Here is a 56,193-nt window from a genome sequence, read left to right as displayed (position 1 = left end):
CCTGGGTGTGATTGGTGACCACCAGCTGTAAGTTGACTTCCGGGTATTGCTGGCGAAAAGCGGCGAACAGGTGCGGAATGAAGTACTTGGCGCTGGATTCGATCGCCAGGCTCAATTGCCCTTGCAGTGAGCCCTGTAGGTCAGAGAGCTGCATGTCGAGGCTTTCCAGGCGGCCGAAAATATCCGCGCTGGCGCGTTGCAGGGCTTCGGCGGCTTCGGTCAGGTACAGCTTCTTGCCGATGTAATCAAACAGCGGCTGGCCGATCAGCTCTTCCAACTGGCGAATCTGCAGGCTTACGGCGGGTTGGGTCAGGGCCATTTCCTCTGCGGCGCGGCTGTAGGACAGATGGCTGCACACTGAGCGAAACACCTGAATCTGACGAAAAGTCATACGCAGCAAGGACTTACGCACAAATTTCACCTGTGTGAGGGCAGTGGCCAGGCTTAACTATAAGCTTTAGCTAATGCCTAACCCAATAATAATTGATTTTGGTTAATCACCAAGCCGGCGTAGCGTGAGCACCTGACCGCTGCTGCTGTTGCGGTCACACGTCGACCGGTTTTGCCGTTCGCCTGCTCACGTGATCGAGGACGCTGGCTCGTGATCAAGAAAATCCTGATAGCCAACCGCGGTGAGATTGCCGTACGCATCGTGCGGGCCTGTGCCGAAATGGGTATTCGCTCGGTGGCGGTGTACTCCGATGCCGACCGCCACGCCTTGCACGTCAAGCGCGCCGACGAAGCCCACAGCATTGGCGAGGAACCGCTGGCCGGCTATCTGAACCCGCGCAAGCTGGTCAACCTGGCGGTGGAAACCGGCTGTGATGCACTGCATCCCGGCTATGGCTTTCTCTCGGAAAACGCCGAGCTGGCGGACATCTGCGTCGAGCGGGGCATCAAGTTTATCGGCCCGAGCGCGGAAGTGATCCGGCGCATGGGCGACAAGACCGAAGCGCGGCGCAGCATGATCGCCGCCGGCGTACCCTGCACACCCGGCACCGAAGGCAACGTGGCGGATATCGCCGAGGCACTGCGCGAAGGCGACCGCATCGGCTACCCGGTAATGCTCAAAGCCACCAATGGCGGCGGCGGGCGCGGTATCCGCCGCTGCAACAGCCGCGACGAGCTGGAGCAGGCCTACCCACGGGTGATCTCCGAGGCGACCAAAGCCTTCGGCCGTGCCGAAGTGTTTCTGGAAAAGTGCATCGTCAACCCGAAGCATATTGAGGCGCAGGTGCTTGCTGACAGTTTTGGCAACACCGTGCACCTGTTCGAGCGCGATTGCTCAATCCAGCGGCGTAACCAGAAGCTGATTGAGATCGCCCCCAGCCCCCAGCTGACGCCTGAGCAGCGCGCTTACATCGGCGATCTGTCGGTACGCGCCGCCAAAGCGGTGGGTTACGAGAACGCCGGTACCGTGGAGTTCCTGCTGGCCGAGGACGGCGAGCTGTACTTCATGGAGATGAACACCCGGGTTCAGGTGGAGCACACCATCACCGAAGAAATCACCGGCATCGATATCGTCCGTGAGCAGATCCGTATCGCCTCGGGGTTGGAGTTGTCGATCAAGCAGGAAGACATCATCCACCGGGGTTTCGCTCTGCAGTTCCGTATCAATGCCGAAGACCCGAAGAACAATTTTTTGCCCTCGTTCGGCAAGATCACCCGTTACTACGCCCCCGGCGGTCCTGGGGTACGCACCGACACGGCGATCTACACCGGCTACACCATTCCGCCGCACTACGACTCCATGTGCCTGAAGCTGATCGTCTGGGCGCTGACCTGGGAAGAAGCCCTGGCCCGTGGCCTGCGCGCCCTGGATGACATGCGCGTGCAAGGGGTTAAGACCACCGCTGCCTATTACCAGGAAATCCTGCGTAACCCGGAATTTCGCAGCGGCCAGTTCAACACCAGTTTTGTCGAGTCGCACCCGGAGCTGACCGAATACTCGATCAAGCGCAACCCGTCGCACCTGGCCATCGCCATTGCCACCGCCATCGCTGCCCACGCCGGCCTGTAGGGGAAGGAATCAGACCATGAACAAGAAGATCACCATCACCGATACCATCCTGCGCGATGCCCACCAGTCGATCATCGCCACCCGCATGCGCCTGGATGACATGCTGCCGATCTGCGCCAAGCTCGATCAGGTCGGTTACTGGTCGCTGGAAGTCTGGGGCGGCGCGACCTTCGATTCCTGCGTGCGCTTCCTCAAGGAAGACCCCTGGGAGCGCCTGCGCAAACTCAAGGCCGGTCTGCCTAACACCCGCTTGCAGATGCTCCTGCGTGGACAGAACCTGCTCGGTTATCGCCACTACAGTGATGACGTGGTGCGCGCCTTTGTGGCCAAGGCCGCCGTCAATGGCATCGACGTATTCCGCATCTTTGATGCGATGAATGACGTGCGTAACCTGCGCGTGTCCATTGAAGCGGTGAAGGCCGCCGGTAAGCACGCACAAGGCACCATCGCGTACACCACCAGCCCCGTGCACACCGTTGAGGCGTTTGTGAAGCAGGCCAAGGCCATGCAGGCCATGGGCATCGACTCCATCGCGATCAAGGATATGGCCGGTCTGCTCACCCCGTACGCCACTGCTGATCTGGTGCGGGCGCTGAAGGCGGAAGTCGACCTGCCGGTGTTTATCCACAGCCATGACACCGCTGGCATGGGTTCGATGTGCCAGCTCAAGGCGATTGAAGCCGGTGCTGACCATATCGACACCGCCATCTCCAGCTTCGCCTGGGGCACCAGCCATCCGGGTACCGAGTCGATGGTCGCCGCGCTCAAGGGCAGCCCCTACGACACCGGGCTGGATCTGGCGCTGATTCAGGAGATCGGTCTGTACTTCCACGCCGTGCGCAAGAAGTACCACCAGTTCGAAAGCGAGTTCACCGCCGTGGATACCCGCGTGCAGGTCAACCAGGTGCCGGGCGGGATGATGTCCAACCTGGCCAACCAGCTGAAAGAGCAGGGCGCGTTAAACCGCATCAACGAGGTGTTTGCGGAAATCCCGCGGGTGCGTGAAGACCTCGGCTTCCCTCCACTGGTGACACCGACCTCGCAGATTGTCGGCACCCAGGCGGTGTTCAACGTCCTCGCCGGTGAGCGTTATAAAACCATCACCAACGAGGTGAAGCTCTACCTGCAAGGCCGCTACGGTTTGGCGCCGGGCAAAGTCAACGAACAGCTGCGCAAGCAGGCGATTGGCAGCGAAGAAGTCATCGAAGTGCGTCCGGCCGACCTAATCAAGCCGGAGATGGCCAAACTGCGTGAGGAAATCGGCAGCCTGGCTAAGTCCGAAGAGGACGTGCTGACCTATGCCATGTTCCCGGATATCGGGCGCAAGTTCCTTGAAGACCGCGCTGCCGGCACCCTGACGCCGGAAGTGCTGCTGCCGATCCCGGAAGCCGGCGGTGTGGTCCCTGCGGGTGGTGAAGGCGTACCGACCGAATTCGTGGTGGATGTACACGGCGAAAGCTACCGCGTCGACATCACCGGCGTTGGCGTGAAGAGCGACGGCAAGCGCCACTTCTACCTGTCGATCGACGGCATGCCGGAAGAAGTGGTGTTTGAACCGCTGAATGATTTTGTCGCGGGCAGTTCTGGCAAGCGTAAGCAGGCCAGTGCGCCGGGCGATGTCAGCACCAGCATGCCAGGCAATATCGTCGATGTACTGGTCAAAGTCGGTGACACGGTCAAGGCCGGTCAGGCGGTACTGATCAGCGAGGCGATGAAGATGGAAACCGAAGTGCAGGCGCCGATTGCCGGTACCGTGACGGCGGTGCATGTGGCCAAGGGCGACCGGGTCAATCCGGGCGACGTACTGGTGGAAATCGAAGGTTAACCTCGGAAGCCCCGGCTGTTTGAACAGGCATTTGAATGGCTTTTTTGGGGCTTCTTTTTACACCGCAGGCGCGGCTTATTCGTCGCGCCTGCATGGGTTTTTAGGCCCAGTGCCTGAGTCCCCGGAGCCGTAAGGCTCCTTTTTTCGGTTATGCCCCGCTGTGCAGGGTTCTGCTGTTCTCAGCAGGAGACTGGGCAAAACTGCGGGTATCAGCACAACGCGTGGTGGGGGCATGACCTTTTATTCGAGCAGGTGTGACGCGACAGGCGTCTTAATAGCAGTTCAATACGGGAGCAATGCGCGGTGAGTCTGGATCCGGTGGTGCTGTTCTTTGTGTTCGGCCTGTTGGCGGGTTTGCTGAAAAGCGAGCTGAAATTGCCACCTGCGCTGTATGAAACCCTCTCCATCATTCTGCTGCTGGCGATTGGTCTGCACGGCGGTGTGGAGTTGGCCGAGCAGGCCAGCTGGCAGTTGCTCGGGCAGGCCGCCTGGGTGCTGGGGCTGGGTGTGGCGCTGCCGCTGCTGGCCTTTGCCGTGCTGCGCGGTCTGGGCTTCGACCGGGTCAACGCCGCGGCAGTGGCGGCGCACTATGGTTCGGTCAGCGCCGGGACCTTTGCTGTGGTAGTGGCCTACATGCTGGCCAAGGGCATCGAGTTTGAAAGCTATATGCCACTGTTTGTCGCCATTCTGGAAATCCCGGCGATTCTGGTCGGCATCCTGTTGGCCAAGGGGATTGCCCGCGACACCGATTGGGGCGAGTTGGGCCGGGAAATCTTTCTCGGCAAGAGCATCATGCTGCTGCTCGGTGGCCTGATCATCGGTGCGATTGCCGGCAAAGAGGCAATCAAGCCGCTGGAGCCGTTCTACACCAGCATGTTCAAACCGGTGCTGGCGCTGTTCCTGCTGGAGATGGGGCTGATTGCCTCCGGTCAGCTCGGCTCGCTCAAGCAGTTCGGTCTGCGCCTGCTGGGTTTTGCCTTGCTGATGCCATTGTTCGGTGCGTTGATCGGCGCGCTACTCGGTCGTTTTATGGGCCTGAGCCTTGGCGGTACAGCGGTGCTGGCTACGCTGGCGGCATCTGCGTCCTATATCGCCGTGCCGGCGGCCTTGCGTCTGGCCTTGCCCGAGGCCAACCCGTCGCTGTCGCTGACGGCGTCGCTGGGCATTACCTTTCCCTTCAATATCATCGTCGGCATCCCGTTGTACCTGATGCTGGCCGAACAACTGATGGCCTGGGGGCTCTAGATGGACGCGCATATCCGCACCCTGCTTACCGTGATCTGCGAAGCGGCGCTGGAGAAAAAACTGGTGGTTGACCTGGAACAGCTTGGCGCGCCGGGCTGGACCATCTCCGATGCCCGCGGCCGGGGTGGCCGCGGCGTGCGCAGTGCCGGCTGGGACACCGAAGGCAATATCCGCGTGGAGATCATCTGCACCCGCGATATCGCTGAACGCATCGCCGGCCACCTGCAGGCGCGCTACTACGCCAACTACGCCATGGTCTGCTACCTGGCCCAGGTTGAAGTGCTGCGCGCGGAAAAGTTTTAGCGGCGCAGGCGATGGGCGGTGCGCAGTTCCAGTAGGTCTTGATAGGTGCAGGTCTGCGGTGCTTCGCCGGTCAGATCAAAGCAGCGTTGACCGAAACCCATTGGCCAGTAAGCGATGCCGACTGGTGGCCAAAAGATCGAGGCCACTCGGAAACGGCTCTTCAATTTGCCAGAGCGGATGGTATTGGCCTGATTGTCTTCGATACGGTAGGGAATACCTGCGCTGGCGCCCCAGGAGAAGGGACGGCTGCGGACAAGCCCCTGGTTGTTCTTCGCCGGTCGTTCGTTGATTACCAGGGTGCTGTTTTCCGGCAGTTTGAACCAGGCGCCGGTGGAGCAGCCTGCGCAGGCGAGGGCGATGAGTAACAGGGTGCTGAGGCGGAGTGCGGACATGCGTGTCGATCCTTATGGTCATCCGTGAACATTCACGAGCAGGCGTCAATCTGGCCATTGGCCAGCTGCGCGGGCGCGCAATATACCCAGTTTTGATCGGGTTTGCCTGTGCCGGGGGTGTTCCTGAAAAGTTTTCCGGGCCTGGCTGTGATCAGCGTCTTGCCGCAAGCGTCTAGCCACAGAGCCCGGGCGTCTGGGCGCCGCTATGGGCCTGAGCATGCAAGCGCTATTGAATGAAATTCTTGATCAAGTCCGCCCGCTGATCGGGCAAGGGAAAGTGGCCGATTACATCCCGGCACTGGCTGATGTACCGGCCAATCAGCTGGGTATTGCGGTGTACAGCAACGATGGCGAGTTGTTCTGCGCCGGTGATGCGCACACGCCGTTCTCCGTGCAGAGCATTTCCAAGGTGTTCAGCCTGGTGCAGGCGATCGAGCATTCCGGTGAGGATATCTGGCAGCGTTTGGGTCATGAGCCCTCCGGCCAACCCTTCAATTCGTTGGTGCAGCTGGAGTTCGAGCGGGGCAAGCCGCGCAATCCGTTTATCAATGCCGGCGCGCTGGTGATCTGCGACATCAATCAGTCGCGCTTTGCTGCGCCAGTGCTGTCGATGCGTGACTTTGTGCGCCGTCTGGCGGGTAACCCGGAGGTGGCGGTGGACCAGCGGGTGGCCGAGTCGGAATACCAGCACCGCGCGCGCAATGCGGCGGCGGCTTACCTGATGCAGTCCTTCGGCAATTTTCACAACGATGTGGAAGCGGTGCTGCGCAGCTATTTCAGTTACTGCGCGCTGCGCATGAGCTGCGTCGACTTGGCGCGGGCGTTCTGCTTTCTGGCTAACGACGGCTTCTGCAAGCACAGCAGTCAGTCGATTTTGAGTGCGCGGCAGAGCAAACAGGTCAACGCGATCATGGCCACCAGCGGCCTGTATGACGAGGCGGGCAATTTCGCCTACCGCGTCGGCCTGCCGGGCAAGAGTGGTGTTGGCGGCGGCATTGTCGCAGTGGTACCGGGGCGTTTCAGCGTATGCGTGTGGTCACCGGAGCTGAACGCCGCCGGCAACTCCCTGGCCGGGATCAAGGCCCTGGAGCTGCTGAGCGAGCGGATCGGCTGGTCGGTGTTTTAACTGCCGTAGGAGCGGCGGGGTACCGCCCAGCAGCTCCTTCAGGGTGGATGCATCACCCAGCAATCAACTCCTTGGCCGCCTGGCGGTGATCGGCGATCAGCTTGGCCACGTCGAGGCCTTCGATCTGGCCGTCGATCACGCGCCACTGGCCGCCAATCATCATCCGGTCGGCCTTGTCGGCGCCGCACAGCAGCAGGGCGGAGATTGGGTCGTGGCTGCCGGAGAAGCGCAGCTCGTCGAGTTTGAAGAAGGCCAGGTCGGCCTGCTTGCCCACGGCCAGCTCGCCAATATCGCTGCGCCCCAGCAGCTTGGCCGAACCCTTGCTGGCCCAGCCCAGCACCAGTTCCGGGGTGATCTTCTCGGCGCCGTAGCGCAGGCGCTGGATATACAAAGCCTGACGCGCTTCGAGAATCATGTTCGAGGCATCGTTGGAGGCCGAGCCATCCACGCCGATGCCGATCGGTGCGCCGGCGGCTTCCAGATCGAGGGTCGGGCAGATGCCGGAGGCCAGGCGCATATTCGAGCTTGGGCAGTGGCAGATACCGGTGCCGGCCTGGCCGAGGCGGGCGATTTCATCCGTGTTGAAGTGAATGCCGTGGGCCAGCCAGGTGCGCGAGCTGAGCCAGCCGACGCTGTCCAGATAGTCCACAGTGCGCAGGCCGAAGCGCTGCAGGCAGAAGTCCTCTTCGTCGAGGGTTTCGGCCAGGTGGGTGTGCAGGCGCACGTCCAGTTCTTCGGCCAGTTCGGCGCTCTGGCGCATGATTTCCTGGGTCACTGAAAACGGCGAGCAGGGCGCCAGGGCGATCTGGATCTGCGCGCCGTCGCCGCGCTGGTGGTAGTCCTGGATCAGCCGTTGGCTGTCGGCCAGGATCACTTCACCCTGTTGCACGGTCTGCTGCGGTGGCAGGCCGCCGTCGGCTTCGCCCAGGCTCATCGAGCCGCGGGTGAGCATGGCACGCATGCCCAGTTCGCGTACCGCTTCGACTTGTACGTCGATGGCGTTTTCCAGGCCGCCGGGGAACAGGTAATGGTGGTCCGCTGCGGTGCTGCAGCCGGACAGCAACAGTTCGGCCAGGGCCACTTTGCTGGCCAGGGCGAGCTTCTCGGGGGTCAGGCGTGCCCACACCGGGTAGAGGGTTTTCAGCCAAGGAAACAACGGCTGATTGACCACCGGGCCCCAGGCGCGGGTGAGGGTTTGATAGAAGTGGTGGTGGGTGTTGATCAGCCCCGGTAGGACCACATGCTCGCGGGCATCGAAGGTTCGATTGCAGGGTTGGCTCGGCTGCTGGCCAGCCTTGAGCAGTTCACTGATTACACCGTCTTCAATCACCAGGCCGCCGGCAGCGTCGAGGTTGTTGGCAGTGAAGATGGCGAGGGGGTTTTTGATCCAGATACGTGTAGCAGCCATTGAGTTGGCTCCTCTGAAGTTGGGTTCAGGTTAGCCAGCTCAGTGTTTACCCTGTCTGCTGATCCAGGTGCGCGGCCGGCGCAGGTGGCCGGGCGTGGCGCAAAAGATAACGCCGTAATCTGCCTGCGGCAAGAGCGCATGGCAGAATTTCTGACCACGAAGTCAGTGCTTAGAACACTTTGCGGTATTGGATAAAACCAGAGCGTTCAGCGATACGTTCATACAGCAGCATGGCCTTGCTGTTGCTCTCGTGGGTCATCCAGTAGGTACGCGAGCAGCCCTGTGCCTGGGCTTCGCGGTAGACGTGCTCGATCAGCTTACGGCCGGCACCACTGCTGCGTACATCCTTGCTGATAAACAGGTCCTGCAGGTAGCAGTAGTCGCCGGGTGTCCAGGTCGAGCGGTGGTAGATCCAGTGCACCAGGCCAATCGCCTGGCCATCATGCCAGGCCAACGCGGCATGCATCGGCTCGGCCGGATCGAGAAAGCGCTGCCAGGTAATGTCGCTGGTCGCGGCGGCGATCTCGGTCATATAGAACCGTTGATAGCCCTGCCACAGTGGCAGCCAGACCGCATGATCGGCGGCAGTTACAGGGCGGATCTCGACGGGGATGCGAACGGGCATGGCGACACTCTCCTTGGCTGGGTAAAGCCCTTACAGCCTAGCCGTAAGGGCCCAAGCTTCAATCTGCGCGTTCACCACAGACATCCAGGGCGAACCAGTGTTCCACCTCGGCCTGGCTCAGACCGGCACCGAGCAGGGCGAACAGCTTGCCCAGAGCCGCTTCACGGGTCATACCGCCGGCGGAAATCAGCCCGGCGCTGGCCAGTTGGCTGCCGGCGGCATACACGCCAAATTCGACATGGCCGTGCGGGCACTGGCTGATTGCGGCCAGTACCACGCCACGTGCATGGGCGGCCTTGAGCACATCCAGCAGTTCAGCGTTGTCTGACGGGCCTGTGCCGCTGCCGTAGCACTCCAGCAGCAGACCTTGCACGCCGCTGTCCAGCAGGGCGCGCACGTGGTTTGCCTGGATGCCGGGGTAGAACGGCAGTACGGCCAGATTCACCGGCTGGCGCGGTTGGCGGTAGTCGATATTCGCTGGAATGCTTTCCGCACGTGGGCTCTGGCGCTGGCGTGGCAGCACGTGGAAGGCATCGAAGGCATCGCTGCGCAGCTTGCTGACCCGTGCGCCATGCAGCAGCGCACCATTGAAATACAGGTGCACACCTGGCGTTACGCCGGCCTGCAGTGCGCGTATGGCGCCGAACAGGTTGCCCCAGGCATCGCTGCCTTCGGCTCCGGCCGGCAGCATCGAGCCGCTGAGAATGACCGGCACCGATAGACCGAGCAGAAGAAAGCTCAGAGCCGCGGCGCTGTAGGCCAAGGTGTCGGTGCCGTGCAGCAGCAATACACCGTCGCAGCCGTCCTGCTCGATACCGGCGCGAATTGCCGCGACCATCGCCAGCCAGTTGTGCTGGTTCATATTGGCGCTGTCGATTGGCGGCAGCAGCTCGCGGAAGGTCCATTGCGGCAGCGGCTGAGACTCCAGCGCTTGCTGGCGGCGCAGGCGCTCATCGAAACCGGACGCTGGGGCCAGGCCCGTGGCGCTCATTTGCATGCCGATGGTGCCACCGGTGTAGAGCACCAGAAGATTGCTACAACCCATCAGGGGTCTCCGTATTTTCATTGTTCTTATAAGAAAACAGGGGGCCAAGCCCCCTGTTTATTACAGCGTATGCAGCGTTAGCGGCGGCTTAGCGCTGATGCACGCTGTTGCCAATTTCCGCATGGTTGGCCGGGGCGTTTTGCGCCGCGTTAGGCCATGCAGCTGGGTCGAGGTCCAGGTCAGCGAAGTTTTTCGCATCGAATACGGGCGATTCCACGCCGGCCTTGATCTGGCTGTCGTAGTCGCGCATCAGACGCAGGCCGACCTTGAACAGCAGCACCAGGGCAATCAGGTTGCAGATGGCCAACAGACCCATGGTCACGTCGGCGAAGGCGAACACGGTGCCCAGATCCTGTACCGAACCCCAGAGTACCAGAGCCACCACCAGCACGCGGTAGACCATCACTGGCGCGCGCTTCTTGCTGAAGAAGCCCAGGGCGTTTTCGCCGAGGTAGTAGTTGTAGATCAGGGTGGTGAAGACAAACAGCAGCAGTGCCACGGTGACGAACACCCGGCCCCACTCACCGACCACGCTGGCGACAGCAGTCTGGGTCAGTACCACGCCGGCCATTTCGGTGCCTGGCTGATACACGCCCGACAGCAGGATGATCAGCGCCGTGCAGCTGCACAGGATGATGGTGTCGATAAACACGCTGAGCGACTGCACGATGCCCTGAGCGGCCGGGTGCTTGACCTCGGCCACGGCGGCGACGTTCGGCGCACTGCCCAGGCCCGCTTCGTTGGAGAACAGACCGCGCTTCACGCCCATCAGGATGGCCGCGCCAATACCGCCGGCAAACGCAGGTTCCAGGCCGAACGCGCTCTTGAAGATCAGCGCCAGGGTGGCCGGGATGGCATCGGCGTTGCTGCCGATCACGAACAGCGCCATGGCGATGTAAGAGAAGGCCATCACTGGCACCAGCACGTCCGCAAACTTGGCGATGCGCTTGATGCCGCCGAAGATGATCAGGCCGATCACCACCGTGAGGATCAGGCCGCTGACATAGGTCGGCAGGCCGAAGGTGTCATGCATCGAGCTGGCCACGGTGAACGATTGCACGGCGTTGAAGCCGAAACCGAAGGTCACCAGCAGCAGGATCGACACCACAATACCCAACCAGCGCTGGCCCAGGCCGTGCTGGATGTAGAAGGCCGGGCCACCACGGTAGGTGCCGTCGTCTTCACGGCGCTTGTACAGCTGCGCCAGGGAGCATTCGAAGTAGCTGGTGGCCATGCCGACCAGGGCTACGACCCACATCCAGAAGATCGCACCCGGGCCACCGAGCATGATTGCCACCGAGACACCGGCGATGTTGCCGGCACCGACGCGGCCGGCGACCGAGAGCATCAGCGCTTGGAACGAGCTGAGCTGGCCTGGCTGGCGCTGGAAGGCTTCGGCGAAGATGCGAAACATGCTGCCGAAGTAGCGGAACTGGACGAAACGCGAGGCGATGGTGAAGTACAGACCAAGGCCGATCAGCATCACGATCAGGAGCTTGCTCCAGATCAGGTCGTTGAGAATATCGAGCATGGCAGTGAGGTCTCTCTTGTTGTTTTGTGAAGGAAATATAGGCGGGGTTGCATGGTTGAGCAGACGCGCCGGTGGTGCAATTTCGCGGGTGGCGGCGAACTGATGCGAGTTGATGCTAGAATCGCGTCGCTCGCATCACCAGGAAAGCCGCCATGTCCGACCACCTTGGGCCCAATCTAAAGCTGTTGTGTGGCCATTACCGGTCGATCGCCGAGGTTTGCCGCAAGCTCGCGATCAATCGTGCCCAGTTCAATAAATACCTGAGCGGACAGAGCCGACCAACGGCCTATAACCTCAAGCGCATCTGTGACTTTTTTGGCGTTGAAGGCTACGAGCTGAGCCTGCCGGCCGAGCAGTTTGCCGACCTGATCGGGGCGCGCACGCCGGGTCAGGCAGTGGGCGCACGCAGCGATGCGCTGATGGAGTTGCTCAAGCCGCTACGCGCGCATGCCGGCAACCTGTCGCGCTACTGTGGCTACTACTTCGAGTACTCCAACTGCATGTCGGTGCCGGGCACCGTGCTGTTGTCGCTGGTGCACCTGTGGGAAGAAGACGGCGACTTCCTGTTTGAGCGCCAGGAGCGTCAGGAGCGCTCCGCCAGCGCTGACGTGCAGGGCGAAGACTGGGTGCGTTGCCGTTACCTGGGCGCCGCGTTCCAGCTGCAGGACCGATTGTTTCTGATGGACTATGAATCGCTGACCCTCAATGAGATGAGTCAGACCATCCTGATTCCCAGCTACAAGAGCCGCATCACTCGTCTCAACGGATTGAAAACCGGCGTTTCCAGCGGCGACCGCCGTAGCCCGGCCTGCACCCGTGTGGTCTGGGAATACCTGGGCACCGAGATCAACCGCATCAGCGCCTACCGTCAGGTGCGCTTGTATCGTCCGGACGATCCGCGCATCGACGATGACGTGCGCCAACGCCTGGCGGATGCGCCGCTGAAAAACGGCCTGTTCGAGATCGAGTAAAGCGCTCAGCCTCTGTTGTATATGTACGTTAGCGTTGCAGTGGTCCACCGATCAAAACCATAAACCGGAGCCGCACCATGACCCCTTTACTGCAAGTCGTTGTCTGCATGACCCTGCTGACCTTCGTTGCCATCGTGCTCGGCGCGGTGCTGCGCAACCGGGAATGGACACTGCAAGGCATGCAGGACGGTCTGAGCAATCGCGATAAGCTGCCCGCCGCTACGCCGATGGGTGCGCGTGCCGAGCGCGCCGCAGCCAATACCAAAGAAAATTTCATCCTGTTTCTGGCCTTGGCCCTGACGTCGCACGTGGCCGGTGTCGGCGAACAAGCGCTTCTGGGCGCACAGGTATTTATCTGGGCGCGGCTGGTGTATCTGCCTGTTTACATACTGGGCATTACCTATCTGCGCAGTGCCGTCTGGGTGGCTGGCATCGTTGGGCTGGCGATGATGGCCATGGCACTGGGTTAAGCCGCCTTCAACACGAGTGGACTGACTCAGCATGGATCAATTACGCGCACTGCGAATACTCAGCAAAGTGGTTGCAGAGGGCAGCTTCGCGGCGGCGGCGCGCAGTCTCGACCTGGCTCCTGCGGTGGTGACGCGGGCGGTAGCCGATCTGGAACAGCACCTGGGCGCTCGCTTACTGAACCGCAGCACGCGCAGTCTGGCGTTGACCGAGATTGGCGAGACTTACCTGCTGCGCGCCAACACCATTCTGGCGCAGCTGGACGAGGCCGATGCCCTGGCGGGCAACGCCACTCGCCAGCCCAGCGGTAGCCTGCGTGTTCTCTGTCCGCCGGCGTTTGCCGTGCACCAACTGGCCGCTGCACTGCCAGATTTTCACCGGCGTTACCCACACATCAGCCTGGAGATCGCCGCACCAGGGCCGGTGGATGTGGCTAGCGAGCATTTTGATGTGTCGATTCTTTCCATCGGCCAGCAAGGGTTGCAGGGTGATTTCGTGGTGCGGCCACTGGCCAGTTCGCGCTTTATCATCTGCGCAGCGCCAGGCTACCTGGCCGCACATGGTTGCCCGCAAACACCTGAAGATTTGCTTACGCACCACGGCCTGCTGCCGGCGGTCTCGGCTCTGCGCCGTGAGCTGACCCTGTATCGGCAGGACTCGGCAAGCACCGCTGCCGATAGCGTAAGCCTGCCACTGCCTGCTGCTGTGCTCTCCACCCCGCAAATAGAGCTGATTCTGGCCGCTGCATTAGCTGGGTTGGGCGTGGCTGGCTTGCCGTCGTTCGTCGCCGCGCACACGCTGCGTGAGGGTCGCCTGCGGCGCGTCTTACCGGATTGGCACGGCACCACGCTCAACCTGTATGCCGCCATGCCAACCCGAAAACACATACCGGCCCGTACCCGGGCATTTATCGACTTTCTTGTGGAGCGCTTCGGCGGTGATTTGCGTGACCCCTGGTTGCCGACAGAATCAGCCTAGCGATAGCGGGCTGCCACGGGTTCATACTCCACCCGCGCATCCAGGTCCTGCAGGCTGCCGTCGACTTCCTGCAACGGCGGCACCCGTCCCGCGTAGCGCAAGACTGTCTTGCGTTCGTGATCAAACACCACCTGTAGCGGCGCAATAAACCAGCGGATTAACAGGTTGCTCGGGGTAATCGTGAAGCGGGTTTCGCTGGCCGAGTGTTGCTCCAGGCGCACGCTAAAGCCGTAAGTCTGCTTCTCCTTGAGCACGATGAAGCGGATCGGCACCTCTTGCCCGTCTTGCAGTTGTGCCCAGTGGCTCAAAATAAAGCCGTGCAAGGTGGGCCCGGTGACTGCCGGGGCATCAAGCGACTCTTCGGCCTGACTGACGTTGCCATTGTCATTCAGCTGGTAGTGCAGTGTCCGGCCATCAGCGCTGACCTCGACGGCGCCGCTGAACCCAGACTGGCGGTTCTGCGTCGTGAAGCGCTGCAACTGGTAATCAGCGCTGGCCTGCGCAGTCTCGGCGATCAGTAACTGACCCTCTGGATTGCGGGTCAGGTGCGCCGCCGTCAGGCCTGTTGGCCCAACCACTACGCGCCTTTCATAGCGGAATAAGGGCTGTCCATCAGGCTCCGCCAGCGCATAGGTGGTGCCGCGATAAATCAGCGCGCCGGCTAATTCGGGTTGCGTTTCCAGTGCCTGTAAGCGGCCAGTGCTGGCGCTGTCCAATGCCGCCTGGGCGTGGCCGGCAGTCAGCAGGAGCGCTGTGAACAGGCTGTAGGTGATGCGCTGCACGTGAGTCTTCATGGCCACACTCGATGCGGTCAGTTACCGGGAGGTGGCCACTTTAGGGGTGGGGCTGCACGGCAAACAGTAGCGGGCGAGCAAGACACTGTTGCGGGATTAGCAATAACAGCGGTGCGCCTAGCGGGATCGTTAGCGCTGATCCCGCCAGGCGACAGTCACCAGTTTTTTGTGAGGTCGAACTACCGGTCAGTGGCGCAACGCCCTGAGCTGTCGGCCATTGGCGTCGAAATTATCGGGTGACAGCCAGCGCTCATAGCTGGTGGCCAGGGCCGGCCACTCGCTGTCGATGATCGAATACCAGGCGGTGTCGCGGTTGCGGTCCTTGAACACCCGATGCTGACGGAATACCCCCTCGTAGCTAAAGCCGAAGCGCTCGGCGGCGCGCTTGGAGCGTGCGTTATCGTTGTTGCACTTCCATTCCAGGCGGCGGTAGCCGTTGGTGAAGGCCTGCTTGGCCAGCAGGTAGATCACCTCGGTGGCCTGCACGCTGCGCTGCATCACGCGGCCGAAGCAGACGTGGCCGATTTCGATACTGCCATGCTCCGCGGCGATGCTCAGGTAGCTGAGGACGCCCTGCACCTGGCCGCTGCGTTGTTCGACCACCGCGAAGAACAGGGGGTCTTGGCTGGCGGCATTGCAGCTGAGCCAGGCATCGAAGTCGGCGCGCTCGTTGAAGGGGCCGTAAGGCAGGTATTCCCAGAGCAGCGGGTCGGCGTCCGGGCCTTGCAGGGCTTGCCACAGGTCGTCGCCATGGCGTGCCGGATCCAGTGCTTCGAGGCGCACAGTGCGCCCTTGCAGAGGGTCGCGGCTGGGCACGGCAACGGCTGTCCAGTTGAGGTGCGGCGTGAGGCTCATGGGGGGGGTCCTGTTAGAGAAGTGTGCGGTATTGCAGAAAACCGGAGCGCTCGGCGATGCGCTCATACAGCTGCCTGGCGTCCGTGTTGCTTTCGTGGGTCAGCCAATGCACCCGTGAAGCACCGGCGGCGCGGGCTTGAGCATAGACATGCTCGATCAACTGACGACCAACGCCGCTGCCGCGCAGGCCCTCGACGACAAACAAATCCTGCAAGTAGCAGCTGTGCTCCACCGACCAATTCGTGCGGTGGAAGATCCACTGCACCAGCCCCACAGCCTGACCGTCACACCAGGCCAGGGCGGCATGGGTGGGTTCGCTTGGGTCGAGAAAGCGTTGCCAGGTTGTGGCGCTGACCTCGGCGGGCAACTCGCTTTGGTAAAACTGCAGGTAGCTCTGCCACAACGGCAGCCAAACAGTGTGGTCAGTAGGGCTGACGGGGCGGATTTCGATGCTCATAACGGTCTTCCTTGGGTTAGTGATCAGTGCTGATCTGCGCAGCCAGCTCGCGGTCGCGTGGCTCCTGACTGGCGTGCAGGCCCTCACGTACGCCAGTTTGGTCGGCGCTGCTGCGGTTCTGCCCGAGCTTCCATTTGCCCTCCAGGCGCTCGATGGGCAGGGCGAAGCCGACGATGGCGCGCAGCATGCTGTCGATGTACTCACGCGGTGCATCGCTCACCGCCCAGGGCTGCGGTCGCTTGGCTTCGTGCAGCGCGCTGAGGCGGCTGACCAGCTGCAGCAGACGCTCGGCATCGTCGAACACCTCGGCGCGGCCATGGGCCTGCACGCTGATGTAGTTCCAGGTCGGCACCACCTTGCCGTGCTCGGCCTTGGCGGCGTACCAGGACGGGCTGATATAGGCCTCTGCGCCCTGGAAGATCACCAGCGCCGGGCTGCCTTCGGCGAGGTCGCGCCACTGCGGGTTGGCCCGGGCGAAGTGGCCATACAGCGTGCCGTAGGGGCCTTCACCTGTTTCCAGTAGCAACGGCAGATGGCTGGCGAGCAAGCCGTTTGCGCCATGGCTGACCAACGTCGGCAGGCGCGTGGCACGCATCTGCTGGTGCAGCGTGGCGAGGTCGTCCTGGCGAAAGGCGGCGGGCGTGTACATGGCTGTTTCTCCGAAACGGGGCCTGAGCGGATGGAGCCATGCTAGGCCGCCTATTGGCCTGTTGTAAGATCCATTTTCTGCGACTTCTATGGAGCCAATCGTCATGGCCATTCCGTCCGCTGCGCCGTTGCCGGTCGATCTGTCCGGCATTCACCTCGACCCACAGCGCGGCCTGGCGCGCCAGCTGTATCAGGCGCTGCGCGAGCGCATCCTCGATGGTCGCCTACAAAGCCGCACACGCCTGCCGGCAAGCCGTGATCTGGCGAACCTGTTGAGCATCTCGCGCAACACCGTGACGCGCGCTTTCGATCAGCTGTACGCCGAGGGCTATATCGAAGGGCGCATCGGCGCCGGCACTTACGTGGCCGAGCTGAGTGCGGTGAAGCGGCCGGCGCCCGCGCAGCCACTCGTCAGCACGCAGAGCCCGGCGCTGGAGCTGTTGCACAAGCATCACCTGAACCCGCCCCTGAGCGGCGCACCACGGGCGTTTCGCGTTGGCGTGCCGGCCTTTGATCTGTTTCCCTTCGAGACCTGGGCGCGCTTGTCCGCGCGCTTCTGGCGCAAGCCCTCGCCCGCGCGGCTGGGCTATGGCGACCCGGCGGGCGACTGGCAGCTGCGCGAGTTGATCGCCGCCTACCTGCGCAACAGCCGTGGGCTGCACTGCGACCCGGCGCAGATCGTGGTCACCAATGGCGCGCAGCAGGCCATCAGCCTGTGCGCGCAACTGCTGGTGACGCCGGGTGCGCGGGTGGCGCTGGAGAATCCCGGCTACCGCGCCGCCGGCCATGCCCTGGCGATAGCCGGGGCGCAGCTGTGCGGCGTAGCAGTGGATGGCGAAGGTTTGGATGTTCCGGCACTGACGCAGCTTGAGGACTGTAGGCTGGTCTATGTCACGCCCTCGCACCAATACCCGACCGGTGTCACCCTGTCGTTGGCGCGGCGTCTGCAGTTATTGGAATGGGCCGAGCGGCATAACGGCCTGATCATCGAGGACGACTACGACGGCGAGTACCGCTACAGCGGCACGCCGCTGGCACCCCTGGCGGCGCTCGACCGCCAGGGCCGCGTGCTCTACGTCGGCACCTTCTGCAAGATCGCCTTTCCGGCGCTGCGCTTGGGCTACCTGGTATTACCGCCGGCGCTGGCCGAGGCCTTTGCCCAGCGTCGCGCGCTGGATATGCGTCATTCGGAAATCGGCACCCAGGCGGTGATGGCCGACTTTATCGCCGCCGGGCACTTTCAGCGGCATATCCGTCGCATGCGCACGGCCGCCCGCAGTCGCCGCGATGCACTGCTGGCCGGCTGGCCGGCGGATGTACCGGGCTGTGCACCGTTGCCGGCGGTGGACGCGGGGTTGCACCTGTGCGTACGGGTGAACAGCCTGGCCCGCGAGCGCGAGCTGATCAGCGCCGCCGAGCGGGTGGGCGTGGAGATCAGTGCGCTCAGCAGCTACTGGCTGCCCGGCAGCAGCGCCGCGGAAGACCAGCGCGCCGGGCTGGTGCTGGGATTTGCGGCGGTGCCCGAGGCGCTGATCAATGAGGCATTGACCGCGTTGCGTCGCGCCTGGCTGCTATAGCGGCCAAGCGCGGTTGGCTTCAACACAGCTCAGGGTTTTTCGCGCAGCTGCCGTAGCCTTCGCGGCGCATCTGTTCCAGCGCGGCCTGCAGGCGTTCGACCACTTCGTCCGGGGTGTCTTTGTTCAACGCCAGGTACAGCTGTGAGGTTTCAAAGCTGAGCACGCTTTGCAGGTCATCGACGCCCTGCTCTTTGGCATACACGCGCCACACCGGGTCGGAGGTGGCCCACAGGTCAATCTGCCCGCGTTGCAGCTTGCGGATATTTTCCTGGTCGCGCAGGGCGTTCTGCGGGGTGAAACCCAAGCGCTCCAGGTGCTGGCTGACCGCCGCACTCTGATAAGCGCCGATGCGGTAGGCCTTGGCCTGTTCCAAGGTGCTTATTTGCGGGTGGCGGCCTGTGCGACCGACCAGCACGCTCTGGTACTGGGCGATGGGCCCGACCCACTTGAACAGCGGCTTGCGCGCCTCGCTCATGGAGGTGGAGAACAGGCCGTGGTTGGCGGTGGTCATGGTCTGTTGGTAGATGCGATCCCAGGGGAAGCGCAGGGTCAGGCTGTAGTTGATGCCGGCGCGCTTGAACATCTCGCGCACGGTGTCGGCACTGACGCCTTGGATCTGCGCATCACGGGCGAAGTTCTTGCCGTGCTCGGCCATGTTGAACGGCGGGAAGTTTTCCGTCAGCAGCACCACCTTGTAATCGGGTGGCAAGGCGGCCTGGCTCAGGGGGCTGAACAGCAGGCTCAGCAGCAGCGCGGCGCGGCCGCGTTTGTTCCACAGGTGTTGAAGACGCTGCAGCATGGGGGTTCTCCCTTTTTATTGTTGTCTGAGGCGGCATCGCCGGCCGCCCGGGTAAGGCGAGCCGGCGATGCCGTGGGTGTTGCTATCAGGAAGCCCGCTTGGTCAGCGCGGTGGCGAAAGGGTGTGTGCCGACACAAAATGTCGCCACGGCGCTGACCAGGCGGGCTGTTCGGTGCCAGCGGCGCAGGGCTTACCTGCTGCCGCCTGTTGTTGCGTGACTCCGCGGTGAGGTGGGTAAACGCTCAGCCGCGATAGCCACTGGCATGCGCTTGCTCGGTTGCTTTTACTGCGCGTTGTCGCTGTTGTAGATCTCGCGATCCAGCTCTTGCTCGCTGCTGCCGACCAGGGTGGTGGTCATCAGGTCGCCGGCGACGTTGACCGTGGTGCGCGCCATGTCGAGGATGCGGTCGATCCCGGCAATCAGCGCTACGCCTTCCAGCGGCAGGCCGACCGAGGTCAGCACCAGACCGAGCATGATCAACCCGGCGCCAGGTACACCGGCGGTGCCGATCGAGGCCAGGGTGGCGGTGAGGATGATCATCAGGTATTGGCCGGCATTCAGGTCGATGCCGAAGGCCTGGGCAATAAACAGCGCCAGTACGCCTTGGTAAATGGCGGTGCCATCCATGTTGATGGTGGCGCCCACTGGCAGCACGAAACCGGCCACGCCCTGGGATACGCCGAGGTTCTTGCGCGCGCACTCAATCGACACCGGCAGGGTGCCGGCACTGCTTGAGGTGCTGAAGGCCACGGCCAGTGCTGGCGCCACGCCCTTGAAGAAGCGCAGCGGGCTGAGCCGTGCCAGCAGGCTGACCAGGCCGCCATACACCAGCAGCATATGGGTGATGCTGGCGAGGTAGATCACCCCGATCACGCTCGCCAACGGCAGCAGTACTTCGATGCCGTGGGAGGCCACCACACCGGCGATCAGCGCAAAGACACCGATTGGCGCGCAGCGCATCACCAGGTCGGTGAGCTTGTAGAACACCTCGGCCAGGCTGTCGAACAGCTTGACGGCGGGTGCAGCCTTTTCGCCGATCAGGTTCATGCTCACGCCCAGGGCGATGGCGAACACGATGATCTGCAGGATATTGCCCTCGGCAAAAGCGGCCACCGGATTGGTCGGTACCAGGCCAACCAGAATCTGCACCAGCGACGGTGCCTGCTTGGTTTCCTGCACGCCGCTGGCGACCATGTTCATGCCTTCGCCCGGGGTGAACAGGGCACCGAACAGCAGGCCGATACTCACCGCGAAGGCGGTGGTGATCAGGTAGATGGCGATGGTCTTGACGCTGATGCGGCCGAGCTTGGCGCTGTCGCTCATGGCGGTGATGCCGGCCACCAGGGAGACGAACACCAGCGGCACGATGAGCATCTTGATCGCATTAAGGAACAGCGTGCCGATCGGTGCCAGCACCAGGGCGTCGGCCTTGAACAGCACGCCGGTGAGCACGCCGAGGCAGAGGCCGATAAGGATTTGCTGCCACAGCGGCATGCGCCGCAAAAAGCCTAGGGAAGAAGTACTGCTCTGACTCATGGTTATCACCCGGATTATCGTTTTTGTGGGGCCGTCTATGCGGCCTTGAGCGGTGCCGCCCGGCAGGCGAGGGCGGAAAGCCAGTCACCCATGTTCGGGACGCTGGTTACAAAAACGCGCCGTTCCTGGCGGAGACGGCGCGTGTGGTGCTCTTGGATCAGCCCGGCATTAGTGGTACCAGGCGCGGGGCGATCATGTTCTCGGGGCGCAGGATGTCGGCCAGCTCGGCGTCGCCCAGCAGCTTCTCCTCGCGCACCAGCTCCAGCACGCCACGGCCGCTTTCCAGCGCTACTTTGGCGATGCGCGTGGCGTTCTCGTAGCCGATGTAAGGGTTCAGCGCGGTGATCAGGCCGATGGAGTTTTCCATCAGTTCGCGGCAGCGCGCTTCGTTGGCGGTGATGCCGTCGATGCACAGCTCGCGCAGCATATCCATGGCGCGGGTCAGCAGGCGGATCGAGTCGAAGATCTTGTAGGCGATCAGCGGCTCCATCACGTTCAGCTGCAGCTGGCCACCTTCGGCCGCCATGGTCAGCGCCAGGTCGTTGCCGATCACTTCGAATGCCACTTGGTTGACCGCTTCCGGGATCACCGGGTTGACCTTGCCCGGCATGATCGAGCTGCCTGGCTGGCGCGGCGGCAGGTTGATTTCATTGATGCCGGTGCGCGGGCCGCTGGAGAGCAGGCGCAGGTCGTTGCAGATCTTCGACAGCTTCACCGCGGTGCGCTTGAGCATGCCGGAGAACAGTACAAAGGCGCCCATGTCCGACGTTGCTTCGATCAGGTCGGCGGCCGGGGTCAGCGGCTGGCCGCTGATAATCGCCAGGCGTTTGACCGCCAGCAGCTGGTATTGCGGGTCGGCGTTGATGCCGGTGCCAATCGCGGTGCCGCCCAGGTTAACTTCGGTGAGCAGGGTCGGGGCGAGCAGTTTGAGGTGCTGCAGGTCTTCGCCGAGGGTGGTGGCGAAGGCGCGGAACTCCTGACCGAGGGTCATCGGTACGGCATCCTGCAGCTGGGTGCGGCCCATTTTCAGCACATGGCTGAATTCCAGGTGCTTTTTCGACAGCGACTGGATCAGCTTGTCCAGCGCGGTCAGCAGGCTGTCGTGGCCGAGCAGCAGGCCGAGGCGGATGGCGGTCGGGTAGGCGTCGTTGGTTGACTGCGCCATGTTCACGTCGTTGTTCGGGTGCAGCTGCTTGTAGTCACCTTTCTCGAAACCCATGGCTTCGAGGGCAATGTTGGCAATGACTTCGTTGGCATTCATGTTGGTCGAGGTGCCAGCGCCGCCTTGAATCATGTCGACCACGAACTGGTCGTGAAACTCGCCCTGAATGATGCGTGCGCACGCGGTGCTGATCGCTGTGTGCTTGGCGGCGGACAGGTGGCCCAGCTCGCGGTTGGCGTCGGCAGCCGCCTGTTTGACCATGGCCAGGGCAACCACCAGTTTCGGGTAGTGCGACAGCGTCACGCCGGACAGGCGGAAGTTCTGCACGGCGCGCAGGGTCTGGATGCCGTAATAAGCATCAGCGGGAACGTCGAGGGTGCCGAGCAGGTCTTTTTCGAGGCGAGTAGATGCAGCAGGGGACATGATCAAGGTCAACTCAGGAAATACGGCATATGCCGCGATGGCCCGTAGATTAGGGGCTGCAGCTTGGTACTGGCCAATGCTGTTAAGCACTAGGTCATGCATAATCGGCATAACGTTGGTGTGACCGCTCAGCGGCGACCGACGTATTCGCATGCACAAGGGCTGATCCATGAACCTCGAAAGCAAATGGCTGGAAGACTTTGTCACCCTGGCCGCAACCCGCAGTTTTTCTCAGGCAGCGCAAAAGCGCTTTGTCACTCAGCCGGCATTCAGCCGGCGGATCCGTAGCCTGGAGAACATGCTCGGGCTGACGCTGGTCAACCGCGCCTGCACGCCCATTGAGCTGACTGAGTCCGGCCAGCTGTTTCTGGTCACGGCTCGCAGCATGGTCGAGCAGCTCGGTGAGGTGGTGCGTCATCTGCATAACCTCGAAGGCCAGCAGGGCGAAGTGATGCAGATTGCTGCCGCGCACTCGCTGACCCTGGGCTTTTTCCCCGAGTGGATTGCCCGCCTGCGCCGTGAAGGTTTGCCGTTGACCACTCGTCTGGTGGCGACCAACGTCGGTGAGGCGGTACATGCGCTGCGTGAAGGTGCCTGCGACCTGATCCTCGCCTACTACGACCCCGACGCTGCGCTGCAGATGGACCCGGAAATCTTCCCCTCGCTGCACCTGGGCCGTACGGAAATGCTCCCGGTGTGCGCGGTGGGCGAAGACGGCGCGCCGCTGTTCGACCTCAACAGCGGCCAGAGCGTGCCGCTGCTGGCCTACAGCGCCGGGGCGTTTCTCGGTCGTTCGGTCAACCTGCTGCTGCGCCAACGCGCGCTGCGCTCGACCACGGTGTACGAGACGGCGATGGCCGACAGCCTGAAAAGCATGGCCTTGCAAGGTATGGGCGTGGCCTGGGTCCCGCGCCTGAGCGTGACCGCCGAACTTGCCCGCGGCGAGCTGGTGGTGTGCGGTGATGAACAGTGGCAAGCGCCGCTGGAGATTCGCCTGTACCGCTGCGCACTGGTGCGCAAGGCCTCGGTACGTCTGCTGTGGCGCAAACTGGAGGGAGGATTGGGCGGCGTTGGGTAGGGGGTGACTAAGGGCTAATAAGCCCTTAAGGATTGCATTGATATCATCCTGGCATCACGCGGCAACGACTACGCTTGCCGTCTGTGACTGTTAACAGGAGTCAGCCCTCGTGCCGCTAAAACCTCCTCTCGGTCTGAGCCAATGGATTTGGCGGGCCTTTGTGCAAAGTGCTTTGATCCCACTGATCGTGGTGGAGACAGCACTGATAGCCATCTATCTCTTCAGCAACAACGCCATTCGTGATGCCCAGATTGATTATTTACGACAGACGGCCCTGAGTGACCTGCAAGCCTCTGCGAACCTGGAAGCGCGGATCATCGAGGGTCAGCTGACCCAAATCGAAGCCCTGACAACCACCTACCGCAACCTGACGCAGCACGCCTTGCTGCAGCCTGCGGTCAGCGCGCCGACTCTGGCAATCACCGACAGCGGTGTGCGTTACAGCCCGCAGGACACGGGCGGCGCGGCGTTCTTCTACTCGGCGGCCACGCCCGCCGCCCAGCAGGACCTGAACAAGGCGGCTCGGCTGGCAACGCTCGACCCATTGATGCGCGAACTCAAACAGAGCAGCCCATTGGTGGCCAGCCTGTACTTCAACAGCTGGGACAGCCTCAACCACATCTACCCCTGGTTCCGCACACCGGACCAGTACCCGCATGACATGGTCATCCCCGATTTCAATTTCTATTACCTCGCGGATGCGGCGCATAACCCGACGCGTGAGGTGGTGTGGACCAATGTCTACCTCGACCCCGCTGGCCAGGGGTGGATGATGTCGGCTGTCGCCCCGGTGTACCGCGGTGATTTCCTTGAGGGCGTCAGCGGCGTGGACATCACCGTGGGCGGCATTCTCGAGCAGATCAACCAGCTGCAAGTGCCCTGGGACGGCTACGCCATGCTGGTCAGCCAGGACCTGAACATCATGGCCATGCCGAAGGCGGGCGAAGACGACTTTGCGTTGAATGAACTGACGACGCACTCCTATGAGGAAGCGATCCGTCGCGAGATGTTCAAGCCCGAAGATTTCAACCTGGGTAAACATGCACAGACCCGTGTTCTGGCCGAGGCCATGGCGCGCCAACCGCAGGGCGTGCAATCGGTCAGCCTCGGCGGGCGCACGCATATGGTGGCCTGGACCACCATCGAGGCCACCGGTTGGCAGCTGCTGACCGTGGTGGACGAGGCACAGGTCTTCAGTCAGACCAATTTGCTGGCGACGCATTATCAGCAGATCGGCTTTCTGTTGATCGCCGGGCTGGTGATGTTCTACCTGCTGTTCTTTGCCTTTATGTGGGTGCGTTCACGGCGCCTGAGTCAGTACTTGCTCAGGCCGATTGCCGGTATTTCCACGATGATGGCCGCGATTGGTCAGGGCCAGTGGCATCCCGCGCGGGTAACTGCGGACATCCGTGAACTGGATGATATGGCCGGACAGGCCGCGCAAATGGGCAGCACCCTAGAGCAGAGTGAAGCGCGCAACCACGAGGCCCAGCAGCGGCTTGAAGTGGTGTTGGAAGGGGCGACGGAGAGTCTCTGGGAACGCCACTTTGATACGGGGCTGGTGCATGTGCGTGGGCGCTTCTGCAAACGGTTTGGCTTTGCTGAGGACTTCCTGAGTGAGGAGCAGTTTCTGCAGCGCGTTCACCCGGACGATGTCAGGGGTATTCGCGACGCCGTGCAGCGCGTGCGTGAAGGCAGCAGTCAGCGCTATGAAGCCGAGTTTCGGTTTGCCGATGCCGGGGGTAAATACTCCTGGCTAATGGGGCGTGGCCGGGTGGTGGAGTACGACCCATACACGGGCCAAGCACGCGTGCTGGCAGGCACACACGTGGATATTGATGCCCTCAAGAAGGGTGAGGAAGCCCTGCGCCAAGCCACTGCGGAGGCGCAGGCGGCCAACCAGGCCAAGTCGCGCTTTATTTCCAGCATGAGCCATGAACTGCGCACCCCGCTCAATGCCATTCAGGGCTTTAGCCAGTTGATGCGCATGGGGGATCTGCCGCCCACCACTCAGGACGAATACCTCAAAGAAATCCTCCAGGCCAGCCAGCACCTCAATCAGCTGGTTGGCGATATCCTCGACTGGTCGAGCATCCAGGCGCAGAAGCCGCAGCTGGAGCTGCAGGCGGTAGACCTCGGCACGCTTATGAATGAGTGCGCCGACCTGGTGCGTCAGGAGATCAAGCGCGAAGGCTTGCAGTTCAATGTGCAGCTGCCAGACCTGCCGTTGCAGGTCCGCGCCGAGCCTCGCCGACTGCGCCAGGTGCTGCTCAACCTGTTATCCAATGCCATGAAATACAACAGCCCCAATGGGCAGATCACCTTCAGCGTCCGGGTATTCGACGGGCATGTGCGCGTGCAGGTTGATGACACCGGGCTGGGCATCAGTGCCGAACAGCAGGCGCTGTTGTTTACCCCGTTCCAGCGCCTGGGGCGTGAAAACACCGCGATTCAGGGCACTGGCATTGGCCTGTCGCTGTGCCGTGAATACGCCAGCCTGATGGGTGCCAGCGTCGGCGTGAGCAGCCAGCCAGGCATGGGCAGCAGCTTCTGGATTGAGCTGATGTCATTTGTCGCGCCTGACAGGTCACGTCGTGCCGGTCAGGGCGTGCATATCTTCTACGCTGAAGACGACGCCGTGAATCAGCAGGCCGTCGCTGCGGCATTGGCTGAGCTAGGCCGTGTCAGCGTGGCCAATGATGGCCAGGTGGCGCTAGCGCAGTTGCTGAGTGACCCCGCCGACCTCTTGTTACTGGACCTGGACTTGCCGGGGTTGAGTGGCCAGGAGTTGCTTGCGCAGCTACGCCGCCACCCGCACACCGAGCATTTGCCCGTGGTGTTGCTAACGGCTGGGATGAGTGCAGAGGTTACCGCTGCAGCGGCTAATTGCCAGGGCTTGCTGGGCAAGCCGCTGGATATGAAGGAATTGCATGACCTGGTCGAGGCCCTGCTGAGTGAGGTAATGGAAGATGCTGAGTGAATCCTTACGGTTTTCCCGGGTGGTGGTGATTGATGATGTCACCGCCAACCTGCGTCTACTGGAGTCGAGTTTGCGAGTGCTCGGGCTGCGAGAGGTCAAAGGCTTTAGTGACTCGGCAGCGGGGCTGGAGTGGCTGCAGAACCAGCATTGGGACCTACTGCTGCTGGATCTGGACATGCCGGCCCCGGACGGTTTCGAGATTTTGCGGCAACTGGCGGCCCGTGATCGACACTGTGCACCGGTGATCCTGGTGACGGCACTGAATGACGTGGAAAACCGCCGCAAAGGCCTAGAACTGGGGGCCAATGATTACGTCTGCAAGCCGCTGGACCTGCCCGAACTGCTGCTGCGGGTGTGCAATAACCTGCAACTGAGCGAGGCCAGCCAAGCCCTGCAGCGTGAGCGGGGTGAGTTGGAAGACAGGGTTGTGCGGCGGACTGAGCAGCTGGGGGCCAGCTATCAGGCGGTAATCCGCTGCCTGGCACGTGCGGCGGATTACAAGGACAACGAAACCGGCAATCACATCATGCGCATCGGTGAGTCGGCTGCACTGCTGGCACGCGCCTACGGCATGGATGCTCCGTGGGTGGAGTTGCTGCGCCAGGCTGCACCCATGCACGACGTAGGTAAGATCGGCATTCCCGATAGCATCCTCTGCAAACCCGGCAAACTGACGGATGACGAGCGCCTGGTGATGAACACCCATGCGCAAATCGGCCACGATATTTTGCAGGACAGTGCGGCCTCGCCGTTGCTCGTTCTGGCCGCAGAGATTGCCCTGCACCACCATGAGAAGTGGGATGGCAGCGGTTACCCCCAGGGCCTGGCGGGCGAGGCCATTCCGCTGTCGGCACGCATCGTGGCGTTGTGCGATGTGTATGACGCGCTGCGCTCCACGCGCCCTTACAAGCCCGCCTGGTCGGCGGAAAAGGCTCAGGCGTTGATTCGTGAGCAAGCCGGACAGCATTTCGATCCAGCGCTGGTGCAGCTGATGGAATCACTGTTCGAGCATATTGAAGGGGTGCACCGTCGCCTGGCGGATGAGCCAGTATCCTGCTGAATCGGGCTGCGTTAAGCGCATTGCAGGAAAAACGCCCCGCCATTCGGCGGGGCGTTTTTTATCTACCGGCGCCCGTTGAGCCGCACGCCTTATCAGCGATGAGTCGCCATCAGGTGCCCGACTTGATGGTGTTCCACACGCGGGTGCGGATGCGTTCAGTCTTCTGCGGCAGGGGCTGCAGCACATAGAGGGTTTTCTGCGCCTCGGCGGTAGGGGTCAGGCCAGGGTTGTCGCGGATTGCCGCGCCGACCAGCGGCATGCCGTCCTTGTTCGGGTTGGGGTAGCCGAGGAAGTCGCTGATGGGGGCAATCACCGTGGGGTCGAGCAGGTGGTTGAGGAACTCATGGGCTTCGGCGACGTTCAGTGCGCTTTTCGGAATGGCGAAGGAGTCGTACCACAGTGGTGCACCTTCTTTCGGCAAGCGCCAATCAACCACCACGCCGTTGCCCGCTTCTTTGGCGCGGTTGGCGAACTGGTAGAAGCTGCCCGAATAGCCGATGGCCACGCAGATGTCGCCGTTGGCGATATCGGTCATGTACTTGGCGGAGTTGAAATAAGCCACGTGAGGGCGGATTTTCAGCATTAACGCGCTGGCTTTCTCGTAGTCCTCAGGCTTGGTGCTGTTGGGGTCCAGGCCCAGGTAGTGCAGGGCGATCGGCAGAATCTCACCGGGCGAATCGAGCATGGCCACGCCGCACTGCTTGAGTTTGCTGATGTTCTCTTCTTTGAAGATCAGGTCCCAGCTGTCCACCGGAGCATCGGCGCCGAGGGCTTCTTTGACTTTGGCCGGGTTGAAGCCGATCAGCACGGTGCCGTACATGTAAGGCACTGCGAACTGGTTACCGGGGTCGTTGGCGGTCATCAACTTCAGCAGGCCTGGGTCGAGGTGCTGCCAATTGGGCAACTTGCTCTTGTCCAGCTTCTGGAACACCCCGGCTTTGATTTCGTTTTCCAGGAAGGTGTTGGTTGGCACCACCAGGTCGTAACCCGAGTTGCCAGTGAGCAGCTTGGCTTCCAGGCCTTCGTTGGTGTCGAAAATATCCCAGGTCAGCTTGATGCCGCTGTTGGCAGCAAAATCCTTGGGCACTGAGGGCAACATGTAGTCGGCCCAGTTGTACACGCGCAGCTCGCGCTGCTTGCCCGGCGATTGCTCCGGGGTTTGTGCCTGTGCCGCCGTGGCCAGCAGGGTTGCGCCGCAGACGGCGACAGCGAGCAGGTGTTTGATCGTGTTCATCGTGTCTCACCCCTGAATCATTATTGATGTTGTGTTGGCTAGGCCTGTACGTGAGCTGCTTCGAAACCTTCCAGTACGTTGACCGCGTTGACGCCGATGGCCTCCACTGCATAACCGCCTTCCATAACGAACAGGGTCGGCTTGCCGAGGGCGGCGATGCGTTTGCCCATGGCCAGGTAATCCGGGCTGTCGAGCTTGAACTGGGAAATCGGGTCGTCCTTGAAGGTGTCCACACCCAGCGACACCACGATCACCTCGGCATCAAATTCGGCGATGCGCTGGCAGGCGTCATCAAGCGCCGCGCTCCACACCGCCCAGGGGCTGCCCATGGCCAATGGGTAGTTGAAGTTGCAGCCCTCGCCAGCCCCTTCACCGCGTTCATCGGCATAGCCGAGGAAGAAGGGGAACTCGTCGGCCGGGTCGCCGTGGATCGAGGCGAACAGCACATCGTTGCGGGTGTAGAAGATGTCCTGGGTACCGTTGCCGTGGTGGTAGTCGACATCGAGGATCGCCACGCGCTGCTTGCCGTGGTCGAGAAAGGCCTGGGCAGCGATAGCTGCGTTGTTCAGGTAGCAGTAACCGCCCATCAACTCGCCTGCGGCGTGATGGCCCGGTGGGCGGCACAAGGCAAACGCACTGTGGGCGCCGGCGGCGATTTCAGCCTCGGCGCTCAAGGCCACTTGGGCGGCGCTGTAAGCTGCCTGCCAGGTGCCGGCGGTAATCGGCGCGCCGCCGTCGAAGCTGTAATAGCCAAGCTGGCCGTGCAAATCACGCGGGATGACTTGGCGCAGGGTGCGTGCCGGCCAGGTGAAGGGCAGCAAATCGCCAGTGCCGTTCTGCGCTTGCCAGCGATCCCAGGCACCTTTGAAGAAGTTCAGGTAGGCGGCGCTGTGGATGCGCTCAATCGGCGCCAGGCCGAAGTCCTGGGGCGGACGCACCTCACCGAGCTGACGGTCCTTGACGCGTTGCAGGATGTGGTCGGCGCGTTGCGGCTTTTCGAAACAGGGCATCAGTTGGCCGTCGATCAGCTCGCAGCTGCCGTGGTGCAGGTGATGGTCGTCGCTGTAAAAAGTGAGCATGTGGCACGGCTCCAGGCTTGTTGTTGTGCCTGCATTGTTCGCCTGCATCGCCGGATGGAGAACGCTGACAACGGCCAAAAGGGGATCGATGTGGCCAAATTTCATGGCCGCCACGGCTGAGCGAGCCGCGCAAACTGTAACAAGCCATGAACCTTAAGCCTTTCTTAAGCTTGGAAAACGCATGGTGCGCCCCGCCGGGGGCGTTGCCCCTTCATTGCCGATAAGGGGGCAGAGCATGCTCAATCAGACTCGCCAGGTACTGCCGCTGTTGTGTGCCTGGCTGGCCACGCCTGTGCTGGCGGATGTGGAATGTCCACGCGCCGACCGCGCGGACTGGATGCCCGAATCGCACTTTCGTCAGCAGATGAAAAACCAGGGCGTACAGATCACCAAATTCCGCATCACTCCGGGTAACTGTTACGAGATTTACGGTTTCGACGTGAACGGCGAGAAAGTCGAAATCTATTACAACCCGGTCGATGCCACGCCCGTGGCTGAAGTCGCCACCGCGCATGTGGCCAAGCCATGACGCCAAAACTGCTCATCCCCCTCATGCTCACGGCGGTACTGGCAGTGTTCGCCGGGGCATGGCAGCGCGCACCGGCACAGCCGCCTGGCGCCTTCGCCGTGCTGCCGACGCCGACGCCCAGTGCGCCGGAATTCAGCGCGAAATTCGCCTCGTCGGACATGGACGACTTTGTACACTCCGCCTCCATTACCGGGCTGCCTGGCGGTGACCTGATGGCCGCCTGGTTTGCGGGCAGTCGCGAAGGCGCGGCGGATGTGCAAATTCGCGCCGCACGCTTTGACGCCCGCAGCGGCCAATGGAGTGCCGAGCGCGTGCTGGCCACCCGCGAATCCACCCAGCGCGCGGTCGGTAAGCACATCCGCAAGCTGGGCAACCCGGTGATCAGCCTGGCACCGGACCAGCGCCTGTGGCTGTTTTATGTCTCGGTTTCGCTTGGCGGCTGGGCCGGCAGTGCGGTCAATGCCATGGTGTCCGATGACCTGGGCGAGACCTGGTCGGCACCGCGCCAGTTGGTGACCAGCCCGTTTCTCAACATCAGCACCCTGGTGCGCGCCGCACCGGTGTTTCATGCCGATGGCAGCATTGGCCTGCCGGTGTACCACGAGTTTCTCGGCAAATTCCCCGAGTACCTGCACCTGAGCTCACGCGGTGAGGTGCTGGGCAAGTACCGCATCGGCAAGGGCCGTTACTCGCTGCAGCCAACCGTGGTGGCGCTGGATGAGCAGCGTGCCGTGGCGTTACTGCGCTATGCCGGCGAGCAGCATCACCGTGTGCTGGCCAGCCACACCACGGACAGCGGGCGCACCTGGAGTACGCCGCAACCGCTGGAACCGAGTAACCCCAACTCATCGCTGGCCGCCGTCGGTCGTCCCGATGGCAGCCTGCTGGTGGCGATGAATGATCTGGAGGATGGTCGCTTCCGCCTGACCCTCTACGCCACCGACAGCCAGCTGGCGAACTGGCGCACCCTCGGTGAGCTGGATGAAAGCCCCAACCCTTGGGGGGAACCCATCGCGCCGGCGGAATTCCCGGCGGTAATCCGCGAGAAGTTCCGCGCCAGCGGCGGCCGCCCCGAGCAGGAGGCGCGCTTTCTTGAGCAGGTCAGTGCCCGGATGTGCAGCCCGACGGGGTGCGACTTCGATTACGAATACCCCTATTTCACCCGTGACACCGATGGCACGTATCACTTGGTCTATTCGTGGAACGACATGTTTATCAAGCACCTGGCCTTCAATGAAGCCTGGCTGACGGAGCGCCGCCCACATGACTGACTTCTGGTTACCGCACCTGGCGTTCACTCTGCTGGTTTTCCTGATCTTCGTTCGATTGGCACGTAATGCGGCGCAGCGCGGCATCCTGCTGGCGGGCAGTCTGCTGCTGAGCCTGCTACCGGTGCAGGGCATCAGCTTGGCGCTGCAGTTGCGCACCTATATCGGTGACCTGTCGATCAGCAGCCTGGTGCTGCTGAGCTGGGCGATGCTGTGTCGTTTTGGCTTGCCGGGTGCCGCCCCCCGTGATCGCCTGGCCAGCCTGGCGCTGTTCGCCGGCCTGGCTGTACTGCTCTACCCGGCAGCCCTGGGCTTGAGCTACAGCGACCCGTACCAGCTGGGTTTTGCGCCGCGGCCCATGCTGCTGGTACTGGGCGTGCTGAGCCTGGTGCTGATCATCCAGCGCAGCTGGCTCGGCGCGTTGGCGCTGGTGCTGGCGACCTTGGCGTTCAGCCTGCGTCTGAACGCCTCGGAAAACTACTGGGACTACCTGATTGACCCCTACCTGGCCCTCTACAGCCTTGGCGCACTGCTGAGTTCCGGTCTGCGCGGGTTGCTGGCGTGGCGTAAGGGTACGCGTGCAACTGACACAAGGAACGCCGCATGAGCTGGCTGAAATCCCGTCGCCTGCATTATCTGGCAGGCCTCACAGCGCTTCTGTTCGTTCTCTTCGCCAGCTTGCGCGTGCTGTTCCTGCTGGGCTTCTCCTCCGTCGAAAGCATCAGCGAGTCGGACGTACTGCCCACCCTCGGCATCGGTCTGCGCTTCGACCTGCGCCTGGCCCTGCTGCTGATGCTGCCGGCAGGCATTCTGCTGGCTCTGCCCAAGCTGCGCCTGGCGCGCTTTCGCGCCGTGCGCTGGTTGCTGCGTGCCTACCTAGTGCTGGCCGTGGCGGCGCTGGGCCTGCTGTATATCCTCGACTTCGGTCATTACGCCTACCTGGGCGTGCGCCTCAACGCCACCGTGCTGCGCTTTGCTGGTGATGCGCAGATCTCCGCCGGCATGCTCTGGCAAACCTATCCGGTGCTGTGGATCACCCTGGCCTGGCTGGCTGGTGTGACGCTGTGGGCCTGGGCGCTGCTGCGCCTGGAGCGTGCCACCCTGGATCGGCCGCCAGCGCAACGGGTGGGTGTATTGCCGGCCCTTGGCGGCGCGGCAGTGGTGGGCGTGCTGGTATTTTTTGGCCTGCTCGGCCGCGCCACGGCGTTGAACCTGGAGAACCCGGTACCGCTGCGCTGGAGCGATGCCTTCTTCAGCGGCAACAGCCAAGTGGCGGCGCTGGGCCTTAACCCGGCGTTGTTTCTGTTCGACACCCTCACGCTTGAACCCAGCGCCTTCGATGAGGCGGCCACCCGTGAGCATTACGCGGTGGTGGCTGACTACCTGGGTGTCAGCGACCGCGACGCGGAGGGGTTGAACTTCTTCCGTCAGCAACCGTTACAGGCGCACCGTATCCAGGCCGAGCGCCCGCCTAACGTGGTCTTCGTTATGCTCGAATCGCTCGGCACCAGTGCCGTCGGGGCTTACGGCAACCCGTTGAACCCGACACCGAACCTGGATCGGTTGGCCCAGGAGAGCTGGTTCTTCCGTCACTTCTACGTGCCGGTGACCGGCACTGCCAAGACGGTGTGGGCGAGCATCACCGGCATTCCCGACGTGTCGCGCCAGGAGACCGCCACGCGTAACCCGTTGATAGCCCGCCAGCGCACGCTGATCAACCAGCTTGCAGGCTACGAGAAGTTCTACATGATCGGCGGCAACGCCGGTTGGGCCAATATCAATGCGCTGATTCGCCAGAGCATCGACGGCGTGCAGCTCTATGAGGAGCGTGATTGGCAGTCACCCCAAGTCGACGTGTGGGGCATCTCGGATCTGGATTTCTTCAAGGAGAGCAGCCGCATCCTCGGCGCGGTGCCCAAGGATCAACCGTTCTTCGCTTACCTGCAGACTTCCGGCAACCACCGGCCCTTCACCATCCCCAAGAACAATGATGGTTTCGAGGCGCTCGATCTACCGCTGGAGCAGGTGCAGCAGGCCGGTTCGCGCAGCGTGGAGCAGTACAACGCCGTGCGCCTGCTGGACTTCAACATCGGCCGCCTGATGGAGCTGGCCAAGGAACAGGGCTTCTACGACAACACCATTTTCGTGTTCTTTGGTGACCACAACACGCGTATCAGCCAGATCCCGCACATGGCGCCGGCCTTCGAGCAGTTGGGGCTGGAGAGCAACAATGTGCCACTGCTGATCCATGCGCCGCAGTGGCTGGCGCCACGCGAGTTTGATGAGGCGGTGGGGCTGGCCGATCTGCTGCCTACCGTGGCGGGCATGCTTGGCGTGCCGTTCAGCAACGGCAGCCTGGGGCGTGATATCCAGCAGCCGGCGCCAGAAGGCGAACGGGTGGTGCCCCTGGTGTTGCAGGAAGGCAGCTTCCCGGTGATCGGCGCGGTGACCCGCGACTTCCTCTTGCAGATGCAGCATGACGGCAGCTCGCCGACCTTGCACAGCCTGCACTCGCCCACCCCGCGCGATAACGTGGCCGCGGATCACCCGCAGGAGTTCCAGCGCCTGTTGGCGCTCAGCCGCGGCCTGCATGAAGCCTCACGCTTGCAGATGTACCGCAATGTTCGGCCCGAGGAATGAGCATCCCACAAGCCTATGAACCTACGCGCGGAAACGGCTTGGCGGTACGCCGCTCCAGCGCTGGAAGGCATGGCGGAAGCTGGCTGTTTCGCTAAAGCCGAGGTATTCGGCGATGCGGCAGATCGGCCATTCCTCTTGGCCAAGCAGGGTTTTTGCTCGCTCAAAACGCAGCTCATCGAGCAGTTCCTGGTAGTGCGTGCCCAGTTCCTGCAGGTGCCGACGCAGGGTGCGCGGTGAGCAGTGCATCTGCTGCGCCAGCTGTTCCAGGCCGGGTGGCGCGGTGAGCTGCTCGGTCAATAACTGGCGGATACGCGCGAGCCAGGCCTGGCGGCTATTGAACTCGCTGTTCTGCTTGCGGCAGCGCTCAAGCATTTCCCGGTGGGTCACCGCATCGGCCAGCGGCAGTGGCTGCTGTAACCAGCTGGCGGGAAAGGCGAAGGCGTTGCGTGCCGCGTCAAACTGCAACGGGCAGGCGAAGCTGTGCGGGTAGCGCGCGCTGTAGTCGGGTTCGCCATAGCGGAACTGCGCGGCGCTCAGCGGCAGAGGTTGGCCGAGCAGGTCATCACTGATCAGCTTGAGTGAGGCCAGGCACATTTCCACGTTGAACACTTCCAGTGCCGGGCTGTGCTGGTAGTCGCTGGCACTGACCCAGGCCAACTCGCCTTCAATCTGCAGGTCCATTTTGAAGTAGGTGCCGAGCAGGGCGGGGTACTGCAGCAGCAAGCGCCAAGCGTCACCAAAGGTGGCACTCGACAGCGCGGCGTAACCGACCATGCCATACGCCGACACATGCATGCGCCGGCCCAATTCCAGGCCCAGATCGCTGCGCACTTTCAGGGCATTGGCGCACACCTGCAATTCCTGCGCGCGGGTGATACGGGTGTCTGCGCAGGCCAGATCAGCCGTGGTGATGCCGCTGCCCGCCAGCAAGGGCTCGGTCAGCTCGGGCTGTGCGGCAAATAACTCCAGAATCATCGAAACCACATGCAGGGTGGTCAGGTGGGCGTGCAACATCGGGGCAACCGCAACAGTTCAGGATGCCTGAATGACGCAAGAACTATGCCGCGGTACCGCAGCGGCCGGGGCTGATCCGGACCGCTGTGATCTAGGATGATTTAGCGATTACGCAGGAAGGCGTTGATAAAGTCGCCCTGATTGGGTGCTTTTTCATGGGTGGTGAAGGTCAGGGTCGCCTCGTTTTCGCGCAGCTTGAGCTTCTGCGCAAAGCTGCACTGCACGGTTTTCAGACCCTTGGCGACAGCCTGTTGCTCGTCGCCGTTCTGGCACAGGTTAGCCAGCTGGTTGACCACTTCACCGCAGAAGCTCGGCACGCTAAGGCGCTTGAGTTTGTCGTCGTCGATGGCGTTCCAGTCAACCTGGGTGGTCAGCGGTGTGTTGCAGGCTTTCGAGGCGTCCTGATCAATCTGCTGCAGCTGCTGGGTGAAGTCGGCCACGCGCTTTTCCCGGTCGAAGCTGCTCAGCTTGTCCTGTATGCCTTTTTTCTTCTGCTGCTCGTAGAGCGCCAGAAGGTTGGCTGGTTTGGTCTGTTTGCTCTTGGCTTCATCAAAACCCAGCTCGAAGCCGTCGGTGCTCGGCAGGTACAGCTGGTATTGCTCGCCACCCCAGCCCTGGCGCTTGATCAGCATGTTGTAGGCGCTGCCGTCGAGGGTGGTGGTGTAATCCCGCTCATCGTTGCCGTGCTCGTTGACTGTGCTCAGCAGTACCATTTCATCCAATGGGTGGTTGATGCCACTGACCTGGATCAGCGCCTGTTTGCCGTCGCTGCTGGGTGCGACGGTCACGCTGATGCCATTGCCGGCATCGAATACTTGCGGGTATTTGGCCAGTTCGAGGGCGTTAGCGTTGAGGGTGAAGAGGGCAGCGGCGAGGAGCAGTGACAGCCTTGTCATGGTGGTGTCCTGGGTCATTTAAAGGATACCCAGTATAGCCAGGCCGCCCGCCGCGATTTGTGCGCCAGGTCTGCTCGTGGCGCTAGCTGATCTGTCACTGGGCATCAAGGCGTGCGGCCCGCGACAAACGGTGCGTCGGTGTGCACGCCAGCTCAGGCTTTACGGTATACTGCGCGGCCTTTGGCGGTCCGCACCGCCATAATTCATTCCCTAACAAGCCACGCCTGGTTTCCAGCGTGGCTTGTTAGTTTCTGCAGCGCCTACGGGCACTTGATGAAGAAGAGGCACGACGATGAGCGCACTGGTTGGCGTGATCATGGGCTCCAAGTCCGATTGGTCCACCCTTAGCCACACCGCCGAGATGCTGGACAAGCTGGGCATTCCGTACGAAGTGAAGGTGGTTTCCGCCCACCGCACCCCGGACCTGCTGTTCCAGTACGCCGAACAGGCTGAAGAGCGCGGCATTCAGGTGATCATCGCCGGTGCCGGCGGCGCGGCGCACTTGCCAGGCATGTGTGCGGCCAAGACCCACCTGCCAGTACTCGGCGTGCCGGTGCAATCGGCGGTGCTGTCGGGCGTCGATTCGCTGCTGTCGATCGTGCAGATGCCGGCCGGCATTCCAGTCGCTACCCTGGCCATCGGCAAGGCGGGTGCCGTAAACGCCGCGCTGCTTGCCGCGAGCATCCTCGGTCACCAGCATCCGCAGTTTCATGCGGCGCTCAAGCAGTTCCGCCAGGAACAGACTGAAACCGTACTGGACAATCCGGACCCGCGTGAGGCCTAACCCATGAAGATCGGCGTAATCGGTGGCGGCCAGCTGGGTCGCATGTTGGCCCTGGCAGGTACGCCGCTGGGGATGAACTTCGCTTTTCTCGACCCTGCGCCGGATGCCTGTGCGCAAGCGCTGGGCGAACATATCCGCGCCGATTACGGCGATCAGGATCACCTGCGTCAGCTGGCTGATGAAGTTGACCTGGTGACCTTCGAGTTCGAAAGCGTGCCGGCCGAGACCGTGGCCTTCCTCTCGCAGTTCGTCCCGGTGTACCCGAGCGCTGAAGCCCTGCGCATCGCCCGTGATCGCTGGTTTGAAAAATCCATGTTCAAGGACCTCGGCATTCCGACCCCGGATTTCGCCGATATCCAATCGCAGGCTGACCTTGACGCCGCTGTGGCGAGCATTGGCCTACCGGCTGTGATGAAGACCCGCACCCTGGGTTACGACGGCAAGGGCCAGAAGGTCCTGCGCAAGCCCGAAGATGTCGTCGGCGCTTTTGCCGAACTGGGCAGCGTGCCGTGCATTCTCGAAGGCTTCGTGCCGTTTACCGGCGAAGTCTCGCTGGTGGCGGTGCGTGCCCGTGATGGCGAAACGCGCTTCTATCCGCTGGTGCATAACCGCCACGACAGCGGCGTGCTGGCGCTGTCCATCGCCAGCACCGATCACCCGCTGCAGGCGCTGGCAGAAGATTACGTCAGCCGCGTGCTGACCAAGCTCGATTACGTCGGCGTGCTGGCCTTCGAGTTCTTCGAAGTCGATGGCGGCCTGAAAGCGAACGAAATCGCCCCGCGCGTGCACAACTCCGGGCACTGGACCATCGAAGGCGCCGAGTGCAGCCAGTTCGAAAACCATCTGCGCGCCGTCGCCGGCCTGCCGTTGGGCTCGACTGCCAAGATAGGTGAGAGCGCGATGCTTAACTTTATCGGCGTGGTTCCGCCGGTGGAGCAGGTTATCGCCATCGCCGACTGCCGCCTGCACCACTACGGCAAGGCCTTCAAGGCTGGGCGCAAGGTCGGTCACGCCACCCTGCGCTGTGCGGATCGTGCCACTCTGGATAAGCAGATCGCGGCTGTCGAAGCGCTGATCGCCAAGGCTTGACCCTTGCTTTGTGACTAGGCTCTTGCGTAGAACACACAAGAGCCTGGTCATGAAGTGTCTACTGCTGTTGTCTCTATTCTTCCTGCCGTTATGCCATGCCGAACAGGTGTTTCGCGCCGATTACCGCGAGCGCCCGCCAGAGATGCAGGCCATCGACGCGCTGCCCGTAGGCCCGTTGATTGAGGTCTTGGATACGGCTGCGCAACGCGTCGGTGCGCGAATCGAATGGCGCTACGTGCCCTTCGTGCGCAGCCTGGAAGACCTCAAATCCGGGCGGATTGATCTAGCCCCCCGCGTGTTGTTCACCGCCGAGCGCAAGGACTACGTGCACTTTCTGCCGTCCATCGGTACCCAGCGCAAAAGCATCCGCTTTATCGTCAAGACCGGTCAGCAGGCCAGCCTGCGCAGCTATGCCGACTTGCAGGGCAAGGTGATCGGGGTCAAACGCGGCACCGCCTACTTCGACCCGTTTGACAGCGACAACAGCCTGCAAAAAAGCCTGGCCACCGACGACTACCTGCTGGCCGGGATGTTTCGTGCCGGGCGCCTGGATGTGATGGTGGTGCTGGATGCCGAAGCCATCGAGGCGCAGTTCCACAAGATTGGCTTCAGCGACTACAGCTATGCCGACTACCAGTACGAGCAATCCGTTGGTAACTATTTCGGTGCCTCGAAGCGCCACTATCTGGGTGACAAAAAGACCCTCTACGAGCAGTTGGGGCAGACGCTGCGCGGCATGCGCGAGAGTGGCGAGATTGCCCGCATCTACCACCGCCACGGTGTCGTGCCACCCGAGACCGAAGAGTAGCGAACTGCCAGCATTTCCCGTGGTCAGATCAACGGTCGCAAATCCCACCGTCCACTGAGGAGGCTCGCATGAGCATTATTGGCATCATTTTTATCGGCTTGATCGTCGGTCTGATCGCGCGCTTTATCAAGCCGGGTAACGACAGCATGGGCTGGATCATGACCATCCTGCTGGGCGTCGGCGGCTCGATTGCTGCGACCTATGGCGGCCAGGCGCTGGGCATCTACAAGGTGGGCGAGTCTGCTGGTTTTATCGGTGCAGTAATCGGCGCGGTGGTGCTGCTGGTAATCTACGGCGCTGTTAAAAAGGGCTAAGGCCCTGTCACTTCGCTGCCCTGTGAGCCCAACGATGCGCTACCTGTTGTTACCTCTGCTGCTGCTCAGCACCCTGGCCTGTGCCGAACTGCCGGAAACCGATTGGCTGGAGCTGATGCCACCGGAAGACCGCCAGGCCCTGGAAGACATGCCCGAGATCAGCCACCAAGGCCTTGAGCAGGACAGCGGCTTCTATAACCCCGGCGGCCTCAAGCAGCAGGATCAGAACTTGCCGGCGGTGATGTACTCGACGAAAACCGTCGCCGCCTTCGATGGTAAGGCGGTGCGCCTGGGCGGCTATCCCGTGCCACTGGAAACCGACAGCAAGGGCCACAGCACGCTGTTCTTCCTGGTTCCCTACCCCGGCGCCTGCATCCACGTACCGCCGCCACCGCCCAATCAACTGGTGCTGGTGCGCTACCCCAAAGGCATCGAACTCGAAGACATCTACGCCCCGCTCTGGGTCAGCGGTACGCTGAAGATTGAACAGGTCAACAACGAGTTGGCGGATGCCGCATATGCCATGCAGGCGGATCTGGTTAGAGTGGTGACCGATGACGACCTATAAAGCCGGAGTGCCCACCATGAAAGCCGCTATTGCTCTGCTGTTGTGCCTGTTCTCCGCCACCAGCATGGCCCTGGAAACCGGTGAGCGTTTGGCGCCCTGGACCCTGCTCGATCAGCATGACCAGGCCTACACCTTGGACGATCAGCTGCAAGTATTGCTGGTAGCCCGCAGCATGGACGCCGCCAAACTCGTTGACGCCGCCCTGGAGGGCAAGCCCAAGGGCTATCTGGAGCAGCGCCACACGGTGTTTCTCGCCGATATCAGCCGCATGCCGAGCATCATCGGCAAACTCTTCGCCATCCCCAAAATGCGCGACTACAACTACCGCGTCCTCCTCGACCGCGACGCCCGCATTGCACCCCGATACCCGGCGGACAATGCCAGCGTACTTTGGCTCGATCTGCGCCAGGGCCAGCTACAGGGGCAGCACAGTTTTACTGATGCTACCGAGTTGGCGCAGGCGTTGAAGGCGGTGGGGCGCTAGTTAACCTTTCGCTCAGCGCGTTGGCGTAATCAGCTTGGAGCCACTCAGTTGGCTTCGATGCTGCGCAGCAGCTCTGCTGCTGTCAGGCGTTTGAGCGTATGTGCGGCCGGGTCCGTCTCCACGTCCAGCGCCAGCGGCGTGATGCCATCAGCCTCATAAACGAAGTACGCATTGCCGTTGCTCACCTCATGGGTTTTCGCTCCCGCCGTCGCGATGGTTTTCGGGGCAGCGGACATCAGCTCGTCGACCGTGCTGTAGCGCAATACGACATCAACCTCGCCTAGGCGGCCAAGAGGCGCATCGGCTGGCTGAGAGGGCTCCGCCATAACGGATTGCAGGGATATTGCATTGGAGGCTTCGATCCACTTGTCCGAGTATTTGGAAATCAGGTCCTGGTATTCGCTCGACAGCGGCTTATTCAGATTGCACACAGCCTTGCGTATAGAGACACCGTTCTGCCCATTGCGGATATTGCCGTACAGGCAATCGATGACCGGAACTTTTTCTTTTAGCGCGAGGGTGTAGAACACCTCGAAAGAACTAATTGATCCGGAGTTCTCATAGACCAGCGCGGGAGCCCCGTTGAAGGAGACCAGAGCTCTGGTCGTCTGGCCTGCGTAGCCAACGAGATCTGCGAATACCTTGGTTTCCGTTCCCCGACTGATCGTCAACTCGCCGGTGTCCATGTCCGCACGATAGGTTTCAGTGCTGCCGCCTCTATCGAATGTGAGGGGTGTCGCCTGTGCTTGTGCGGGGGTTGCCAGCACAAGCATTAGCAGTAAGGTCATTGGAATGACGTAGGGCAAAGCGACGGCTCCATCAATAAAAACTGAGATCGTATTTCAGCGGTTTATGCACGTTTCATATTCTGTAGCGAACGATGTATCGAAAGTTAGTTCTTCAGGCTCTTCTACATCGCCTGAAATATTTAATAGTTGGCGTTGGGTCACGTTGTACTGAACCCAGCCGATAGTGCCGGTGCCGTCTGTATCGAAAAACAACTGGGCCATCACGCTGTCGCCGGTGTCATTGTCGATCAATAAGTCAGTTTTCTCTTTGGTTACGTATTTGAACGGAAAATTACTGCTTCTCACCAGCTCGGTCAGATATCTATAGCAAGAGCACTCTTCTAGATTTGACCTCGCCGTGAATGACTCTTCTACTGGTTGATTGGCGCATGCGGCGTAACCAAAAAATGCGAGAAGGAGTAGGGCTGAATACAGAGCTTTGTTCATTTCTTGTTGGCCTCGAACTCATTGACGTAACGGGATTTGATGTCTTTTAAATGTTTTTTGTATGTGGATTGAATCTTTGTGTTCGTCGAGTGCCAACACGTCCAGTTAAAGGCTAGAAAGGGGCATTGAAGTAGCAGGCTTTGCAGGTCCAGTTCGACGTTCTTGCTAATCAACGCCACCTCGAAACGATAGGGCTGACTGATGATTTCGCGTTTAACGTTAGGCGGTACCAGGCGAATTATTGGGCGGGCTTTAAAGGTAGAAGTTGTAGTGCGAGAAAAATGATACGATTTAATTATGTTAATTTAGCGGTTGTGTTATTTGTAAATTTTAATATTGAAAGTCGTCGCAAAAATATCCTGTTTTAATTGCTTGGTAGACTACGGTGTACCCCTAAAGATCAATTTCTTTCTGGAGGAATGGGTTTCTCTAAATTTTAATATGGATTGAACGATTAAATACCCTTCTCTCAACTTTCGCAATTTTTATAAATAACGATTAATTTCATGGTGGGCTAGCATGAATAGGTTGTTAGCTGGGGGGTAAGGTCACCCTGTAGCTTATATTGACTAGTGTGTTACTACTGTTTTGAGTGGTCCGGTATTCCACAATAATAAATATCTATTGGGTTGTTATATCCCGCAGCTTTTGCCAAGTAGTTGCAGTGAATATTTATTTTCCGGAGTGCTAACTTCGACCTCTACTGTGCGATCATGAGACTCTTGATGCTCGCTAAAATTACTGATTTTTAGTAACTTTATACGTGCATTGATGGGTGGTGATGTATTGGTGTAATATATTGTTTCGTTATCTTCTAGTGTTCGAATTAATTCGATGATGTTGTTTCTATTTTTTATATAAAGATATTTTTCGTCGATTTCTACCATTAGTGCTTGTTGGGTCACGGCGTTCTCAGATGTTTTATGTTTGCGGTAGCCGCAATACCATACGCCCGGAGTATCATGCTGCTGATCTCTGAATTTCCGAGTGGCATCCTTAAAATCAAATGGCTCTAGTTTGTTTGCTTGTGAAGTGCTACAGGCGGATATTAAAAAGAATGTAAAAAGTGATGAGATAAGGCTTAGGTATTTTTTCATGAAAATAGTGGTTTTGTTCAAAAGATAATTTATAGAGTGTTCTTGCATAGTGTGCTCTAGAATTACTTAACCTGTGTGGCAGTTAGGCATTGGTACCGCTATTCAGAACGCAGGAAAAATTTCTGCTGTTGGTTATCAGTATTGAGCAGAAAATTCACTAGCGCCTCATCCAGCAGTTAATTTAGCAGGCTTTGTAAATCTAACTCGGCGTTCTTGCTGATCAGTTCCATCTCAAGACGATAAGGCTCTCTCAAAGTTAATGATGCTGACACATTATTTCCTTGTTCGGTAGCTTCTACCAGCTATAGAAAATAAGTCCGTTCCTATTTAATTCCGGCCTAAAAAACAGAACATCTATTTTTAAATTTAGCTAAAAATACCCGCCAATTTACTGCTAAACGTTTCTTTCGCTTAACTATTCTGATTTTCCTTCATATTTTTTGGTTTCCGGGTTAAATGTCCATGTATGAGGCGTGGTTAATGCTTCTTTCCCTTTATAGCGAATATTCCCTTCACCATCTCTTTTATAGGAATGAATCTGAATTTCCTTGAATCCGCTAACAGTTTCAGGGGATCTATCCAAGACCTCAATTCGAGCAAAGTAATCGCCCCCAATAAATTTCAAATAACCCTTGCACTGAATTAGAAAACCATAAGTTCTGTCCTTGCTAGATCCTTCACTAGCATAGGAGGAAAATATAAAGTCTTTAACCCCATCACCATTGAGGTCGTTGTTATAAACGACCTTCCCTTCTTGGACAGAAATTTTTTCGCCACTAACTCTCGATAACGTATCTACCTGTTCCCCACCTTCGGACCATTTTGAAATAAAGTGTCTCACACCCACAGAAGAGTCACATACATCTACAGTGGCAGCGCTGACCATAGGGGAAAACATCAGAGAAGCAAATATGTATTTCATAGTTATACTTCCAATACGAAGGTATTTCTACCTGTTCTAACAGCGCCCTGAGACTGATTTTCACCAAAGGCAATACTTGCGGTGATCGTAGAGTTAATAGCAGCTGCCGCAGATAGCAGCTTCCCTGTTAACGCCGTCTCATGAGCATCTCCCCAGGCTGCCACCGCCAATGACCAGTTGACACCGGCAGTTCCACTAACTGCCTGCTGTATTACCGGAGTAATTTTTTCATAGTCATCATTTACAACATGAGATGGTCGATACACATGCCATCGAAGAAGAATGGCCACGGACTTTTCTGAAGTAAATACTTTACCTAAGGTACTGGTAACGGTAACGGTTCCTACATGGAAAGTGACTTCTTTTTCCAAGATATCTGTCAATCGGACCTTAGCCATCGACCACATAGCTGTCTTGTAATCTTGCAATGTTCTGCCAGCCATACTCATTCTGTAAAACCAATGCCAAGTCTTTAAATAATGTGCTTCTTCTTTTGTTTTCGCCAGCTCATCAAACTCAGTATCCGCATGAGTTTGTTGGCCTTGAACAAAGGTATCATTCGTCAGCTTGACCCAGCCGGAATAGGTCTTCAAATCATCCGCATATAAGCTTGGGGCACCCCAATCATGTATAGGGTACAAGCCAAAGCCCCCAAAAACCTTATTGAAGGTTTCGTTACTCCTATTCTTGAGGTAAGCAATAAATCCGACAAATTCTCCTTTCCCATATTTCCCGTCTTTGAAGAGCCCCATGGTCCAGTGGCAAGGTCCGGCGGAGATCAACGCATTATCCCAAGCATTCAATACATCAAAACATCCAAAACACTCTGCTTCTGCTACCACGCGGATGGTGCGATATGTTGATAAAGCAGGTGTATTAAGCTGGGTAGCATTCACTTCAGAGCCTGTTATGTTCTTAACCGACATATCTGCTTCAGGAGACCAGCTGTGTGCTTTTGTTGCATTTGGCCCACCAAAGCTACCCGACTGGTAATACCCCACAGATTGATAGTCTACTTGAGCTCGACCAGTTGGAAACTCAAAGTAATCCGAGAAGTCTCTAACCAATACTCTCGGTGCTCCAGTGGTAAATCCATTTTCTGCCCATATATTACAGCCTGATTCGGCCAAGTTACTTCTGACACCTTGACTAATCGTCCAGGCTTCAAATATAACCGGACACCTGTAATCGTTATCCAGCCAATATTCTATAGCTGCTCTTGTTTTCTCATTCACGACTCCGCTTATTGGTCCATCGTATTTCGCTGCATTATCTACAGACTGAAGACTATCAACATAGTAACTTGCAGGAGCAGTTGTAGAGCCACTTACGGTCGGCGCCTTTCCCGCTTGAGCGACAATCGCAGCGGAGCTGTCAAAATAGACATCTAAATTATTTATTTTTACCGGAGATCCTGAGTGATCTAGTAAAAGCTGGCCCTGCTTTTCTGGCCTCACACATGCAATTTTATTCATAGATGCATATATTTGAAACTCTCTGACAGCCCATCCCGTGCGAATACCAAATCCGCCATCCGGCTTACCAACTATTGAAAACCCTAGTGCTACCAGATCTTCCTGAAGTTTTCTAACGTGTTCAGGAACAGTGAGTGCTGCGCTACTGCCTAAAAATGCTGCTGCTGTTTCGGCATTAATTACAGTTAAAACTGGATTATCACTCCCCGCCCATCGTGGAGGTTTATTCTGCGCAGATTTTCCATCGTGATCGCCACGGCGGAGGTCAAAATTTCCATAGATCATTACTTCCGTCCTTACGCAATGTGCTGTTCTTGTAGCCGTTTTATATCAGCAGCAGATAGATAATCTTTATCTGTTAGTTCGCAAGAGCGATGGAAGCAGCGAGTGGCGTATTTAGTTTTCGGACCATTTTCACCATCAATCCTCCCATTATAAAAACCAAGGTTCTTTAATCGAGATTGAAGACCTTTAATGTCCGAAGCGTCAGATTGCACGCTTAAATCAAGTTCCCAAATCCACTGTTGTGAATTAGATCCAAACGGGAAGAACGTAAGCTTCCCCTTTTTTGCAGCTGGCGGAACTGGTTGATCTACAAAGCCATCAGCAGATGTCATGCCTTCATAGGTCACTCCATCGACCTCCAGTACATACGGTTGGCCTCCGATCCCCTTTTTCTCGTAGGGACGTTTCATCTGAATACGGAAACTCTTTTTCGTGGATTCTGGCGGGGGTAATGGCTCCGCATTCACCAACGCCTCATCCAACAAACTCCCCGCCTTATCGCTATCCGCCGCACTCGGCAGTACCGGTGGTTTGATCTTGATCCCCGAGCCTTTACCCGGTGCGCCGCCGGCGTTGATTTTGGCCAGGGGACCGAGCAGGGTGATGCCGCCGGGGTCGAGTTTGATAAAGCTGCCGCCGGCTTTGAGCGTCAGTTCGGTGCCGGCTTCGATAACCATTTTCTGCCCGGCTTTAAGATGTATTTCGCGGCCGGCTTTGGTCAGTTGGGCGGTGCCGAGTTTGATGTGTTGGTTCTGCCCGACGGTGAGGTGGTCGTCGGGTTTGACCTCGACCTTGCGCTCGGTTTTGACCGTGAGGTGTTCTTCGGCTTTGAGCTCGGTGTAGCTGTTGGCTTCGACGGTGTCGTGGCGTTCGTTACCGACGCGGATCTTCTGGTCGTGCTCGATGTTTTCATCCCAGTCGCGCTGGGCGTGCAGGTAGATCTGCTCGGCGCCTTTCTTGTCTTCGATGCGTAGCTCGTTGTAGCCACCACCGCCTGGTGTGCTGAGGGTTTTGAACACGGTGCGGGTCTTGTTAGCCGGCAGGTCGTAGGGCACGACGTGTTCGGCGTGGTACAGGCAGCCGGTTACCAGCGGCTGGTCGGGGTCGCCTTCGAGGAAGGTCACCAGCACTTCCATGCCGATGCGCGGGATGGCGATACCGCCGTAGCCATCACCGGCCCAGCTGGAGGCCACGCGCAGCCAGCAGCTGGTTTTGTCGTCGGCCTGGCCTTCGCGGTCCCAGAAGAATTGCACCTTGATGCGGCCGTATTCGTCGCAGTGGATTTCCTCACCTGCTGGGCCGGTGACCACGGCGGTTTGGCTACCGAGCACCTTGGATTTCGGATGGGCCAGTGGCGGGCGGAAGGGCACGTCCCAGGGGGTGGCGGTGAAGTGGTTGCGGTAGCCCTGCTGGAAACCGTCGCTGGCTGCGGTATGGCTGGTGACCGACTCTTCCAGCACCTGCGGCTGTTTGCCCTGGTGAATCACCTCGTGCAGCAGCCAGAGGTCGTTGTAGTCCTGGCGCGGGTGGTCGGAGAGTTCCAGGAAGTGCCCGCTGAGCAGTTTCGGCTGATCGCCACGACCTTCGGCCAGGCGGTAATCGGCGCGGTGGCGTTCGAGGTTGCGTTGGCTGAGGTGTTTGCCACGCGCACGGTCGACAAAGCGACCGGGGTAGTCGTAATCCTCAAGGTCCGGCAGCGGCTTGGCCTCGGGATCGCGATCTTCCTTGAAGGCTGCTTCCATCAGCAGACGCGGTTGCTCGAAGTCGTAATCGCGGCGGGTAATGCGGCTGGTGCGGGTTTCCAGGCGTACGGCGAAGCGCTTGATCACCGGCTCATCGGCGGTCATGCCGTTGTCCTGCAGGTAGGCGGTGGGCTGGCCGAGTTTGCCGAAGGCGCTCTGGTCATCGCCGAAGAGCAGCACATGGCCCTGCTCGTTGTGCTGGAAGTGGTAGTGAATACCTTCTTCCTCGCACAGGCGCTGGACGAAGTGCAGATCGCTTTCGTCGTACTGCACGCAGTAATCGCGCTTGGGATAAACCGTTGGGCCGAGCTGGAATTGGTAACCGCCAAGGGCGATGCCGTGCTCCTGCAGCACCTGGGCAACGATCTCTGGCACCGTCAGGTGCTGGAAAATCCGCTGGTTGGTGCGCAGGGCCAGGTAGCTGAGCTGCGGCACGATGCTCAGTTTGTAGCGGGTCAGGCGCTTGCCGGATTCGGCTTGGGCGACCTGGTAGATCAGGCCGTGAATGCCCAAGCCGTCTGGGGTAAAAGCGAGAAAGGCGCGTTGATGCAGCAGGCTTTGCAGATCCAGCTCGGCGTTCTCGCTGATCAGTTCCACCTCGAAACGATAGGGCTGACTGATGGCTTCGCGGCCGCTGAACTCGAGCACTTGCAGGTCGTGCTCAAGGCCTTCGATGCTCAGGCTGAAGTGGGTTTCATTGGCCGGGTTGAACATAGTCATTTCCTTGTTAAAAGATCATCCATTGATGCTGCTGTGCGCGTGCTGCCTTCAACTACGCCTTAGCCAGCGCCGCCAGCCGCTGGGCGTGGGCTGGCGAAATATCGCAAGCAGCTGCGCGCAGCTGATGCTGCGCTGCGCTTCATCGAATGCCAGCGCGGTGCGCAAGGCGGGCCAGCAATGCGCCGGTAACTGCTCGGGGCGTTGCAGCTGTTTATCCAGCTCCATGGCCTTGGCTTGTTTGGCGCTCTGCCGGCTGAACGGGTGGCGTCCACTGGCCAGCTCATACAGCACACAGGCCACGGCATAGACATCGGCAGCGGCGGTCAGCGGCGCGCCGTCGAGCAATTCCAGGGCGGCGTAGCGCGGCGTCCAGGCGGTAAAGCGGTTGCGACACAGGCGCGGCAGGCCGGGTAACAGACCTTCCACGGGCTGGCCGAGACCATAATCGAACAGGCGCAGGCCGTCTTCGGCGAGCATCACATTGCTGGGCTTCAGGTCGCCATGCAGCACGCCAAGGCTGTGCGAATAGCTCAGGGCATCGAGCAGGGCGATGGTGATTTCCTGCAATTCGCTCCAGGGCAGGCCCTCGGGGCGTTCGCTAAGCAACTGGTCGAGGGTCAGGCCCTTGAGCAGCTCCAGGGTGAGGAAGGCGCGCTGGCTCGGCACATCCACCTCGAAGCCGAACAGGCGCACCACATGCGGGTGATTAAGCCGCGCGGTGAGGGCGAACTCGCTGTACAGCAGCGAGTTGGCGTCCGGGTATTCGGCGAAGTCATCGCTGAGGGTTTTCAGCGCTACGTACGGCTCGGGGTCACCGAACTGTTCGCGTAGCAGATCACGGGCGCGATACACCGCGCCCATGCCGCCGACGCCGAGCAGGCGCTCGATCTTGTAGCGGCCGCCAAGCACTTCCGGCAGTTCGCTGAGTACTTCGCGCGGGGCTTGCGTTGCCGGTTTGGCTGCAGTCGCGGCCAGGGCGAAGTAGGTCAGGTCGCTGGCCGGGCTGCTGGCCAGCTGCAGTTCGTCGAGCAGCTGTTCACTCATCCGTGAGTCCTCATCGGCGAATCACCACCGCACTCAGGTTGTCCCGCGCCGGGCCGTCAAGAGCCTGCTGGAACAAACGATTAAGCGTGAGTTGCGGTGAAGGCAGATTAAGTGCGGCACAGAGGTCGTCGACGGACACGCCTTGGTACAGACCATCGCTGCACAGCAGAAAGGCATCGCCGGGCAGCACATCGAGTTCGAGAATCTCCAGCTTCAGCTCGTCACTGGCACCGATGGCGCGGGTCAGGGCATGTGCTGCTGGATGCCGAGCCGCTTCACTGGGGCTCAGTTGCTGTTCATCGATCAGTTGCTGCAGCAGCGAGTGATCGCGGCTGAGCTGATACAGCCGGCTGCCGCGCCACAGGTAGCAACGACTGTCGCCGGCCCACACGCAGGCGGCGCGGTCACCCTCGATCAGCAGCGCCACCACCGTGCTGCCGATCACCGGGTCCGGATGGGCGGCGGTAACCGTCAGCTCCTGGCCCAGGCGACGGTTGAGCGAATGCAGGCGCTTGCGCAGCTCATCCAGACGCTGCGGCAAATCCCCCGCGCTCGGCTCGGCCAACTGCTCGACAATCAGGCGGCTGGCCAGGGCACCGTTCTGGTGCCCGCCCATGCCGTCGGCAACCACCCACAGGCCCTGCTCTGGCAGGGCCAGAAAGGCATCCTCGTTGCGCGCCCGCACCTTGCCGGTGTCGGTACGCGCAGCGCTGCGCCAGAGGTTGGCAACCTCCTGCATCAGAGCGTGGCCGGCAGTTTGAAGCTGCGCAGCTGGTCCAGGTCAAACGGGTTTGGCGAGCGCTGGCTGTGCAACAGATAGTTGGCGCGCAGACCGCCGAGGTCGGCCTTGAGCATCAGCACATCGCGGCCGCTGTGGTAGTCCACGCTCATCAGGTCGAGCAGGCGGAACAGCGACCAGGGGCCGGTGTTCTTCTCGATACCCACTTTGCGTCCACCGAGCTCTTCGACCACCAGGCTGGTGCGCCCTTCGTTGGCTTCGGCCGGCCAGCTGAAGGCGGTCTGCACGATTGGCCCGTGGCGGTATTCCATCTGCTGGTTGCCGAAACGGAAATCGGCGCGACCCAGGCTGGAGTCCAGCGAGTAGGGTTCGAGCTTGAACAGCACTTTCGGCTCGTTGGGGTTTTCGGCGAAGAAGCTGCGGCGGATGGTTTGGGTGTGGCTCATCTGCAGCAGGAACTCGCGTGACAACGGCAGGCCACGGCCATCTACACGGCGCAATTGATACTGCCCGGCGGTGCCGCTGACGAATGGCTTGAGGTAGTTGTCGAAGAAGCGTTCGGCAATCCCCTGTGCTTTGAAGAACTCGCGGAAATCGGCAATCGCCACGTCGCTTTCGCTGTGTGCGCTGAACGGATAACGCTGCTTCAACGAGCCGTCATACGCGGCGTACAGCTCGCTCTTATAGCGCTGGTTGAGGTAGTGGTAGGCGTCGTTGAGTACCAGCATCCAGCTGTCTTCGGCGAGCAGGCCGAGCCAGTTGCCGACCGGTTGCGGCAGGCGCGCGGCATTGCTGCGCACCTGGTTGATCGCATCACGCTGACCGGCCATGCGCGCCTTGGCCAGCTCGAACGCCGCCTGTTCCGGTGCGCTGGCATGAGCCAGGCTGGCCAGTTGCAATTGCAGAGCATCCAGCGCTTGCAGGGTCATCGCCAGTTCCGGGCCGGCGCCGCCGTTGTCATCGAGCAAACGGTGCAACGGTTCGAAGCGGCGCTCCAGGGTTTTACGCGCGGTGTCCGGCAGGTTTTTCACCAGTGCCGCTTGCGCCTGTTCGGCGGCAGCACCGGCGAGCTTGGCGACTTTGCCCAGCTTGCCCTTGGCACCTTCCAGCGCTTCGGCGGCGGCACCGGCATCATCGGCGGCTTCGGCCATGCCTTTGAAGCGGGTGTTGTCGCGTACTTCCACCAGCAGTTGCAGCAGCGGCGAGTTGGCGGCGGTCAGGCCGGCCAGCTGCAGGGCACCCTGGCCGGCGCTGCCGATTGGGTCCAGCGACAGCTGGGCGAGGGCTTCACCCCAGTAGTTGGCGTAATCGCGGAAGTACAGCTGCTCCATTTCCACCAGCAGACGGCTGAGGTCGCCCGAGCTCAGGGTGTCGCCTTCGCCAAGCACCCAGTTGTCGCGCAGCAGGTCGCGCACCAGGTCGGCGCCCTTGGCGGTGAAGGTTTTCTGGTAGCCAACCTGGGTATAGAAACCCGGAATGGCGTAGTCGCTGCCAATGAACAGCCCAGCCTGCGGGCCGAGTTTCTGGCTCAGACGATATTCCGGCAGGCTGCGCGCTTGATCACGCAGCATGCGGTAGACCACGTTGGCCAGCGACTCGCTGCGCAGGATCTGCCGGGCCTGGGCCACCAGCGGCTCATTCAGCGAGTAGGGTGCAAACGACTCGGACAACAGACGCTCAAAGTGCTCATTCAGGCCGCGCTGGCCGACGCTGTTGCCGGCGTAACGCAGCGACCAGTCGGCCGCCAGCCACTCCTGCAGGAAGGCCTTGTCGCGGCGCTCTTCCAGATTGAGCATCAGGTAGGCACGCAGGCTGTTGAGCAGGCGCTCACGGTCACCCAGATTGGAGCGGACCTGCGCTTCCAGCTGACGCCCGACGCGGCTGAGCAGCAGGTTTTCCAGCTCGGCGCGGTAGGCCTGTTGCAGCGTCGGGTTGACTTTCTCGCCCTGGTACAGGCCGCCGCGTTGCAGGTAGGACACTTCATCCACCGGCGGGAACACCTGGGTGGCGGCGTAGCTATGGTCCAGCGCCTTGAGAGTGCGCAGGGCATCATCCTGAGTACCGAGGCTGTTGTGTTGCTGGGTCAGTTGTTGAGCGAGGTCGCGCAGTTGCTCCAGGCGGCCGTGGTTACCAGAGAAGCCGCCGGCCCAGACCACACCGAATATGCCGAGCACCACCAGAGCGGTGGCATACATGGCGCGCTGGCCCCAGTCGATACGACGGACTTCCTTCTGATCGAGGCCGGCAAGGTCGGCTTCGGGGAAGATTACTCGGCTGAGCAGGTGATTGATAAAGCGTGCACGGCCGCTGCGGAAGGTCGGCAGGGCACTGCTGGACAGGCCCAGGTTGCGGCCGATGCTGCTGGTACTCGGGTCGAGCTGGTCGTTCAGTTCCGGCGCGCTGGTCAGGTAGAAACCGCGCAGCTGGCTGGCGCGCTGGTAGCGGTTGCCGCTAAAGGCCAGCTCACTGAACAGGCACAGACGCTCGCCGAGCAAGCCCAACTGGTGTGGGAAATCGAGGATGCGGCCACGGCGCTGGGTGTCGCGCTCCTGGTGCATGCGCAGGATCACCTGGCTGTTGAGGCGGCGCAGCAGTTCTTCGAATTCCTGGCGAATCACTTGCACATCAGTAGCGTTCTGTTCCTTGCGGAAGCTGGCGCCGAGTACCTGATCGCTTTCTTCGCGCGATAGCTGGTCGAAGAACTCATCGAAGCCGAGCACCTTGTCGGCCTTGCTCAGCACCAGGTACACCGGTACATCGGCACCCAGGCGCTGGTGAATATCCTGCAGACGCTGACGGGTCTGGCGGGCCAGGTTTTCCAGTTCGATTTCGCTGCCGCCTTGCAGCTGCTCCACCGGGATGTTCACCAGTACACCATTCAGCGGGCGCGCGCGGCGTTTGCGCAGCAGGCCCAGCAGAGTGTCCCAGGCGCGGCTGTCGATGGCCGGGTCGGGTTGGGTCAGGTAGCGCCCGGCGGTGTCGATCAGCACGGCGTGGTCGGCGAAATACCAGTCGGCATAACGGGTGCCGGAAACGTCCTTGGTCAGGCGCTGTTGGTCACCGCGATTAAGCGGGAAATCCAGGCCGGAGAAGTCCAGCAGGCTGGTCTTGCCGCTGCTCTGCGGGCCGAGCAGCAGGTACCAGGGCAGCTCATTGCGCCATTTTTCGCTACGGCCGCGGTACAGGCTGGAGCGTTTGAGGGTGTGCAGGGCTTGCTTGAAACGATTGCGCAGCTCGAGCTGCTCTTCGTTGATCAGGCCTTCGCGGCGCAGGCGCTCTTGGGCGTCGGCATCGTCTTCCTCGGCCTGCTTGCGGGCGGTGGCTTTCCAGCTGGCGAATACCATGGCCAGGCCCCAGATCAGGAACAACCCGCTGATGCTCAGCAGGCGGCTGGTGGCCGATTCCCAGAACTTGTAATCGTTGACCGCCAGCAGCGGGCCGACAAACCACACCAGCAGCGCCAGGACCAATACCAGACACAGGCTCCATACCCAGGTCTTGCGGAAAAATGCGGCTAACTTGCCGAAAAAAGGCTTCATTTCAGATCATCCATGCTTACACCCGCAGACGGGTCGAGTTGCTCGTACGGCTGCAGAATCGTTTCGCGCTGCTCGCCCAAGACCCAGGCAAAACCGCTGTACATCACCACCAGGCAAACCACTGTAAACAGCGCCACCAGCCACCACGGTACGATGCGCACCAGGCGCCGGCGGGTGTCTTTCAGGCCCTGCCAGTGCGGCGAAACCTCGCGCGGCACATCACCGCGCATCTGGCGGATCTGCCGATAGAGGCTGTCGCGTACCGCTTCCAGCTCAAGCATGCCGCGCGGCAGCACGCGGTACTTGCCCTCGAAACCGAGCGACAGGCACAGGTACATCAGTTCGAGCATCGGCAGGTGCTTGACCGGGTTGCGCGACAGGCGCTCGAGCAGCTGGAAGAACTTCTCGCCGCCGAAGGTCTCGTTGTGGAACGAGGACAGCAGGCTCATCTGCGACCATTCGCTCTCGTTGCCCCAGGGCGTGGTCACCACGGCCTCATCGACCACGGTGCACAGCACGTAACGCGCGGCCATCACCTGGCTGCTTTCCGCGCCTTCATGCAGGGCGCGGTGTTCAAACAGCTTGATGGCGCTGGACAGGCGCTGGTTGAGGGCGTGCATGTCTTCACTGTCGAAGCTGTGCTTGAGACGCACCACTTCCGAGAGCAGGGTGGCGGCGGCAGCGACCAACGGGTTGAGGCTGATATTGAAGCTCTCGGCCGGGCGCAGGCGCGCGGCGTAGATCATGCGCTCTTCCAGCTGCTCGAATTTCGGCGGCGCGGCGAAGTCAGTCAGCGGGCTGTGCGCGGGGGCATCACCTTTGCGGTTGAGGATGACGGTTTTGTCGTCCTGGCCGTATTCCATTTCCTTGGTAGTCATCGTCAGTTCCTGATCGCCCAGAATTTCATCTCAAGCCCGGAGAACTCGCCGGACACGTGGAAAGCGAAGCCGCCGGAGCGTTCCAGCTGCGCCAGTTCCTCGGAGCCCAGTTCCAGGGCGAAGTAGGTTTTCCCCGAGTGGAAGGGGATCTGCCGTGGTGCCACGGGCATCGGTTTGACCTTGATGCCTGGCAGGTGCAGGTTGACCAGTTGGCGAATCTGCTCCACCGGGCCGACCTTGAGGTGTGCTGGCAGGCGTTGGCGCAGCTCTTCCGAGTCGCATTGGGCGCTGGCGGCGAGGACGAAGGTGGAGGTGGCGAGCAGCTTGTGATCGTGCAGCGGCGACACCTGAATACCGTACTGACGCTGTTGCAGCAGCATCTCGATGGCGTGCTGTTCCAGCACCATCGACAGCACCTGGCGGATTGCATCCATCAGCTTGCGGAAGCTCACGCCCTGATCGCTGTGCAGGTAGCGGCTGTCCAGGCGCGGGCGTTTGATCTCGCTGGAGAAGGTCGCCAGCTCACCGAGCAGGCCGAGCAATTCGCGGTAGATCTGCTCCGGGTGCACCTGCTCAATACCCAGGTAATGGCGCAGCACCGGCTCGAAGCGGTTGATCAGCTGCAGCATCATAAAGTCGCCGACTTCCGCTCCGCCGACCTTGCCGGTGGCGCGAATACGTTCGGCCAGAATGTCGCCACGGTGGGCGAGCATGCTGATCACTTCCTTGAGGCAGCTCAGCAGATAGCCGGAAGCCTGGAAGTTGACGTAGGTCGGAATAAATTCCGGGTCGATGCTGATCACCCCGTCCGGAGTGGTATCGAGTACGTCGCATAGCTGCAGTTTGACGTAGGCCTGGTCGCTCTGTTGCTCGCCGAGCAGCAGGCGGAAATCCGGACGGCCGCAGCTGACCTGGCTCGATGCGCTGTCGCCGGCGTTGGAATCGGTCACTTCCTCATCGAAAGCGGTGAAGCGCGCCAGCACATCCTGCTGCTCCGGGCGGCGGCTTTCGATATGGTTGCCGGTTACCAGCGGCAGGGCCAGGTACACCGGGGTGTTGCCGGTGTTCGGCGGCACGTCGAGGGCCAGCGGCTCGCGTTCGGCGCCAATGTCGAACAGGGTGCCATCGGGCAGGATGCCGCTGGCCTTGCTCACCACCAGCTTGCCCATATTGAGGAACTGACGGTCGATCTCCAGCTCGAAAAAGCCCCAGGCATAGCTGTCGAGCTTCTGCGTGCGGGTTTTCAACTGGTAGTCGTAGTAACGGTCGTTCTGCTGGAAGTGCTGCGGGCGCAGCAGCATGCCTTCCTGCCAGACCACTTTGTGCATGGCCATGTTTTATTCCTCTTCCTTGTTGGCGTCGTCCTGGGCCTTGATGCCCAGGGCATCGAGGGTCAGCACGCTGCTGTTGCGTTCCTGCTCTTGCAGCGGAATCACCACGCGCCAGTTGCTTTCCGGCAGGTCGCGATAGGCCGCCAGCACGCCGACATAGCGGCTGCCTGGCTGTACCGAAAGCTTCATTTCGCGCTGCTCGCCCGGGCGCAGTTCCAGCTCTTCGAGCACCACCATGTCCGGCGACAAGGCTTCTTTCGGGCGCTGATAAAGCGAGAAGAAATCGGCGGTCTCAAAGGCCACCGGGTGCTTCAGCTCAATCAGGCGCAGGACGATCGGCGAGGGGCGGCCATTGAGATCCGGGTTGAGCTCATCGCTGCCGTTGAGCGTCAGGTCGAGCTTGGTCATATCCGAATAGGGCGAAAGCGCCGCGCAGCCAGTCAGGCTGAGCAGGGCGGCCAACAGGGCCAGGCAGGTGAAAGGGTGCATGGAGATCATCCTTGAACGTCGGTGTTGAGGGTGGCGATCAGGCGAACCTGTTCTTCGTAGGTGTTGGCGAAGTCGCGGGCGAACAGGCGGTCGCTCCAGTCGTCGTTCTGCTCCAGGGCGCTGTGCAGGCGACGGTAGGCGCGCCAGCGGCTGCCAGCGGTGGCGATCAGCGGCTTGCGGCCTTCGCGCTCGAACCGCAGGCTCAGCTGCTCCGGCGACAGTTGCTCGAACATGCCCTTGACCGCCGCGCGGCTGGCGGCGAGCAGCGCCACCTGGTGAGCCTGCAGATCACGGAAGCTGCGGCTGATGGTCTGCTCGGCGCTCAGTTGCCCGGCCTTGCCGCCACGCAGCAGGGCGCTCAGCGCTTCACTGCTGTCGGCGGTGTGCTTGAGCGGGTTATTGCCGGCGCTTTGCACGGTGGTCAGAGCCAGGCGCAGTTCGTTCTTCAGCTCGCTGCGGGTGCGCAGGCTTTGCTGCAGGCTGCCGATGCTCTGCTTAAGCAGCTTGGCGCTGTGGATGGCCAGGGCTTCGCGGGCATCGTCATCGAGGTCATCGATTTTGACTCCAAGGGCCTCGCCGAATTTTTCCCAGAAGGTTGGCGGCAGTCGCACCGGTTCCGGCGCACGCTTGGGTTGCGGCTCAGGCGTTGGCATTACCAGAGCCGGCACCAGCAGGTTTTCTTC

Annotated in this window: 52 protein-coding genes (2 of these 52 running past the window's edge); 22 read left to right on the top strand and 30 right to left on the bottom strand. The window is 60.7% G+C overall.

Features of this window, described 5'->3' with window-relative positions:
- A protein-coding gene (locus HCI85_RS08705; protein ID WP_090250880.1) for a LysR family transcriptional regulator crosses the window boundary here: on the bottom strand, positions 1-412 show its 5' portion. Its footprint begins 551 nt before the window's first position; only the first 412 of its 963 coding nucleotides appear in the window; it begins with the start codon at positions 410-412; its stop codon lies beyond the left edge, outside the window.
- A gap of 189 nt (positions 413-601) precedes the next feature.
- Between HCI85_RS08705 and HCI85_RS08700 the strand changes: the two genes are divergently transcribed.
- The 4 genes from HCI85_RS08700 to HCI85_RS08685 all read left to right on the top strand — a co-directional run bounded on the left by HCI85_RS08700 (position 602) and on the right by HCI85_RS08685 (position 5,393).
- Positions 602-2,020 carry an acetyl-CoA carboxylase biotin carboxylase subunit gene (locus HCI85_RS08700; RefSeq protein WP_090250877.1) on the top strand — a complete coding sequence of 473 codons (1,419 nt, stop codon included), beginning with the start codon at positions 602-604 and terminating at the stop codon, positions 2,018-2,020.
- Positions 2,021-2,036: 16 nt separating this feature from the next.
- The gene (gene oadA, locus HCI85_RS08695; RefSeq protein ID WP_167144114.1) at positions 2,037-3,845 is read left to right on the top strand and encodes a sodium-extruding oxaloacetate decarboxylase subunit alpha; all 1,809 of its coding nucleotides are present in this window, start codon (positions 2,037-2,039) and stop codon (positions 3,843-3,845) included.
- 303 nt (positions 3,846-4,148) lie between these two features.
- Complete coding sequence (locus HCI85_RS08690) at positions 4,149-5,090, top strand: sodium-dependent bicarbonate transport family permease (protein ID WP_090250873.1); 942 nt, start codon at positions 4,149-4,151, stop codon at positions 5,088-5,090.
- Positions 5,091-5,393 (top strand): P-II family nitrogen regulator, encoded by a 303-nt coding sequence (locus tag HCI85_RS08685; RefSeq protein ID WP_090250871.1) that lies wholly within the window; start codon positions 5,091-5,093, stop codon positions 5,391-5,393. It abuts the gene before it with no gap.
- On the opposite strand, the gene HCI85_RS08680 is transcribed toward HCI85_RS08685, so the two are convergent.
- Positions 5,390-5,785 carry a hypothetical protein gene (locus HCI85_RS08680; RefSeq protein WP_160086170.1) on the bottom strand — a complete coding sequence of 132 codons (396 nt, stop codon included), beginning with the start codon at positions 5,783-5,785 and terminating at the stop codon, positions 5,390-5,392. The two genes, HCI85_RS08685 and HCI85_RS08680, sit on opposite strands and share 4 nt — an antisense overlap.
- Positions 5,786-6,002: 217 nt before the next feature.
- Between HCI85_RS08680 and glsB the strand changes: the two genes are divergently transcribed.
- Positions 6,003-6,911, top strand: a complete 909-nt coding sequence (gene glsB / locus HCI85_RS08675; RefSeq protein WP_167144112.1) for a glutaminase B — start codon at positions 6,003-6,005, stop codon at positions 6,909-6,911.
- A gap of 52 nt (positions 6,912-6,963) precedes the next feature.
- On the opposite strand, the gene HCI85_RS08670 is transcribed toward glsB, so the two are convergent.
- From HCI85_RS08670 to HCI85_RS08655, 4 genes are all read right to left on the bottom strand, one after another.
- Positions 6,964-8,319, bottom strand: coding sequence for an 8-oxoguanine deaminase (locus HCI85_RS08670; RefSeq protein ID WP_167144110.1), 1,356 nt, complete (start codon positions 8,317-8,319; stop codon positions 6,964-6,966).
- 169 nt (positions 8,320-8,488) lie between these two features.
- A complete protein-coding gene (locus HCI85_RS08665; protein ID WP_170049795.1) occupies positions 8,489-8,944 on the bottom strand; it encodes a GNAT family N-acetyltransferase in 456 nt (151 codons plus the stop codon).
- A 58-nt stretch (positions 8,945-9,002) separates the two neighbouring features.
- On the bottom strand, positions 9,003-9,989 hold the full coding sequence (locus HCI85_RS08660) for an asparaginase (RefSeq protein WP_167144108.1): 987 nt from the start codon (positions 9,987-9,989) through the stop codon (positions 9,003-9,005).
- Positions 9,990-10,077: 88 nt separating this feature from the next.
- Positions 10,078-11,520 (bottom strand): alanine/glycine:cation symporter family protein, encoded by a 1,443-nt coding sequence (locus tag HCI85_RS08655; RefSeq protein WP_167144106.1) that lies wholly within the window; start codon positions 11,518-11,520, stop codon positions 10,078-10,080.
- A gap of 152 nt (positions 11,521-11,672) precedes the next feature.
- Between HCI85_RS08655 and HCI85_RS08650 the strand changes: the two genes are divergently transcribed.
- The 3 genes from HCI85_RS08650 (at position 11,673) to HCI85_RS08640 (ending at position 13,937) form a co-directional block, all read left to right on the top strand.
- Complete coding sequence (locus tag HCI85_RS08650) at positions 11,673-12,491, top strand: helix-turn-helix domain-containing protein (RefSeq protein ID WP_167144104.1); 819 nt, start codon at positions 11,673-11,675, stop codon at positions 12,489-12,491.
- Positions 12,492-12,568: 77 nt separating this feature from the next.
- Positions 12,569-12,961 carry an MAPEG family protein gene (locus HCI85_RS08645; protein WP_167144102.1) on the top strand — a complete coding sequence of 131 codons (393 nt, stop codon included), beginning with the start codon at positions 12,569-12,571 and terminating at the stop codon, positions 12,959-12,961.
- Between the two features lie 31 nt (positions 12,962-12,992).
- Entirely contained in the window at positions 12,993-13,937 is a 945-nt protein-coding gene (locus HCI85_RS08640) for a LysR family transcriptional regulator (protein WP_167144100.1), read from the top strand.
- Here HCI85_RS08640 and HCI85_RS08635 read toward each other — a convergent pair.
- From HCI85_RS08635 to HCI85_RS08620, 4 genes are all read right to left on the bottom strand, one after another.
- Positions 13,934-14,731 (bottom strand): hypothetical protein, encoded by a 798-nt coding sequence (locus HCI85_RS08635; protein WP_167144098.1) that lies wholly within the window; start codon positions 14,729-14,731, stop codon positions 13,934-13,936. The two genes, HCI85_RS08640 and HCI85_RS08635, sit on opposite strands and share 4 nt — an antisense overlap.
- A 186-nt stretch (positions 14,732-14,917) precedes the next feature.
- Positions 14,918-15,586, bottom strand: coding sequence for a GNAT family N-acetyltransferase (locus HCI85_RS08630; RefSeq protein WP_167144096.1), 669 nt, complete (start codon positions 15,584-15,586; stop codon positions 14,918-14,920).
- Positions 15,587-15,599: 13 nt separating this feature from the next.
- Positions 15,600-16,043 (bottom strand): GNAT family N-acetyltransferase, encoded by a 444-nt coding sequence (locus HCI85_RS08625; RefSeq protein ID WP_167144094.1) that lies wholly within the window; start codon positions 16,041-16,043, stop codon positions 15,600-15,602.
- A gap of 16 nt (positions 16,044-16,059) precedes the next feature.
- Positions 16,060-16,692 carry an FMN-binding negative transcriptional regulator gene (locus tag HCI85_RS08620; protein ID WP_167144092.1) on the bottom strand — a complete coding sequence of 211 codons (633 nt, stop codon included), beginning with the start codon at positions 16,690-16,692 and terminating at the stop codon, positions 16,060-16,062.
- Positions 16,693-16,795: 103 nt separating this feature from the next.
- On the opposite strand from HCI85_RS08620, the gene pdxR reads away from it, so the two are divergent.
- Positions 16,796-18,268: a MocR-like pyridoxine biosynthesis transcription factor PdxR gene (pdxR, locus tag HCI85_RS08615; protein WP_446730775.1), complete on the top strand. Its 1,473-nt coding sequence runs from the start codon at positions 16,796-16,798 to the stop codon at positions 18,266-18,268.
- Between the two features lie 19 nt (positions 18,269-18,287).
- Here pdxR and HCI85_RS08610 read toward each other — a convergent pair whose 3' ends face one another.
- The 3 genes from HCI85_RS08610 to HCI85_RS08600 form a co-directional block, all read right to left on the bottom strand.
- The gene (locus tag HCI85_RS08610; protein WP_167144090.1) at positions 18,288-19,067 is read right to left on the bottom strand and encodes a substrate-binding periplasmic protein; all 780 of its coding nucleotides are present in this window, start codon (positions 19,065-19,067) and stop codon (positions 18,288-18,290) included.
- A gap of 283 nt (positions 19,068-19,350) precedes the next feature.
- A complete protein-coding gene (locus HCI85_RS08605) occupies positions 19,351-20,604 on the bottom strand; it encodes a dicarboxylate/amino acid:cation symporter (RefSeq protein WP_167144088.1) in 1,254 nt (417 codons plus the stop codon).
- Between the two features lie 157 nt (positions 20,605-20,761).
- Positions 20,762-22,189: an aspartate ammonia-lyase gene (locus HCI85_RS08600; protein WP_167144340.1), complete on the bottom strand. Its 1,428-nt coding sequence runs from the start codon at positions 22,187-22,189 to the stop codon at positions 20,762-20,764.
- A gap of 169 nt (positions 22,190-22,358) precedes the next feature.
- Between HCI85_RS08600 and HCI85_RS08595 the strand changes: the two genes are divergently transcribed.
- The 3 genes from HCI85_RS08595 to HCI85_RS08585 all read left to right on the top strand — a co-directional run bounded on the left by HCI85_RS08595 (position 22,359) and on the right by HCI85_RS08585 (position 27,307).
- Positions 22,359-23,267 carry a LysR substrate-binding domain-containing protein gene (locus HCI85_RS08595; protein WP_167144086.1) on the top strand — a complete coding sequence of 303 codons (909 nt, stop codon included), beginning with the start codon at positions 22,359-22,361 and terminating at the stop codon, positions 23,265-23,267.
- Positions 23,268-23,376: 109 nt separating this feature from the next.
- Complete coding sequence (locus HCI85_RS08590) at positions 23,377-26,247, top strand: ATP-binding protein (RefSeq protein WP_167144084.1); 2,871 nt, start codon at positions 23,377-23,379, stop codon at positions 26,245-26,247.
- Complete coding sequence (locus tag HCI85_RS08585; protein ID WP_167144082.1) at positions 26,237-27,307, top strand: HD domain-containing phosphohydrolase; 1,071 nt, start codon at positions 26,237-26,239, stop codon at positions 27,305-27,307. The genes HCI85_RS08590 and HCI85_RS08585 overlap by 11 nt, the downstream gene beginning before the upstream one ends.
- A gap of 109 nt (positions 27,308-27,416) precedes the next feature.
- On the opposite strand, the gene HCI85_RS08580 is transcribed toward HCI85_RS08585, so the two are convergent.
- Both HCI85_RS08580 and HCI85_RS08575 read right to left on the bottom strand, forming a co-directional pair.
- Positions 27,417-28,541, bottom strand: a complete 1,125-nt coding sequence (locus HCI85_RS08580) for a polyamine ABC transporter substrate-binding protein (protein ID WP_090250835.1) — start codon at positions 28,539-28,541, stop codon at positions 27,417-27,419.
- 38 nt (positions 28,542-28,579) lie between these two features.
- Entirely contained in the window at positions 28,580-29,620 is a 1,041-nt protein-coding gene (locus tag HCI85_RS08575) for a histone deacetylase family protein (RefSeq protein WP_167144079.1), read from the bottom strand.
- A 235-nt stretch (positions 29,621-29,855) separates the two neighbouring features.
- Between HCI85_RS08575 and HCI85_RS08570 the strand changes: the two genes are divergently transcribed.
- Genes HCI85_RS08570 through HCI85_RS08555 form a run of 4 tightly spaced genes read left to right on the top strand, consistent with a single transcriptional unit; the run spans position 29,856 to position 34,057 of the window.
- Complete coding sequence (locus HCI85_RS08570; protein ID WP_090250831.1) at positions 29,856-30,149, top strand: PepSY domain-containing protein; 294 nt, start codon at positions 29,856-29,858, stop codon at positions 30,147-30,149.
- 23 nt (positions 30,150-30,172) lie between these two features.
- Entirely contained in the window at positions 30,173-31,420 is a 1,248-nt protein-coding gene (locus tag HCI85_RS08565) for a sialidase family protein (protein ID WP_167144338.1), read from the top strand.
- Positions 31,413-32,024, top strand: coding sequence for a hypothetical protein (locus tag HCI85_RS08560; protein WP_167144078.1), 612 nt, complete (start codon positions 31,413-31,415; stop codon positions 32,022-32,024). The genes HCI85_RS08565 and HCI85_RS08560 overlap by 8 nt, the downstream gene beginning before the upstream one ends.
- Complete coding sequence (locus HCI85_RS08555; RefSeq protein ID WP_167144076.1) at positions 32,021-34,057, top strand: LTA synthase family protein; 2,037 nt, start codon at positions 32,021-32,023, stop codon at positions 34,055-34,057. Before HCI85_RS08560 ends, HCI85_RS08555 begins: the two co-directional genes overlap by 4 nt.
- 21 nt (positions 34,058-34,078) lie before the next feature.
- Here HCI85_RS08555 and HCI85_RS08550 read toward each other — a convergent pair whose 3' ends face one another.
- Entirely contained in the window at positions 34,079-35,071 is a 993-nt protein-coding gene (locus HCI85_RS08550; protein ID WP_167144074.1) for an AraC family transcriptional regulator, read from the bottom strand.
- Between the two features lie 101 nt (positions 35,072-35,172).
- On the bottom strand, positions 35,173-35,967 hold the full coding sequence (locus HCI85_RS08545) for a hypothetical protein (protein ID WP_167144072.1): 795 nt from the start codon (positions 35,965-35,967) through the stop codon (positions 35,173-35,175).
- A gap of 292 nt (positions 35,968-36,259) precedes the next feature.
- On the opposite strand from HCI85_RS08545, the gene purE reads away from it, so the two are divergent.
- From purE to HCI85_RS08515, 6 genes are all read left to right on the top strand, one after another.
- Positions 36,260-36,751, top strand: coding sequence for a 5-(carboxyamino)imidazole ribonucleotide mutase (gene purE, locus HCI85_RS08540; protein ID WP_090250815.1), 492 nt, complete (start codon positions 36,260-36,262; stop codon positions 36,749-36,751).
- 3 nt (positions 36,752-36,754) lie between these two features.
- Positions 36,755-37,840 carry a 5-(carboxyamino)imidazole ribonucleotide synthase gene (locus HCI85_RS08535; RefSeq protein WP_167144070.1) on the top strand — a complete coding sequence of 362 codons (1,086 nt, stop codon included), beginning with the start codon at positions 36,755-36,757 and terminating at the stop codon, positions 37,838-37,840.
- A 49-nt stretch (positions 37,841-37,889) separates the two neighbouring features.
- Positions 37,890-38,648 carry a substrate-binding periplasmic protein gene (locus HCI85_RS08530; RefSeq protein ID WP_167144068.1) on the top strand — a complete coding sequence of 253 codons (759 nt, stop codon included), beginning with the start codon at positions 37,890-37,892 and terminating at the stop codon, positions 38,646-38,648.
- Positions 38,649-38,716: 68 nt separating this feature from the next.
- A complete protein-coding gene (locus HCI85_RS08525; protein WP_090250808.1) occupies positions 38,717-38,962 on the top strand; it encodes a GlsB/YeaQ/YmgE family stress response membrane protein in 246 nt (81 codons plus the stop codon).
- A gap of 34 nt (positions 38,963-38,996) precedes the next feature.
- A complete protein-coding gene (locus HCI85_RS08520) occupies positions 38,997-39,530 on the top strand; it encodes a DUF3299 domain-containing protein (protein ID WP_167144066.1) in 534 nt (177 codons plus the stop codon).
- A 16-nt stretch (positions 39,531-39,546) separates the two neighbouring features.
- Positions 39,547-40,014 carry an FAD/FMN-containing dehydrogenase gene (locus tag HCI85_RS08515; RefSeq protein ID WP_167144064.1) on the top strand — a complete coding sequence of 156 codons (468 nt, stop codon included), beginning with the start codon at positions 39,547-39,549 and terminating at the stop codon, positions 40,012-40,014.
- Positions 40,015-40,058: 44 nt separating this feature from the next.
- On the opposite strand, the gene HCI85_RS08510 is transcribed toward HCI85_RS08515, so the two are convergent.
- The 13 genes from HCI85_RS08510 to tagH form a co-directional block, all read right to left on the bottom strand.
- Positions 40,059-40,820, bottom strand: a complete 762-nt coding sequence (locus HCI85_RS08510) for a hypothetical protein (protein WP_167144062.1) — start codon at positions 40,818-40,820, stop codon at positions 40,059-40,061.
- A 36-nt stretch (positions 40,821-40,856) separates the two neighbouring features.
- Positions 40,857-41,249 carry a hypothetical protein gene (locus HCI85_RS08505; RefSeq protein WP_167144060.1) on the bottom strand — a complete coding sequence of 131 codons (393 nt, stop codon included), beginning with the start codon at positions 41,247-41,249 and terminating at the stop codon, positions 40,857-40,859.
- Between the two features lie 632 nt (positions 41,250-41,881).
- Positions 41,882-42,394: a hypothetical protein gene (locus HCI85_RS08500; protein ID WP_167144058.1), complete on the bottom strand. Its 513-nt coding sequence runs from the start codon at positions 42,392-42,394 to the stop codon at positions 41,882-41,884.
- A gap of 367 nt (positions 42,395-42,761) precedes the next feature.
- A complete protein-coding gene (locus tag HCI85_RS08495) occupies positions 42,762-43,268 on the bottom strand; it encodes a hypothetical protein (protein WP_241693745.1) in 507 nt (168 codons plus the stop codon).
- Positions 43,269-43,270: 2 nt separating this feature from the next.
- On the bottom strand, positions 43,271-45,028 hold the full coding sequence (locus HCI85_RS08490; protein ID WP_167144056.1) for a peptidoglycan-binding domain-containing protein: 1,758 nt from the start codon (positions 45,026-45,028) through the stop codon (positions 43,271-43,273).
- An 11-nt stretch (positions 45,029-45,039) separates the two neighbouring features.
- Positions 45,040-47,484 carry a type VI secretion system tip protein TssI/VgrG gene (gene tssI / locus HCI85_RS08485; protein ID WP_167144054.1) on the bottom strand — a complete coding sequence of 815 codons (2,445 nt, stop codon included), beginning with the start codon at positions 47,482-47,484 and terminating at the stop codon, positions 45,040-45,042.
- A gap of 54 nt (positions 47,485-47,538) precedes the next feature.
- Complete coding sequence (locus HCI85_RS08480) at positions 47,539-48,534, bottom strand: serine/threonine-protein kinase (RefSeq protein WP_176600620.1); 996 nt, start codon at positions 48,532-48,534, stop codon at positions 47,539-47,541.
- Between the two features lie 10 nt (positions 48,535-48,544).
- Positions 48,545-49,273 carry a PP2C family protein-serine/threonine phosphatase gene (locus HCI85_RS08475; RefSeq protein WP_167144052.1) on the bottom strand — a complete coding sequence of 243 codons (729 nt, stop codon included), beginning with the start codon at positions 49,271-49,273 and terminating at the stop codon, positions 48,545-48,547.
- Complete coding sequence (gene tssM / locus HCI85_RS08470) at positions 49,273-52,812, bottom strand: type VI secretion system membrane subunit TssM (RefSeq protein ID WP_167144049.1); 3,540 nt, start codon at positions 52,810-52,812, stop codon at positions 49,273-49,275. The genes HCI85_RS08475 and tssM overlap by 1 nt, the downstream gene beginning before the upstream one ends.
- Entirely contained in the window at positions 52,809-53,690 is an 882-nt protein-coding gene (gene icmH, locus HCI85_RS08465) for a type IVB secretion system protein IcmH/DotU (RefSeq protein WP_167144047.1), read from the bottom strand. The genes tssM and icmH overlap by 4 nt, the downstream gene beginning before the upstream one ends.
- A 2-nt stretch (positions 53,691-53,692) precedes the next feature.
- The gene (tssK, locus tag HCI85_RS08460; protein WP_167144045.1) at positions 53,693-55,024 is read right to left on the bottom strand and encodes a type VI secretion system baseplate subunit TssK; all 1,332 of its coding nucleotides are present in this window, start codon (positions 55,022-55,024) and stop codon (positions 53,693-53,695) included.
- A 3-nt stretch (positions 55,025-55,027) separates the two neighbouring features.
- Positions 55,028-55,510: a type VI secretion system lipoprotein TssJ gene (tssJ, locus tag HCI85_RS08455; RefSeq protein ID WP_167144042.1), complete on the bottom strand. Its 483-nt coding sequence runs from the start codon at positions 55,508-55,510 to the stop codon at positions 55,028-55,030.
- Between the two features lie 5 nt (positions 55,511-55,515).
- Positions 55,516-56,193 carry the 3' portion of a type VI secretion system-associated FHA domain protein TagH gene (gene tagH / locus HCI85_RS08450; RefSeq protein ID WP_167144040.1) on the bottom strand. The gene runs 519 nt beyond the window's last position, so the window shows 678 of its 1,197 coding nt (coding positions 520-1,197); its start codon lies beyond the right edge, outside the window — the gene reads right to left on this strand; its stop codon occupies positions 55,516-55,518.

Source organism: Pseudomonas sp. OTU750018, from assembly GCF_011636575.1.
Taxonomy (GTDB): domain Bacteria; phylum Pseudomonadota; class Gammaproteobacteria; order Pseudomonadales; family Pseudomonadaceae; genus Aquipseudomonas; species Aquipseudomonas peli.
The sequence above is the reverse complement of the archived record's forward strand: the minus strand, read 5'-3'. Positions and strand labels throughout refer to the sequence as shown.

What these genes read in the sequence shown, in the direction of transcription:
- oadA (WP_167144114.1), top strand. Translation starts at nt 2,037, where the DNA reads ATGAACAAGAAGATCACCATCACCGATACCATCCTGCGCGATGCCCAC.
- HCI85_RS08685 (WP_090250871.1), top strand. Translation starts at nt 5,091, where the DNA reads ATGGACGCGCATATCCGCACCCTGCTTACCGTGATCTGCGAAGCGGCG.
- HCI85_RS08680 (WP_160086170.1), bottom strand. Translation starts at nt 5,785, where the DNA reads ATGTCCGCACTCCGCCTCAGCACCCTGTTACTCATCGCCCTCGCCTGC.
- glsB (WP_167144112.1), top strand. Translation starts at nt 6,003, where the DNA reads ATGCAAGCGCTATTGAATGAAATTCTTGATCAAGTCCGCCCGCTGATC.
- HCI85_RS08670 (WP_167144110.1), bottom strand. Translation starts at nt 8,319, where the DNA reads ATGGCTGCTACACGTATCTGGATCAAAAACCCCCTCGCCATCTTCACT.
- HCI85_RS08665 (WP_170049795.1), bottom strand. Translation starts at nt 8,944, where the DNA reads ATGCCCGTTCGCATCCCCGTCGAGATCCGCCCTGTAACTGCCGCCGAT.
- HCI85_RS08660 (WP_167144108.1), bottom strand. Translation starts at nt 9,989, where the DNA reads ATGGGTTGTAGCAATCTTCTGGTGCTCTACACCGGTGGCACCATCGGC.
- HCI85_RS08655 (WP_167144106.1), bottom strand. Translation starts at nt 11,520, where the DNA reads ATGCTCGATATTCTCAACGACCTGATCTGGAGCAAGCTCCTGATCGTG.
- HCI85_RS08650 (WP_167144104.1), top strand. Translation starts at nt 11,673, where the DNA reads ATGTCCGACCACCTTGGGCCCAATCTAAAGCTGTTGTGTGGCCATTAC.
- HCI85_RS08645 (WP_167144102.1), top strand. Translation starts at nt 12,569, where the DNA reads ATGACCCCTTTACTGCAAGTCGTTGTCTGCATGACCCTGCTGACCTTC.
- HCI85_RS08640 (WP_167144100.1), top strand. Translation starts at nt 12,993, where the DNA reads ATGGATCAATTACGCGCACTGCGAATACTCAGCAAAGTGGTTGCAGAG.
- HCI85_RS08635 (WP_167144098.1), bottom strand. Translation starts at nt 14,731, where the DNA reads ATGAAGACTCACGTGCAGCGCATCACCTACAGCCTGTTCACAGCGCTC.
- HCI85_RS08630 (WP_167144096.1), bottom strand. Translation starts at nt 15,586, where the DNA reads ATGAGCCTCACGCCGCACCTCAACTGGACAGCCGTTGCCGTGCCCAGC.
- HCI85_RS08625 (WP_167144094.1), bottom strand. Translation starts at nt 16,043, where the DNA reads ATGAGCATCGAAATCCGCCCCGTCAGCCCTACTGACCACACTGTTTGG.
- HCI85_RS08620 (WP_167144092.1), bottom strand. Translation starts at nt 16,692, where the DNA reads ATGTACACGCCCGCCGCCTTTCGCCAGGACGACCTCGCCACGCTGCAC.
- pdxR (WP_446730775.1), top strand. Translation starts at nt 16,796, where the DNA reads ATGGCCATTCCGTCCGCTGCGCCGTTGCCGGTCGATCTGTCCGGCATT.
- HCI85_RS08610 (WP_167144090.1), bottom strand. Translation starts at nt 19,067, where the DNA reads ATGCTGCAGCGTCTTCAACACCTGTGGAACAAACGCGGCCGCGCCGCG.
- HCI85_RS08605 (WP_167144088.1), bottom strand. Translation starts at nt 20,604, where the DNA reads ATGAGTCAGAGCAGTACTTCTTCCCTAGGCTTTTTGCGGCGCATGCCG.
- HCI85_RS08600 (WP_167144340.1), bottom strand. Translation starts at nt 22,189, where the DNA reads ATGTCCCCTGCTGCATCTACTCGCCTCGAAAAAGACCTGCTCGGCACC.
- HCI85_RS08595 (WP_167144086.1), top strand. Translation starts at nt 22,359, where the DNA reads ATGAACCTCGAAAGCAAATGGCTGGAAGACTTTGTCACCCTGGCCGCA.
- HCI85_RS08585 (WP_167144082.1), top strand. Translation starts at nt 26,237, where the DNA reads ATGCTGAGTGAATCCTTACGGTTTTCCCGGGTGGTGGTGATTGATGAT.
- HCI85_RS08580 (WP_090250835.1), bottom strand. Translation starts at nt 28,541, where the DNA reads ATGAACACGATCAAACACCTGCTCGCTGTCGCCGTCTGCGGCGCAACC.
- HCI85_RS08575 (WP_167144079.1), bottom strand. Translation starts at nt 29,620, where the DNA reads ATGCTCACTTTTTACAGCGACGACCATCACCTGCACCACGGCAGCTGC.
- HCI85_RS08570 (WP_090250831.1), top strand. Translation starts at nt 29,856, where the DNA reads ATGCTCAATCAGACTCGCCAGGTACTGCCGCTGTTGTGTGCCTGGCTG.
- HCI85_RS08565 (WP_167144338.1), top strand. Translation starts at nt 30,173, where the DNA reads ATGCTCACGGCGGTACTGGCAGTGTTCGCCGGGGCATGGCAGCGCGCA.
- HCI85_RS08560 (WP_167144078.1), top strand. Translation starts at nt 31,413, where the DNA reads ATGACTGACTTCTGGTTACCGCACCTGGCGTTCACTCTGCTGGTTTTC.
- HCI85_RS08555 (WP_167144076.1), top strand. Translation starts at nt 32,021, where the DNA reads ATGAGCTGGCTGAAATCCCGTCGCCTGCATTATCTGGCAGGCCTCACA.
- HCI85_RS08550 (WP_167144074.1), bottom strand. Translation starts at nt 35,071, where the DNA reads ATGTTGCACGCCCACCTGACCACCCTGCATGTGGTTTCGATGATTCTG.
- HCI85_RS08545 (WP_167144072.1), bottom strand. Translation starts at nt 35,967, where the DNA reads ATGACAAGGCTGTCACTGCTCCTCGCCGCTGCCCTCTTCACCCTCAAC.
- purE (WP_090250815.1), top strand. Translation starts at nt 36,260, where the DNA reads ATGAGCGCACTGGTTGGCGTGATCATGGGCTCCAAGTCCGATTGGTCC.
- HCI85_RS08535 (WP_167144070.1), top strand. Translation starts at nt 36,755, where the DNA reads ATGAAGATCGGCGTAATCGGTGGCGGCCAGCTGGGTCGCATGTTGGCC.
- HCI85_RS08530 (WP_167144068.1), top strand. Translation starts at nt 37,890, where the DNA reads ATGAAGTGTCTACTGCTGTTGTCTCTATTCTTCCTGCCGTTATGCCAT.
- HCI85_RS08525 (WP_090250808.1), top strand. Translation starts at nt 38,717, where the DNA reads ATGAGCATTATTGGCATCATTTTTATCGGCTTGATCGTCGGTCTGATC.
- HCI85_RS08520 (WP_167144066.1), top strand. Translation starts at nt 38,997, where the DNA reads ATGCGCTACCTGTTGTTACCTCTGCTGCTGCTCAGCACCCTGGCCTGT.
- HCI85_RS08515 (WP_167144064.1), top strand. Translation starts at nt 39,547, where the DNA reads ATGAAAGCCGCTATTGCTCTGCTGTTGTGCCTGTTCTCCGCCACCAGC.
- HCI85_RS08505 (WP_167144060.1), bottom strand. Translation starts at nt 41,249, where the DNA reads ATGAACAAAGCTCTGTATTCAGCCCTACTCCTTCTCGCATTTTTTGGT.
- HCI85_RS08500 (WP_167144058.1), bottom strand. Translation starts at nt 42,394, where the DNA reads ATGCAAGAACACTCTATAAATTATCTTTTGAACAAAACCACTATTTTC.
- HCI85_RS08495 (WP_241693745.1), bottom strand. Translation starts at nt 43,268, where the DNA reads ATGAAATACATATTTGCTTCTCTGATGTTTTCCCCTATGGTCAGCGCT.
- HCI85_RS08490 (WP_167144056.1), bottom strand. Translation starts at nt 45,028, where the DNA reads ATGATCTATGGAAATTTTGACCTCCGCCGTGGCGATCACGATGGAAAA.
- tssI (WP_167144054.1), bottom strand. Translation starts at nt 47,484, where the DNA reads ATGTTCAACCCGGCCAATGAAACCCACTTCAGCCTGAGCATCGAAGGC.
- HCI85_RS08480 (WP_176600620.1), bottom strand. Translation starts at nt 48,534, where the DNA reads ATGAGTGAACAGCTGCTCGACGAACTGCAGCTGGCCAGCAGCCCGGCC.
- HCI85_RS08475 (WP_167144052.1), bottom strand. Translation starts at nt 49,273, where the DNA reads ATGCAGGAGGTTGCCAACCTCTGGCGCAGCGCTGCGCGTACCGACACC.
- tssM (WP_167144049.1), bottom strand. Translation starts at nt 52,812, where the DNA reads ATGAAGCCTTTTTTCGGCAAGTTAGCCGCATTTTTCCGCAAGACCTGG.
- icmH (WP_167144047.1), bottom strand. Translation starts at nt 53,690, where the DNA reads ATGACTACCAAGGAAATGGAATACGGCCAGGACGACAAAACCGTCATC.
- tssK (WP_167144045.1), bottom strand. Translation starts at nt 55,024, where the DNA reads ATGGCCATGCACAAAGTGGTCTGGCAGGAAGGCATGCTGCTGCGCCCG.
- tssJ (WP_167144042.1), bottom strand. Translation starts at nt 55,510, where the DNA reads ATGCACCCTTTCACCTGCCTGGCCCTGTTGGCCGCCCTGCTCAGCCTG.